The sequence below is a fragment of the Streptomyces sp. 35G-GA-8 genome, assembly GCF_023534745.1.
Lineage (GTDB): Bacteria > Actinomycetota > Actinomycetes > Streptomycetales > Streptomycetaceae > Streptomyces.
The window spans coordinates 1-57,671 of sequence record NZ_JAMHJQ010000006.1 but is presented as its reverse complement, the minus strand read 5'-3'; the positions used below and the strand labels follow the sequence as shown (position 1 = coordinate 57,671).

The window sequence follows — 57,671 nt, the reverse complement described above, 5'->3', positions numbered from 1 at the left end:
CCGCCACGCGTCATGGAGCGGCGTTGAGCAGGTCGAGGGCGCTGTGCTGGCGCGCGGCGTCCGCCTTGTCGAGCGGACCGCTCCAGCGCAGCCCGTACTGGTCGAGCGGATTGCGGTCCCGGGCGTACGCGCTGTCGGCCTGCTTCCTCAGATACGCCGTGTAGGGGTGGTCGGCGAGCGCGGCGTTGAGCTTGCCGAGCCCTCGTACATGCGCGCCCTTGAACGACGGTCCGTCGGCCCCGCAGTCCCCGCCCTCGCAGGGGTCACGCAGCACGCCGTCCGTGGTGTGCAGGGACGGGGTGGTGGTGGCCGCGTCGGCCAACTGGCGTGCGGTGGTGAGGAGTTGCCCGTCCTGGGTGGCACGGTGCAGCTCGGTGAGCGCGCCGAGCAGCACGCCCTGGTTGTACGACCAGACGGTGCCGTTGTTGTTGCGGCAGGTGCCCAGATCGATGCCGTCGTTCACCAGGCGCGAGCCGTTGACCATCCCGGTCCCCTGGAACCAGGACCAGCCGGCGCGGGCCCGGCCCAGATAGGCCGTGTCGCCCGGGATCCGGTTGTGGAGCGCCGCGTTGAGCTGGATGTAGAGGGAGTTGGCGATGGCGTTCTTGTAGGTCCTGGCCGTGCTCCACCACACACCGCCGCCGCAGGTGCCGTCCCAGTACGCGGCCATGTGGTCGGCGTCCGCGCGCGCGGTGTTCAGATAGCGGCCGTCGCCCGTCAGGTCGTACGCGGCGACCCAGGCCAGGCCCCACCAGCCGGTGTCGTCGATGTAGTCGTTGCGGAACTGACCGTCCGCCGCGCCCAGTTGGCGGTCGTAGGTCTCGGAGATGGCGTACCGGTAGCTGGGCATGCCGGTGACCCGGATGTTGTCGATGACCGCCGTGAGGGCGTTGGCGGAGTTCCACCAGCCGCTGGTGTCGAACAGACCGGTGCCGTTGTTGTAGAACTGCATCTGCGCGGTGGCCGCCGCTGTACGCCGGTCGTACGCGTTCCATGTGGTACGCGCCCACGGCGTGCACGCGATCTCCGTACGGTCGCCGGCCTTGCCGCAGGCGCGCAGGGCGCCGACGCCCCGGTTGTTCCAGTCGTCCACGTTGTACATCAGGGTGCGCCAGCCGCGCTGTCCGGTGGGCACGGTGGTGACACCGAGGCGGCTGCCGGAGCTCCAGGTGCGCCCGCCGTCGAAGGACCGGTCGAGCCAGACCTCGTCGCCCGGGTCGCCATTGCCGATCGAGGCCCAGCCCATCGCGTCACGGTCGTCGAAGTGCAGGGTGATGGCCCGCGAGAAGAGCGTGGCGGTGACGGGGGTGCGGTCCTCCGGCGCGAGCGCGGGGTCGCGGGCGTCGCAGTACGCGTTGCAGATGGTGGCGGCCACCGCGGCGGGTGCGGGGGCGGAAGCGGCGGTGGCCGCGGGGGCGGGGGCGGAAGCGGCCGCGGCGTGCGGCGTCACCGCCGCGAGCGTGCTCATCACCAGTGCGGTGACGGTCGGTGCCATCAGATGACGCATCCGGGCTGACAACGTTGTCCACATGGGCCACTCCGTGATCGGGCGACGCGGATGAAGGCGGACGAGTGCGTGAGAGTGAGCGCTACCGGACGGTACGACCATGACGCGGCCACGTCAACGTGCGCGACCGGCTCAGCGAGGCGGACCCTTGACCCCGGCCCCCGGCCGTCCGTCGGGCAGGCTCCGGGGGTACGGTGACGCCCCGTCGCCCTCCCTGTCCACCTGGGGCAGGATCCGGTCCAGCCACCGGGGCAGCCACCAGGCGCTGCTCCCGAGCAGTGTCATCACCGCGGGCACGAGCAGCAGGCGGACGATCGTGGCGTCGATGAGAACACTGACCGCCAGACCGAGGCCCAGCATCTTCACCACGATGTTGTCGCTCAGGATGAACGCGGCGAAGACGCTGACCATGATGAGCGCGGCGCAGCTGATCACCCGCGCCGTGATCTCCAGACCGAGCGCCACGCTTCCCTTGCTCTCGTGGGTACGCAGCCAGGCCTCCTGGACCCGCGCGAGCAGGAACACCTCGTAGTCCATGCTCAGTCCGAAGACGATGGCGAACATCATCATCGGCACATAGCTCTCGATCGGCACCGTCCCCGAGATGCCCAACGAGGGCCCGCCCCAGCCCCATTGGAAGACGGCGACCACCACTCCGTACGACGCGGCGATCGACAGCAGATTGAGCACGGCGGCCTTGAGAGCCACCGGCAGGCCCCGGAACACGATCAGGATGATGAGGAAGGCCAGGGCGACGACGACGCCGATGATGAGCGGCAGCCGGCCGGTGATGAGATCGAGGAAGTCCTCCATGGCGGCGCTCACACCTGTCACATACGTCTTCGCGCCGGTGCCCGACACGGCTCCCGGCAGGACGTCGTCCTTGAGATGGTGGAAGAGCTCGGTGCTCCCCGCCGACTGCGGAGAGCCACTGGGGATCGCCGTGGCGGTGAGCAACTGACCGTCGGGGGTGGGCTGGACGGGTGTGATGCTGGCCGCGTCCGGGACATCGGTGAGCGCCCGATCGAGCCGGGATGCCAGCGCGGGGCGGTCGGCCGCCGGCACCGCGCTCTGGTCGACGACGAGGATGAACGGCCCGTTGGCGCCCGGTCCGAAGCCGGCCGAGATCAGGTCGTAGGCGCGCCGGTCGGTGAAGCTGGTGGGGTCGGCGCCGTCGTCGATGTGTCCGAGACGGATGGAGAAGAGCGGGATCGCGAGCACGCCCACCGCCACGAGTCCGGCGAGCAGGAACCACCAGGGGTGGCGTTCCATCCGCTGCGCGTACCGGTGCCAGCCGTCGTGCGCCGCCCCGTCGGCCGGTTCCGGGCGCTCCGCGGGTTCCCCGCGCTTCACACTGTCCGGGGCCCGCGCGGGGTCACGTTCCGGGGCCGGGCCACGTTCCGGGCGTGGCGCCGGGTCGCGTTCCGCGACCGGCCGGCGGACCCAGTAGCGGTCGATACGGCGCCCGGCGAGTCCGAGCAGCGCGGGTACCAGCGTGATGGCACCGATGACGGCGGTGACGACCGTGACGGCGGCGGCGACGCCCAGCTTTCCGATGAAGCCGATCTGCGACACATACAGCCCGGCGAGCGCGACGATGACGGTGCAGCCCGAGACGATGACGGCACGGCCGCTGGTGGCGACCGCCCGGCCGGCCGCCGTCACCGGGTCGGCCCCGTCCAGGAGCCGCTGCCGGTGACGGGTGATCAGAAACAGCGCGTAATCGATCCCGACGCCCAGACCGATCATGGTGGCGAGGGTCGGCGAGACACTGGCGAAGGTGGTGGCCGCGGCGATCAGACCCAGACAGCTCACCCCGACGATGACCCCGACCAGCGCGGTGACCAGCGGAATCGCGGCGCCGATGATACTGCCGAAGCCGATCAGCAGGACGATCACCGCCACGGCGAATCCGATGGCCTCGCTGGTCAGATCGGTGGGCACGGGCCGGGCCAGTTCGCCGAGCAGGCCCCCGTACTCGACCTGCACACCGGCGGCGCGCAGCGGCTGGACCGCCGCGTCGACCCCGCGGAGATAGGAGCTGCCGAACGAGGTGGGGTTGGCGTCGAACTGGATGCCGATGTAGCCGGTTCTGCCGTCGGGTGTCAGCGCCCCGGTGGGCGGTGCGGAGGGCGTCGGGGGCAGCGGGCTCGTGACGGACAGTACGTGCGGGAGCGTCCGTAGCGAGCCGACCGCCTCGTCGATCTGGCTCCGTACGCCGGTCAGCGGCCCCCGCGCGTCGTACAGCACCACCTGGGCGCCGATGCCGGCCGCCCCCGGGAGATGCCGGCCGAGCACCCGCGCGCCCTCGTCCGACTGCGTACCGGGGAGCGAGAAGTTGTCGGAGTAGGTGCCGCCGAACGCGGCATTGAGTCCGTGCAGGCCGCCGAGTGCGATGAGCCAGACAACGATGACGGTGATGAAGTGCCGGGCGCACCACTCCCCCAGCCGCCGTAGCCGACCGGCTCTGTCCTGGCTTCCCGGGTCTTTCACTTCCGTACCGCTCCGCGAAGTCATGCGTCCCCCCAGAGGGCGTGAACATCAGTGAAACCCGGCAAATGCGGCCATTTTATACGCTCCGTCAGAAATCTAGCCGCTCAGGGCTTTTGCCCGGCGTGCCCCGCCCTCCGTCGCCTCAACTGACCATTCCCCGCAACCCTCTTGACGGGGGCACGTCGACCTGTATGGTCTAGGCCAAGTGGTCGAGACCTTTCCGGATGCAACGTCATTTCACCGCGTCCGCGAACAGAATCCACCGCCGCCCTTCGCGCCTCTTGGCCCCACACTCGAGAGGCCGACCCGCTGTTCCCGGATTCCCCCACGGATTCGGCGATCGCGGGAAGACCTGATGTGAAGGAGTACCCATGCACACGAAAAGGAAGCTGGCCGCCGTACTCGGCGCCGTCGTCGCTCCCGTTCTCGCCGTGAGCCTTCCCGCGAGTTCCGCGAGCGCCCACGGATATATCTCCACGCCGCCGAGCCGGCAGGCGCAGTGCGCCGCGGGAACCGTCAGCTGCGGTGACATCAAGTATGAGCCGCAGAGCGTGGAAGGGCCCAAGGGGCTCACCAGTTGCAGCGGCGGGAACTCCCGGTTCTCCGACCTCGACGACGACTCCAAGGGCTGGACCGTCACTCCCGTCGGCAGTTCCACGTCATTCCAGTGGAAGCTGACCGCGCGTCATTCCACCAGCACCTGGCAGTACTTCGCGAGCGGCCGGAAGATAGCCGAATTCAACGACAACGGCGCGCAGCCGGGCGCGACCGTGACCCATCAGGTGAACTTCGGCGGCCTGTCGGGCAAGCAGAAGGTCCTGGCGGTGTGGAACATCGCCGACACCTCGAACGCCTTCTACGCCTGCATCGATGTGAACGTCGGCGGCTGAGCGAAAGGCTCCCCCATGGGCCGGGTGAGCCCCTGACACCCCACTCGGGGCTCACCCGCGCCCGCCATCGCCGCCTCTTCCACCGCCACCACCCCCCACCACATACGCATGGGCCGCCACGCGTCCGGCGGCCGGAACCAGAGAGTGAGTCACTCATGCGTCAGCGCCTCATCGGGCTGGTCACCGCGACGGCCGCCGCCGCCGCGTTCTCCCTGCTCTCCCTCGCGCCCTCCTCGGTGGCGCGGCCGTCGTCCCCGTCACCGCGGGCGGCGGCCGATTTCGTCGTCAGCGAGGGCCAGTTCAACCAGATGTTCCCGAACCGGAACCCGTTCTACACGTACAGCGGTCTGACCGCCGCGCTCAGCGCCTATCCCGGTTTCGCCGGTACGGGCAGCGACACCGTACGCAAACAGGAAGCCGCGGCGTTCCTGGCCAATGTCAGCCACGAGACCGGTGGTCTGGTCCATATCGTGGAGCAGAACACCGCGAATTACCCGCACTATTGCGATGCGTCGCAGCCCTATGGCTGTCCCGCCGGAAACGACAAGTACTACGGGCGCGGGCCGATTCAGCTCAGCTGGAACTTCAACTACAAGAGCGCGGGCGACGCGCTCGGTATCGATCTGCTGAACAACCCGGATCTCGTGCAGAACGACTCGGCCGTGGCGTGGAAGACCGGTCTCTGGTACTGGAACACCCAGAGCGGGCCCGGAACCATGACACCGCACAACGCGATGGTGAATGGCGCCGGATTCGGCGAGACCATCCGCAGCATCAACGGCAGCATCGAATGCAATGGCGGAAACCCCGGCCAGGTGCAGAGCCGGATCAACAATTACACGAGCTTCACCCAGATCCTCGGGGTGGGGACCGGCGGCAATCTCAGTTGCTGACGCAGACACCGAAACGTACCGCTGAACGTACCGTGCGGCACGTATCGGGGCGGTGTCGCCGGCTCCTGGCCGGTGGCACCGCCCCGTCCGTCATCCGCGCCGGTCCCCGACCGTGAGCCGGTGGGTGCCCGCCGGGCAGTGGTACCGCGCGCCGAGCGGGTCGGTGACCGCGTCGCCGGTGGCGGCGGCTCCCACGAGCAGTACGTTCCAGGGCAGCTCGCTCCCGGTCTCGACGACGACCTCCGCGCCCGAACGCCGGACGGTGAAGACCGCCGCGTCGCCGGAGCCGTCCTGGGCCGGGACGGCGGTGACGGTCTCCGCCGTACCGTTCGCCGCGTCCGCTCCGTCCACCGGGGCGTACACGCACAGCGTCACCCCGTCCGCCCACGCGTACTCCGGTCCCTCGTCCACCGCGCCGAACGGGATCACCGCGCCGGGCCGCGCCAGCAGCGGCAGCGTGTCGAAGCCATGTGTCTCACGGCGCCAGCCGGGGCCCGTCACCCGCGCGCCGGTGAGGACATGGGTCCAGATGCCCGCAGGTACGTAGTACTCGACCGTGCCGTCCTCGGTGAAGACGGGCGCCACGAGCAGATCGTCGCCGAGCATGTACTGCCGGTCCAGCGCGCGGCAGGCGGGGTCGTCGGGGAACTCCAGCAGCATGGCGCGCATCACGGGCGTGCCGGTGTCCCTGGCCTGGACCGCGGCGCGGTACAGATACGGCATCAGCCGGTGCTTGAGCCGGGTGAAGGCACGGGTGACGGAGACGGCCTCCTCGCCGTAGTCCCACGGCACGCGGTACGACTTGCTGCCGTGCAGCCGGCTGTGCGAGGACAGCAGCCCGAACTGCACCCAGCGCTTGAAGAGCGCGGGCGTCGGAGTGCCCTCGAACCCGCCGATGTCATGGCTCCAGAAGCCGAAGCCGGACAGGCCGAGCGAGAGTCCGCCGCGCAGCGACTCGGCCATGGCCTCGAAGGTCGACTCGCAGTCACCGCCCCAGTGCACCGGCAGCCGCTGCCCGCCCGCCGTCGCGGAGCGCGCGAAGACGACGGCCTCGCCCTCGCCGCGCTCTTCGCGCAGCAGCTCGAAGACGGTCTCGTTGTACAACTGCGTGTAGTAGTTGTGCATACGCTCGGGATCGGCGCCGTCGGACCACACCACATCGGTGGGGACACGTTCGCCGAAGTCGGTCTTGAAGCAGTCCACCCCCTGGTCGAGCAGGAGCCGCAGCTTCCCCGCGTACCAGTCGCGGGCGGCCGGATCGGTGAAGTCGACCAGCGCCATGCCTGGCTGCCAGCTGTCCCACTGCCAGACGGAACCGTCGGGCCTCTTCAGCAGATGCCCCGCGGCCATCCCCTCGGCGAACAGCGGGGACTTCTGCGCGATATACGGATTGATCCAGACGCAGACGCGCAGCCCGCGCTCCTTGAGCCGGGCGAGCATGCCCTCGGGGTCGGGGAAGACCGCCGGGTCCCAGACGAGGTCGCTCCACTGGTACTCGCGCATCCAGAAGCAGTCGAAGTGGAAGACGCTGAGCGGGATCCCCGAGTCGGCCATCCCCGACACGAAGCGGTGCACCGTCGCCTCGTCGTACGCGGTGGTGAAGGAGGTGGACAGCCACAGGCCGAAGGACCAGGCGGGCGGCAGCGCGGGGCGGCCGGTGAGCGCGGTGTAGCGGGCCAGGACGTCCCGGGGGCCGTTGCCGTGGACGACGAAGAACTCCAGCGTCTGGTCCTCGACGCTGAACTGGACCTGTCCGACCGCCTCGGAACCCACCTCGTAGGACACCCGGCCGGGATGGTTGACGAAGACTCCGTAGCCGCGGTCGCTGAGATGGAACGGCACGTTCTTGTACGCCTGTTCGCTGCTGGTGCCGCCGTCCGCCTGCCACAGGTCGACGCTCTGGCCGTTCCTGGTGAACGGAGTGAACCGCTCACCGAGCCCGTACACGCCCTCGCCGACCCCGAGCGCCAGTTGCGCGAGCATGAAGTGGCGGCTGTCGGCGTCGGTCATGAAGCCGGTGCCGCGCCGGCCGATCGAGGTCAGTACCTGCCCGTCGGCGATGAAGTCCAGCTGCCAGGGGGCGGCGGTGTCGGTCCGCAGGGAGAGCTCACCGGAGACGAGCTCGACCGTCGAGCCCTCCCTGACCACCTTGGCCGGCGGGCCGTCCTGCCCGGAGGCGAGCGCGAACTCCGGGTGCCGGCGGCCTCCTCCGCCGTGGTGGGTGCAGCGGACGCCGATCACTCCCTCCGCCGGGGACCAGCACTCGACGGTCAGCAGCGGGCTGTTGAGCGTATCGCCGCGATGGGTGACCCGGGTGACGGGCGCGTAGAGCGTGAACCGGTCATCGGCCACCACGGCGTCGGCCACGGAGACCGCGTAGTGCGCGGTGACACCGGCGCGCAGCTGCCAGTGACCGTCGGTGAACTTCATCAGTGCTCCTGCTCCTCGATCCGGGGCGGCGGGGTGGAGGTGTCGCGTCGTACAACCGAACCGAGCGGAATCGAATCGATTCGATTTGACGATGCGACGATGCTAGGCGCTCGACGCGTGTTTCTGAACCCCGGATCAGCCGGCCGGGCCGCCGCTGCCGCCGGGCTAAACAGGCTTGCCACGCGGGGCATTCGGCCGACGGACTCAGCGCGTCGGCGAGCCGAGGGGGTCGGTGCCCGGCAGCAGTACCGGACGTATCAGCAGATGGCCCACGGACGCGGCGAGCAGCCGTGGGCCGGCCTCCCCGCCCCGCCCGGTGGCCTCGCGCAGCGCCTCGGCGGCGTTCACGGCGAGCCGGGTGACCTCGGTGGCGAGCGTCTCGACGGGCAGCTCGATCCGGGGCAGCCGACGGCTCGACGGATCGCCGGGCAGGGTGCCGATCACCACGACGGTGAGGTCCTCGGGGACCCGTAGACCGGCCGCGGTCATGGACGCCAGAATGTGATGATGCGCCGAGGGATGCTGCACGATCAGGGCGGTCGCCGGCCCCTCGGCTCCCCGGTCCGCGCGGTCCCCGAGCAGCGCGCCGAGCCGACGGGCCAGTCTGCCCGGGTCATCGACGGAGTGGACCACCCTGACGGCGGCGCCGGTGGTACGCGCGCCCCGGCGGGCGCCGGCGATCCCGCGGAGCGCGTAACTGCGCCGGCTCCGGACCTCCGATTCACCCGGCGCCAGATACACCATCTCGCGGTGTCCCGCCGCGGCCAGTTCACCCACCGCGAGGGCCGCGGCCTCCTCCCAGTCCAGATCGGTCCACGGCAGGGCGTCCTCGTCGGCGGGCCGCCCGATGAGCGCGGCGGGGAAGGCCAGTTCCCGTACGACGTCGATCCGTTCGTCCTCCATGTCGACGGCCATCAGCACCGCCGCGTCGGCGAGCCCGCTGAGCGCCACCCGCCGCAGCCCGCCGGCCTTGTCCTGGGATGTGGTCAACAGGAGGTCGTAGCCGAGCGCGTTGGCGGCGTCGCTGACGTCGATCGCGAACCGGCCGTCCACGGAGTTCTGGAGTCCGGCCGCCCGGGGCAGCGCCAGGGCGAGCACCTGCGTACGGCTGCTGCGCAGCGTCCGCGCACTCGCCCGGGGGTGGTAGCCGAGGGCGTCGACGGCTTCCTGTACGCGCCGGCGTGTCTCCTCGGAGATACTGCGGGAGCCGTTGAAGACGTACGAGACGGTGCTCGGCGCGACCCCCGCCCGCCGTGCGACGTCCCTGATGGTAGCCATCCTCGCCCCTTCGACGATGTGGGTACGACGCCGGAGAAGATCCGGGGAACGCGCGGAAGCCGCCGTTCATCATGGTATCGAACACCCCCCTGGCGTCCGGGAACACGGGTCGGCGGGGCGTCCGTACGGCGTGACGGCGACCCGGGAAGATGAACCTACGAGCCGACCGTGACAACCCAGATGGAGGAGTGCGCAGATGGCACACGAACGAGCGGGACAGCAGGCGCGGCCGGAGGATCTCATCGATGTCGCCCGGCTGGTGACCGCGTACTACGCGCTGCACCCCGATCCGGGGGAACCGGGCCAGCGCGTGGCGTTCGGGACCTCCGGGCACCGCGGTTCGTCCCTGGCCACCGCCTTCAACGAGGACCACATCGCGGCGACCAGCCAGGCGATCTGTGAGTACCGGAGCCGGCAGGGCACCGACGGGCCGCTCTTCCTCGGCGCCGACACCCACGCGCTCTCCGAGCCCGCGCGGGTCACGGCCGTCGAGGTGTTCGCCGCGAATGATGTGGCCGTGCTCATCGACAGCGCCGACGGCTACACCCCCACTCCCGCCGTGTCCCACGCCATCCTCACCCACAACCGCGGCCGTTCCGCGGGCCTGGCGGACGGTGTGGTCGTCACCCCGTCCCACAACCCGCCCGGTGACGGCGGGTTCAAATACAACCCGCCGAGCGGCGGCCCGGCGGGCTCGGACGCGACCAACTGGATCCAGGACCGGGCCAACGAGATCATCGCGGGCGGTCTGAAGGACGTACGGCGCATGCCCTACGCCCGTGCGCTGGCCGCGCCGTCCACCGGGCGTCACGACTTCCTCGGGACGTATGTGGCGGATCTGCCGGCCGTACTCGATCTGGACGCGGTGCGCACCGCGGGTGTACGCATCGGCGCGGACCCGCTGGGCGGCGCGTCGGTGGCGTACTGGAGCCGGATCGCCGAGGAGCACCGGCTCGATCTGACGGTGGTCAATCCGCTCACCGACCCCACGTGGCGGTTCATGACGCTGGACTGGGACGGCAGGATCCGGATGGACTGCTCGTCGCCGTACGCGATGGCCTCGTTGATCGAGCGGCGCGACGAGTACCAGATCGCCACCGGCAATGACGCCGACGCCGACCGGCACGGCATCGTCACCCCGGACGCCGGGCTGATGAATCCCAATCACTATCTCGCCGCCGCCATCGCCTATCTCTACGCCCACCGTGAGCGCTGGCCCGCCGGGGCGGGCGTCGGCAAGACGCTGGTCTCGTCCGGGATGATCGACCGGGTCGCCGCCGACCTCGGCCGTGAACTGGTCGAAGTGCCCGTCGGTTTCAAGTGGTTCGTGGACGGGCTGATCGGCGGCTCGCTCGGCTTCGGCGGTGAGGAGTCGGCCGGGGCGTCCTTCCTGCGCCGCGACGGCTCGGTGTGGACCACCGACAAGGACGGCATCATTCTGGCCCTCCTCGCCTCCGAGATCCTCGCGGTGACCGGCAGGACGCCCTCGGAGCACTACGCGACGCTCACGAGCCGCTTCGGCGAGCCCGCCTACGCCCGTATCGACGCCCCGGCGACCCCGGCGGAGAAGGCGGTCCTGGCCCGGCTCTCACCTGAGCAGGTCACGGCGGACACCCTCGCCGGGGAGCGGGTCACGGCAGTGCTCACCGAGGCGCCGGGCAATGGCGCGCCCATCGGCGGCATCAAGGTGACCACGGAGAACGCCTGGTTCGCCGCGCGCCCCTCGGGCACGGAGGACGTCTACAAGATCTACGCCGAGTCCTTCCAGGGGCCCGATCATCTCGGCCGGGTGCAGGAGGAGGCCAGGAGCGTCGTCTCCGCGGCACTGGACGGAGCCTGACGGCGACGGCTCGGTTCCGGTACGGACGGTACGCCCTGGTGCGGGGCGTACCGTCCGGTGCGGGGCGTACCGTCCGTACCGGTCACGCCGCCGGGAGCGCCAGTTCCGCCCAGATGGCCTTGCCGCTCGGGATCTGGCGGGTTCCCCAGCGATCGGTGAGCTGGGCGACCAGCAGCAGGCCGCGCCCGCCCTCGTCGTAGACCCGGGCCCGGCGCAGATGGGGCGCGGTGGTGCTGGAGTCGGAGACCTCGCAGGTGAGCGTGCGGTCACGGATCAGCCGTAGCTGGACCGGACCCTCGGCGTGCAGGATGGCGTTGGTGAACAGCTCGCTGATCACCAGCTCGGTGGTGAAGGTCAGCTCTTCCAGTCCCCACGCGGCCAGTTGGGTGATCGCGTGGTCACGGGCGGCGGCGACCAGCGCGGGCTCGGCGGGCAGGTTCCAGGTGACGACCTGGCTGGCGTCGAGGGCGCGCGTGCGGGCGACGAGCAGGGCCACATCGTCCACGGGGCGGGGCGAGAGCAGCGTACGGAGCACGGTGTCGCAGGTGGTCTCCAGCGAAGGGGACGGATGCGTCAGGATCTCGCACAGCCCGTCGACGCTGGTGGTGATGTCATGGGCGCGGTCCTCGATCAGGCCGTCGGTGTACAGGACGAGCGTGCTGCCCTCCGGGATCTCGAACTCGCGCGGCTCGAAGGGCAGATCGCCCAGGCCCAGGGGCGGGCCGCCGGGCAGGTCGAGCAGGCTGACCGTGCCGTCGGGGGTGGCCAGGGCGGGCGGCGGATGGCCGGCGCGGGCCGCGCTGAGACGGCGGGACACCGGGTCGTACACCGCGTACAGACAGCTGGCGCCGATGTCCGCGTCACCGACCTGGTCGGTGTTCTCCGAGGCGAGCCGCCCCACCACATCGTCGAGATGGGTGAGGAGTTCGTCCGGGGGCAGATCGATGTCCGCGAGCGTACGGACCGCTGTACGCAGCCGCCCCATGGTGGCGGAGGCGTGGATGCCGTGCCCGACGACATCGCCGACGACCAGTGCCACCCGGGAGCCGGAGAGCGGGATGACGTCGAACCAGTCGCCGCCCACGCCGTACTGGGAATCGGCGGGCAGATAGCGGGTGGCGACCTCGACGGCCGACTGCGGGGAGATTCCGCGCGGCAGCAGGCTGCGCTGAAGGGTCTCGGCGGTGCCACGTTCGCGGGTGTAGCGACGGGCGTTGTCGATACAGACGGCGGCGCGGCCCACCAGCTGCTCGGCGAGGGTGAGGTCGTCCTCGGTGAAGGTCGTCGCGTCCCTCCGGCGGGAGAAGAGGGCCACGCCCAGGGTGTTCCCACGGGCGACGAGCGGCGCCGCGACGAGGGAGTGGACACCGAGATCGGGAAGCCGGCCGGCCTGTCCACGATGTGCCATCCAGGCGAGGTAGTCGGGGTCCCACGGCCCGGTGAGCACCGCCCGGCCGGTGGCCAGACAGCGGGCGGGGGGCGAGGCTTCCGGGAAGCTCACGGCCTCCCCGATCCGGATGGCGGCCTCCGGAGCCTCCCGCGCGTGGGCGGACTCGTGGGCGACCCTGCGCATCGGGGCCTCCCCGGAGGCGGGACCTGGGGCGGGCTCGTCACCGCGCAGCACCGAGTCGAGCAGATCGACACTGATGAAGTCGGCGAACCGGGGCAGCGGCGCACTGGCCAGCTCCTGGGCGGTACGGGTCACGTCGAGCGTGGTGCCGATCCGCATACCCGCCTCGTTCAGCAGGGCGAGCCCTTCCCGGGCCCAGTACTCCTCGCTGATCTCGAAACCGGTGAGCACGATGGCGCTCACCCGGCCCGCCGGATCCTTGAGCGGGGCCAGGGAGAGTGCCCAGGCGCGATCACGTTTCTCGGCCGATGCCCGGTGGAAGGTCCGCGATTCCACCGCCTCGCCCGTGCTGAGCACCGTCCGCAGTGCCCGCAGGACATCCGCGTTGGTGCGGCTCCGGGGCAGGAATCCGGTCCCGAGGGCCCGCATGTCGTCCTCCGTGCGGCCGATGACACGGCACAGCTCCCCGTTGGCGTGCAGCAGCCGCAGGTCCGGGCCGTAGATCGCGATCGGCACCCCGGACTCGGTGAAGGCCCGCCGCATCAGGGCCTCGTCATGCCGGGGCCCCGGGGTGGCCGCGGCGGCGGCCAGCAGCCAGCGGGTGCTCTCCTCGCCTGTTCGCAGGGGGAAGGCGAGCAGCTGCACCTCGCGTCGGCCGCCGTCCCTGTGGTGTGCCATCAGCCTGCCGCTCCACGGCTCCCCGCCGGCCAGCGCCCGGCGCGCGGAGTCGGGCGGATCGGCCGAGAGCAGGTCGCCGACCGCGCGTCCCACGGCTTCGGCCGGCCGGTAGCCGAGCAGGGCCTCGGCGCCGGCGCTCCACCGCGCGATGACGCCCTCGGCGTCGACCGCGGCCGTCGCCCACCCCACGCCGCCCGGGGACACGTCCCAGGCCTCTCCGGAGACCGCGCCGCGTGTGTCATCCATATGATCTCTCCCCGCCGGGCGGCTGCCCTTCAGGTGCTCGGACGACCGGAGCCCTTCGTAGGCCGTGGAACAATATGACGACTTTACGCGGATAGGCTCCTTTGGTGGATTTTTACCCCATGTGGTCCCTCTGGACACCGAGTGCGCTCAACGGGCGGCGAACACCCCTCCGTCTCACCCTCTGGACAGCATCCCAGTATGTGAGAGATTTCCTTGGCGAACCCGTCGTCGGGGGCATTGCGCAGATTGTTGACGACCACATGGCAGCCACGCCGTCCGAATTCCCGCGCGGTCGCCGCGCCAATGCCGCGGCCTGGCGCCACTGATGAGCACAACTCGCCGTGTGTCGCTCATTCATTCCTCCAGAACATCGTCAACGGCCGGGGCCCCAAGGGAATAGCGACACATGGCATTCAACCCGGCTGCGGGCAAAGCCGATTTTTGCAGAGCCGCGCGCGGGCGCGAGCGAGTGCCCGATGTGGCCAAGCCCACATGAAGTGACATTTGTCAGACGGCGGCGCGCGGAGGGGTCTTTCGCGCCGCACAGATCGCACAATGAGAGCGCCCGCGTCTCATCTGAGCCCCGAAATCCGCGCTCCTCCCGCGAACTTCTCAGGAACGGGCGTCCGGCAATCGCATCGATCCCGCCAATTCACGCCGCGCTTCGACGGATCGGGCCGATGTCCCCCCAGGCCGGGCCGTGCGTACCGATCGCCCTCGGGCATCAATTCACGCCTGTTTGCGTCAACCGACTTCCCCCACCGCCGATTTTGTGGGCACAGCCCCTGGGTGGACGGTGCGGAGTGTGGCCGGGTCATGCCGCGACGGATATGCGGGTAGTTGCCAAAGTCATCCGCGGCGGTAAAATTTCACCGCGTTTCGCCATTGCGTACCTGTCTCGCGCCGGGACCGGCAGTACGCGCCGACCAGGGGGGTTTTCGACGTGCTCGCGCACCACGACGCCGCGCGGCCGGAGTTCATGCCGCGGCGGATCTTCGAAGGGTCCGCCCGCCGGCGCCTCATCGCTCTGCCGGACACCCGGCGATGTCGGTGCCACGCCCGTCAGACCGGGCCCCTCGCACCTCTCCGATGAGAGGTCCGCACCGAGCATGGGCCCACGGCTGCCCACCCAACAGCCGTGTCGCAATTCCGCACCTCGATGTCAGTCAGCACCCCTGACCGGGGTGTCCGACCTGCCGAAGGGGAACCATGCCTCATATCTCCGTCCTCGTCGCCGGCGAGACCGCCTTACTGCGCGACGCTCTGACAGAGCTGTTCCACACCCAGGCCGATATCTGTGTCCTCGGCCAGACCACCGGCGAACACGAGACCTTGTGCAGGGCGGCGGCTCTGCACCCCCATGTCGTCGTCCTGGAGCCCTGGGCGGACGGGAGCGCCGTTGTCCGTACGGTCCGCTCGCTGCGCCGTCTCACCCCGGGATCGGCCGTGCTGGCACTGCCGGCCCGCGGCGCGCTGATGGACCGGCGTGCCCTGGAGGCGGCGGGGGTGCACAGATATCTGCCGCGGGACGCGGGCTGGGACACCCTGCTCGCCGCGGTACGCTCACTCGCCCCCGCGGCCGTACGGAACGCCGTCAGGAGACCGGTCCCGGCGCTCTCGCGCCGCGAGACCCAGGTGCTGCGCGGAGTGGCCACCGCCATGACCAACCAGCAGGTGGCCAACAGCCTCGGCATCACGACCGGCACCGTCAAACGCCATCTGCACGCCGCCTTCCGCAAACTGGACGCGGTCTCCCGGCTCGACGCGGTGACCCAGGCGGTGGCGGCCGGGCTCATCATCCTGCCGGCGCCCGGGTCGGTCGGCGGCGCGGGGGCGGTGGGTGACGCTTCCGGTACGCGGTGCCCGGAGTCCTGACCTCACCGGGACAGGGGCACCCGGGGCACCGGCGTCACCAGGGGACGGGGCCGGAGTTCCCGAAGAAGCCGCCGGTGGGACCGTCGCCGCCCTTGCTGGCCATACGGACGATCACCTCGGCGCCCTCCTCGACCGTCTGGACGCCCCGGTGGCCGTTGAAGTCGGTGGCGGTCCAGCCCGGGTCCACGGCGTTGAACGTGATCTCCGGGAACGCCTTCGCGTACTGCGCGGTGATCATGTTCAGGGCGGCCTTGGAGGAGTTGTACCCCGGGCTCGGGTAGTACACGGGCAGCAGCGACTCGAAGCGCTCGGGCTCGGCGGCGATGGCCAGCGATCCCAGTCCGCTGCTGACGTTCACCACGGTGGGGGTCTTGCCGGCCCGCAGGAGCGCCAGGAACGCGCGGGTGACCCGGACGGCTCCGAACACGTTGGTGTCGTAGAGCGTCCTCATGTCGTCGGCCGTCAGGTCCTCGGCCTCTTTGAGGGGGCCGGTGATTCCGGCGTTGTTGACGAGGACGTCCAGGTGCCCGAACTCCTCGCCGACCCGTTCGGCCGCCGCCAGGACGGACTCCTCGCTGGTCACGTCGAGCTGGAGGAAGCGGGCGCCGATGCGTCCGGCGGCCGCTTGTCCGCGCCCCGGGTCCCGTGCCCCCAGGAGGACCGTGTGGCCCGCCTCGGTCAGACGCCGGGCGGTCTCGTGTCCAAGACCCTTGTTGGCGCCGGTGATCAGTGTCGTGGTCATGGTCCCGCCTCTCCCGTTCCCTTCTTCCCGCTGTCGTTCTTGAGTGTCTCCGGGGCGCCCACGGCTCCACGGCCCCTACGGGAGGTCCGCGGCCCGGGGAGCGTAGGCGCGCAGGAACGTGTCGACGGCGGACCGTCCCACGGTGCGCAGTTCGGCGTCGGACACCTTGCGCGTGCCCAGCCGGGTACGCAGGTCCATCGGGCCCGTGAGCAGTGCGAGGAACTGCTCGGCTGCCAGGTCGGGGTCGCTGGTGTGCAGGCGTCCGGAGAGCGCGAAACGTGCCAGGCGGTCGGCGAGCGCGTCGTGCAGGCGCCGGGCGCCCTCGCGCTGGATGGTCTCCAGCAGATCGGGGAACCTGGCCGCTTCGGCGTTGAGGAGCCGGCGCAGCGCCTGGGACTCCTGGTCGCAGTGGTTCTTCAGGATGCGGTGGCCGGCTTCCTCCAGTACGGGGCGCACATCGCCCTCGGGCTCCCGGAGTTGTTCGAGCGCCGCCATCGCCGCGCCGCTCGTACGGCCGACGGCGGCCAGCATCGCCTCGCGGAACAGCGTTTCCTTGTCCCCGAGATGGTTGTAGATGGTGGGCTTGGCCACGCCCGCCTCGGCCGCGATCTCCCGTACGCAGGACTGTCCGTACCCCTCTCGGGCGAACGTCCTGAACGCGGCTTCGAGGATCGCCTGCCGCTTGTCGATGCGCCCGCGCGGCGCCTCACGTCTGCTCGCGTTCGAGGTCTTGGCTCCGTTCACCGGGCTATCGTACCGCGCCACCCCAATACCTGAACCCATCGGTTCAACTTTCTGGGCGAGCCAGTTGCGGACGACCTTGACGGGTCGTTATGTTGAACCACCCGGTTCAAAAACGTTCACGTGTCGCTCTTAACGGAGTTGGAAAGTGATGTCTCAAGTCAGCGATGACCGCCTCGATCCCGGACTCTTACGGCTCATCGGGGTGACCCTGCTGGGCGGGATCATGGGGATCCTCGACAGCACCATGGTCACCGTCGCGGCCGATACCCTCGCCGACGAGTTCGACACCTCGCTGAGCGCCATCAGTTGGGCGACGACCGGCTATCTGCTGGCCCTCACGGTCACCATCCCCATCACGAGCTGGGCGGTCGGCCGGTTCGGGGTCAAGAAGCTCTGGCTGTTCGGACTCGTGCTGTTCCTGGTCGGCTCGCTCGCCTCCGCGCTCGCCTGGAACGTGGGGAGTCTGGTGGCCTTCCGGGTCGTCCAGGGTGTCGGCGCCGGCGTCGTCGACCCGCTGGTCCTCGTCATCCTCGCCCGTGCGGCGGGCCCCAGCAGGGCGGGCCGCGTGATGGGCATGATGGGTGTGGTCCTGTCGCTCGGGCCGGTACTCGGCCCCGTGCTGGGCGGGGTCATGCTCGAATCCATGGGCTGGCGCTCGATGTTCTACATCAACCTGCCCATCGGGATCGTGGCGGTGCTGCTCGCGCTGCGGGTGATCCCGGCCGGTCCGCCCGTCGCGCGCGGGTCCGGACCCCGTCTCGATGTCGTGGGCGCCCTGCTGATGGCCCCCGGGTTCGCGGCGGTCCTGCTCGCCCTCACGCAGGCGGGCGAGCACGCGCGGTTCGCCGCGCCCTCCGTACTCATCCCGCTGGTCCTGGGCGTCGCGCTGCTCGTCGGATACGTGATCCACGCGCTGCGTATCCGCCGCACCGAACCGCTGATCGACATCCGGCTGTTCAGCAGCCGCGGCTTCGCCGCGAGCGTGACCGTGCAGGGGCTCGTCGGACTGGCCACGTTCGCGGTCCTGTTCGCCCTGCCGCTCTACTACCAGGTGCTGCACGGACACGGCGCCCGCGCCGCCGGACTGCTGGTGGCGCCACTGGGCCTGGGATCGGCGCTCGCCATGCCTCTCGCCGGACGTCTCAGCGACCGGCTGGGAGCGCGGAATCTGGTACGGGGCGGAGCGGCCGTGGCGGCGCTCGCCTCCGTCGCGCTCACCCGTCTCGGCGCGGACAGCGGTGAGGTGTGGTCGGCGCTGGCCGCGTTCGCGGTCGGCCTGGGTCTGGGCGGCGTCGGCGCGCCGACCATGGGGTCGCTGTACCGGACTCTGCCGCCGGAGAAGGTGCCGCAGGGCAGCTCCGTCGTCTACAACCTCAACCAGCTCGGCGGAGCGCTCGGGGTCGCCTGTGTCGCCCTGATCCTGGCGGCGGTCGGCAGCGGCGCCGCGGGGGGCGGCGCCACCGGGTTCGACGGATTCCAGGGCGCCTACTGGTTCGTGTTCGCGGTCACCCTGGTGATTCTTGCCGCCGCTCCGCTGCTGCCCGGCCGCCCCGAGGCCCCCACCGCGGCCGACGCCCCGGTCGACGCGTCGTCCTCCGACGGCTCCGCCATGACGCGCACATAACGGCCCGCCGGGGAGGACACGGAACGCGGCTCCGAAAGACGCCGAACTGAATACAAGGCAGTGAAGGCCGGTCCCGCGCCCTATGCGGGTCCGGCCTTCAGGATGCCCGCGGCACCCTTACTCCCTTTAGTTTCCGGCTGATTGCGTTCTGTTCATTTCAGTGATTGCGCGTTCACATTGAGCGGCCTTTGGTCGTTCCTTGGACGGCCGCTGCGAGGATCCACAGGAACCGGCACCCGAACCGACATCCGTTCGGTTTCGGAGTCGTCCCGCTACTCCCAGGAGGGGCCTCGCATGAGTGACCAGAAAAATTCGGACCCGGAGTCGCAAGAGCCCTCCGTCGGTCAGGTCATGGGACCGTTGACCGGATTCTGGCAGACGAAGATTCTGCTTACCGCGACGGAGTCCGATCTCTTCTCCGAACTGTCCGGTTCCTCGGCCACCGCCGAGGAACTGAGCGAACGGCTCGGCTACCGCATGCCGGGGGCCAGTGACTTCTTTCTGGCGCTCGCCGGGCTGGGTCTGCTGCACGCCTCGGAGGACGGCACGTTCCGTAACTCCCCGGCCGCCGAACGGTATCTGGTGCGCGGACGCCCCGAATTCATCGGCGGCTATCTCCAGTTCTGTGAGCGCGAGCTGAACCCCGCCTGGGAAGGACTCGGCGCGGCGCTGCGCACGGGCTCCCCGCAGAATCCCGGCGCGCTGGAGGGCAACCCGTACGAAACCCTCTACCAGGACAGGGAATCGACGGAATCATTCCTGGAGAGCATGGATACGCTCAACACTCCCCTCCTGCGACGCCTGGGCGAGATCGACTGGAGCGGCTACGGCTCGTTCGTCGATGTCGGGGGCGCCCGCGGCAACGTCGCGCACCATCTGGCGCTGACGCACCCTCATCTGAAGGGCGTGGTGTTCGATCTGCCACAGCTGGAGGAGAGCTTCACCAGCCACATGGCCGCCCTCGGCGACGACGGAGCGGTCTCGTTCCACGGCGGTGACTTCTTCGCCGGCCCGCTGCCCGAGTCCGATGTGCTGATCTTCGGTCATGTGCTCCACAACTGGGGTGTGGACGAGCGCCGGACGCTGCTGCGCAAGGCGTACGACGCGGTCAGGCCGGGGGGCGCGGTCATCGTCTACGACCCGATGGTCAGCAACAGCACGCCGCCGCTCTACGCCACGCTGGCCGCGCTGAGCATGCTCGTATGGTCCGCCGGCGGCGGTGAGTACCCGGTCAGTGACTGCCACGCGTGGCTCAAGGAGGCCGGTTTCCACCCCGAGACGATCGGGCCCGAGGACACACCGGACGACGTTCTGATCATCGGACGCAAGAGCTGAGCACGGGCCGCGGTGGCCGCGGGAGCCCGCCCGCCGCTCGGACAGGACGGGACAGGACCCGGGCGACCGGCATGCGGCAGCACACGCGCGTGCTGCCGGTGAGGACGTGAGGAGAGGTACATGGACGCTTCCGTCATAGTCGTGGGAGCGGGGCCGGCGGGTCTCATGCTCGCCGGAGAGCTGCGCCTGGCCGGGATCGATGTGGTGGTCCTGGACCGCCTTGCCCGGCGCACCGGAGAGTCCCGGGGCATCGGGCTCACCCCGCGCACCGTGGAAGTCCTCGACCAGCGTGGTCTGTTGCCGCGCCTCGGCGACATCGAGATGAGCGGCCTCGGACACTTCGGCGGCATTCCCCTGGACTTCGGCGTCCTGGGCGGTGGTGACCGGGCCGCCAGGACCGTACCGCAGTCCGTCACCGAGTCCGTGCTGGAGAGCTGGGCCACCGAACTCGGCGCGGACATCCGTCGTGACCACGAGTTCACCGGACTGACGGACCACGGTGACCGCGTCGAGGCACAGGTGCGCGGGCCCGCCGGCCGGCAGGTGCTCAGCTCCCGCTATCTGGTCGGCTGCGACGGAGGCCGCAGCGCCGTACGAAAGGCGGCGGGCTTCGACTTCCCCGGCACGCCGGCCACCACGGAGCTCCTTCTCGCCGATGTCCGGGGCATCGACCTGGAACCGCGCATGGTCGCCGACCGGGTCACCGACGGCATGGTCATGACGGCCCGGCTCGGAGGCGGGGTCCACCGCGTCATCGTCGCCGAACGCGGCGCGCCGCCCCAGCGCAGGACGGGCCCGCCCGCCTTCGCCGAGGTCGCCGACGCCTGGAAACGGCTCACCGGCATCGATATCTCGCACGGCGAGCCCGTATGGCTCAGCGCCTTCGGCGACGCCACCCGCCAGGTCACCGAGTACCGCCGCGGCCGGGTGCTGCTGGCCGGGGACTCCGCCCATATCCATCTCCCGGCCGGCGGGCAGGGGATGAACACCAGCGTCCAGGACTCGGTGAACCTGGGCTGGAAACTCGCGGCCGTACTGCGCGGGACCGCCGGCCCCGCGCTGCTCGACACGTACCACACCGAACGCCACGACTTCGGCCGTCGGCTGCTCGCCAACACCCGCGCGCAGAGCCTGCTGATCCTCGGCAGCGAGGAGGTGCAGCCGCTGCGCGATCTGCTGACCGAGCTGACGGGGTACGAGGAGGTCGCCCGCCATTTCGCGGCCAAGGCGGGCGGACTGGACATCCGGTACGACGTCGGGAGCGGCACCAACCCGCTGCTGGGGCTGCGGATGCCGCGGCTTGAGCTGTCGCGGGGTGCCGCCGTCACCTCCAGCACCGAACTGCTCCGGGCCGGCCGGGGCGTGCTGCTCGACCTGGCGGACACCGCCCGGCTGCGGCGGCGCGCGGCCCCCTGGGCGGACCGCGTCGACGTGGTCACCGCCGCTCCCCCGGGCGCCGCCTCCCCCGGCGGCGCTCCCGGCGGGGCGAGCGCCGTACTGCTGCGCCCCGACGGTCATGTCGCCTGGATCGCGCCGGGCAGCCACCACGACCTGCCGATGGCCCTGGAGCGCTGGTTCGGCCCCGCCCGGCACCACCGCACGGCGCCCGCGCGCGCCGTATGACGCACCGCGCGCCCTATGACGCAACACCCTTCGCACCCCAGCGCGAAGCCCATGCGCACAGTCCATGCGCGGGTCCACACACGGCACGCACGGAAAGAGGTTGAGGATGTACAGCACGTTGATCGTCGCCCGGATGGCACCCGGCTCCGCCGGTGAGGTGGCCCGGCTCTTCTCCGCCTTCGACGGTACGGAGATGCCGGATCTGATGGGAACGCGCAGACGCGAGCTCTTCTCGTACCGCGGGCTCTACTTCCATCTGCAGGACTTCGACGGCGAGAACGGCGACGAACGCATCGAACAGGCGAAGGCGGACCCGCGGTTCGTCGGGATCAGCCAGGACCTCAAGCCGTTCATCGAGGCATACGACCCGGCGACCTGGCGCTCCCCCGCCGACGCGATGGCGCGGCGCTTCTACCACTGGAGCTCCGAGTGAGTGCCGCCCACGGCCGCCAGGTCGTCGTCACCGGAATCGGTGTCATGGCGCCGGGCGGGCCGGGCACGAAGGGGTTCTGGCAGCTCCTCACCGACGGACGTACGGCCACTCGGCGGATCTCGCTCTTCGATCCCTCTCCCTTCCGCTCCCAGGTCGCCGCGGAAGTGGATTTCGACGCCGAGGCGTGCGGTCTCGGCCCCCAGGAGATCCGGCGCATGGACCGCGCGGCGCAGCTCGCGGTGGTCACGGCGCGCGAGGCGGCAGCCGACAGCGGGCTGGCCTTCCACACACTGGATCCGGGCCGCATGGGGGTGACCATCGGCAGTGCCGTGGGCGCCACCATGGGTCTCGACGAGGAGTACCGGACGGTCAGCGACGGCGGCCGGCGGGAGTTGGTCGACCATGAGTACGCCGTGCCGCATCTGTACAACTACATGGTCCCGAGCTCCTTCGCCGCCGAGGTGGCCCGCGCGGTGGGCGCCGAAGGCCCGGCCGCGGTCGTCTCCACGGGGTGCACATCGGGGCTGGACGCGGTCGGCTATGCCACCGAGGTGATCAGGGAGGGCGCGGCGGACGTCATGATCGCCGGTGCCACCGAGGCGCCGATCTCGCCGATCACCGTGGCCTGCTTCGACGCGATCAAGGCGACCACGCCACGCAACGACGATCCCGCGCACGCCTCGCGGCCCTTCGACGCGAGCCGCAACGGCTTCGTCCTGGGCGAGGGCGCCGCCGTCTTCGTCCTGGAGGACGGGGAGAGCGCCCGGCGGCGCGGCGCCCATGTCTACGCGGAGGTGGCCGGCTACGCGACGCGCTCCAACGCCTTCCACATGACCGGACTGCGCCCCGACGGCAAGGAGATGGCGGAGGCGATCCGGGTCGCCATGGCGGAGGCCCGTGTCAACCCGGAGGACATCGACTACATCAACGCGCACGGTTCGGGCACCAAGCAGAACGACCGCCATGAGACCGCGGCCTTCAAGCTGAGCCTGGGCGAGGTGGCGTACCGCAGGCCGGTCAGCTCCATCAAGTCCATGGTCGGCCACTCGCTCGGCGCGGTCGGCTCCATCGAACTCGCCGCCTCCGCACTGGCGATGGAGCACCACGTCATTCCGCCCACGGCCAATCTCCACACCCCGGATCCGGAGTGCGATCTGGACTACACACCCCTCACCGCCCGGGAGCGGCGCACGGACACCGTGCTGTCGGTGGGCAGTGGGTTCGGCGGCTTCCAGAGCGCGGTGGTGCTGGCCAGGCCCGACAGGAGGAAACGGTGAACGCGGCCACGGTGGTGACCGGCCTCGGTGTGGCGGCGCCCAACGGGCTGGGGCTGGAGTCCTACTGGTCGGCCGTGCTGGCGGGCCGGGGCGGCATCGGCCGGGTGGCCCGGTTCGACCCCACGTCCTATCCGGCTCAACTGGCCGGTGAGATAGAGGGGTTCGTCGCCGAGGACCATCTGCCCAGCAGATTGCTGCCGCAGACCGACCGGATGACCCGGATCGCGCTGGTCGGCGCCGACTGGGCGCTGGCGGACGCGGGGGTCGTACCGGACACACTGCCCGAGTACGACATGGGTGTGATCACGGCCAGTCATTCCGGCGGCTTCGAGTTCGGCCAGCGGGAGCTACAGGCGCTGTGGAGCAAGGGTGGCCGCCATGTGAGCGCGTACCAGTCCTTCGCGTGGTTCTACGCCGTCAACAGCGGCCAGATCTCGATCCGCAACGGTATGCGCGGCCCCAGCGGGGTCGTCGTCAGCGACCAGGCCGGCGGTCTGGACGCGCTGGCCCAGGCCCGTCGGCAGATCCGCAAGGGCACCCCGCTGATCGTCTCCGGGGCCGTCGACGCCTCGATCTGCCCATGGGGCTGGGTGGCCCAGCTCGCGAGCGACCGGCTCAGCCGCGCGACCGATCCCGCGCGTGCGTATGTGCCCTTCGACGACGGCGCCGCGGGGCATGTGCCGGGAGAGGGCGGAGCGTTGCTCATCCTGGAGGACGCCGACTACGCACGTGCCCGCGGGGCACGGCAGATCTACGGCGAGATCGCCGGCCATGCCTCCACCTTCGATCCCGCGCCGGGCAGCGACCGCGGCCCGGGGCTGCGACGGGCCGTCGAACAGGCACTGTCCGACGCGGGTACGGCGCCCGACGAGGTGGACGTGGTGTTCGCGGACGCGGCGGCGGTGCCCGAGCTCGACCGGGTCGAGGCCGAGGCGATCACCACGGTCTTCGGCCCCCGGGCGGTGCCTGTCACCGCGCCCAAGACCATGACCGGACGGCTGTATTCGGGCGCCGCCCCGCTGGATGTGGCCACCGCCTGCCTGAGCATCAGGGACGGCGTGATCCCGCCGACCACCAACTCCTCGCTCTCCCGCCACTACGACATCGATCTGGTGACCGGGACGACGCGCGACACGCCCGTGCGTGCCGCGCTGGTACTCGCGCGCGGCTACGGCGGATTCAACTCCGCGGTGGTGGTGCGGGCACCGCGGGACTGAGCCCGCCGCCCGGAGACCCCGGAGACCGAGGACCCGAAGACACGAAGACCCCAACAGGCTCCCTCTGCCCATGCGTGACGAGGAAGGACCCCTCATGCCCGTTTCCACCTTCACCATCGACGACCTCAAGTCCATCCTGCGCGAGGGCGCCGGCGCCGACGAGGACGTCGACCTCGACGGAGACATTCTCGACGCGGAGTTCGACGCGCTGGGTTATGAGTCCCTGGCGATGCTGGAGACCGCCAGCCGTATCGAGCGGGAGTACGGGATCAGCCTCGACGAGGAGATCTTCGCCGACGCCCGCACCCCCCGCGCGCTGATCGCGCTCGTCAACAAGCAGCTCTGAGCCGCTTCCCGCCACCCCGATTCCAGGAGACACACCATGACGCAGGACATGTCCAGGGTCGCGCTCGTGACCGGTGCCACCAGCGGTATCGGACTCGCCGTCACCCGGCTGCTGGCCGGACAGGGCCACCGGGTCTTCGTGTGCGCGCGCACCGAGGACGCCGTGGCCCGAACGGTCAAGGAACTCCAGGGCGAGGGTCTGAAGGTGGACGGCAGGGCGGCGGACGTGGGCTCGAAGGAGGACATCCAGGAACTGGTACGGGCGGCGGTCGGCCGCTTCGGTCCCATCGACATCCTGGTGAACAACGCGGGCCGCAGCGGCGGCGGGGTCACCGCCGACATCGCCGACGAGCTGTGGTTCGACGTCATCAACACCAATCTGAACAGTGTCTTCCTCGTGACACGTGAGGTGCTGACCACCGGGGGAATGCGTGACAAGCCCCGGGGGCGCATCATCAACATCGCTTCCACGGCCGGCAAACAGGGTGTGGTGCTGGGTGCGCCCTACTCCGCGTCCAAGCACGGTGTCGTCGGTTTCACCAAGGCGCTCGGCAATGAGCTGGCCCCGACCGGCATCACCGTCAACGCCGTGTGCCCCGGGTATGTGGAGACCCCGATGGCACAGCGTGTGCGCCAGGGCTACGCCGCCGCGTACGAGACCGGCGAGGAGCAGATCCTGGCGAAGTTCACGGCGAAGATCCCGCTCGGCCGCTACTCCACCGCCGAGGAGGTCGCCGGTCTGGTCGGCTATCTGTCCTCCGACACGGCGGCGTCCATCACCGCGCAGGCGCTCAATGTCTGCGGCGGTCTGGGCAACTTCTGACCCCGGCCCCGCCCCGATGCCCGCGGCCGGGCCAGGACGCCCCGGCCCGAACCCGGCATACCCACCAGTGCCAAGGAGATGAACATGACCGCGCAGGCACCCCGCGAAGTCGAGCACGAGATCAGCGTGTCCGCCCCCGCCCCGGAGGTCTACCGCCTCCTCGCGGAGGTGGCGAACTGGCCCAGGATCTTCCCGCCGTCGGTGTACGTCGACTACGTGGAGAAGAACGGTGACGAGGAGCGCATCCGCATCTGGGCCACGGCCAACGGCGAGGCCAAGAACTGGACATCGTTCCGCCGGCTGGACCCGGTGGGCCTGCGTATCACCTTCCGCCAGGAGGTCTCCGCGCCGCCCGTGGCCGAGATGAGCGGTACGTGGATCATCGAGCCGCGGGGGGCGGAGTGCCGGCTGCGGCTGCTGCACTCCTACCGCGCCATCGATGACGATCCGGCGGGCCTCGCGTGGATCGACGAGGCCGTGGAACGCAACAGCCGTTCCGAACTCGCCGCGCTCAAGGCGAATGTGGAACTCGCCACCCACTCCGCGGAGCTGACGCTGTCCTTCGAGGACAGCGTACGGGTCAATGGCTCGGCCAAGGACGCGTACGACTTCGTCAACGAGGCCCAGTTGTGGACCGAGCGGCTGCCGCATGTCTCCAGTGTCTCGCTGACCGAGAACGAGCCCGGTGTCCAGACCCTGCGTATGGACACGGTGGCGAAGGACGGCTCCACGCACACCACGGAGTCGGTCAGGGTCTGCTTCCCGCACCACGGGATCGCCTACAAGCAGACCACACTGCCCGCCCTGATGACCCTGCACACCGGCTACTGGCGGTTCGACGAGGAGAGCGACGGTGTCACCACCGTGACCTCCCAGCACACCGTGGTCGTCAACACCGAGACCATCACACGGGTCCTGGGACCTGACGCCGGGGTCCCGGAGGCCCGCACCTTCCTGCGCGAGGCGCTGGGCGCCAACAGCCGGGCGACGCTGGGACACGCCAAGTCCTTCGCGGAAGCGCGGCGCTGAGGCATGGGCGACCCAGCGGACGCCGACGTCCTCGTCGTCGGTGCCGGTCCCGTGGGGCTGCTGCTCGCGGGCGAGGTGAGCGCCGGCGGCGCCAGGGCCGTCGTACTGGAGCAGTTGTCCGAGCCGACCGCCGAGTCCCGCGCCTCGATCCTCCACTCCCGGACCATGGAGATCTTCGCCGAGCGGGGCATCCTCGACCGGCTGGGGGACCTGCCGGCCGGTGGGCGCGGCCATTTCGGCGGGATCCCGCTCGCTCTCGCCGAGGCCGACCCCGGGCATCCGTACGCCGGCCAGTGGGAGTGCGTACAGAGCCGTCTCGAACCCGTGCTGGAGGAGTGGGCCGCGGAGCGGGGCGCCGAGGTGCGCCGGGGCCATGTGGTCACCGGACTGACGCCCCACCCCGACCGGGTGGAGGTCGTGGCGTTCGGCCCGGACGGCAGGTCCCACCGCTTCACGGCCGCCTACCTGGTGGGATGCGACGGGGAACGGAGCACCGTACGGCAGCTCGCGGGCTTCGAGATGACCGGCGACGACGCCACCCGGGAGATGCTCCGGGCCGATGTGCTGGGCATCGACATCCCCGGCCGGCGCCTGAAGCGGTACGCGAACGGCACCGCGACCGCCCACCGACGCGGCGACGGGACCACCCGGCTCATGGTGCACGACCGGACCCGGACCCCCGGGCCGCGCACGCGCGAGCCGGAGTTCGCCGAGGTCGTGGCGGCGTGGGCGCGGGTGACGGGCGAGGACATCAGCGGTGGCACGGCGGTCTGGCTCAACAGCTTCGACAACACCCGGCGTCAGGTGCGTGACTATCGCCGGGGCCGGGTCCTGCTGGCGGGGGACGCGGCCCATGTCCAGATGCCCGTGGGCGGGCAGGCGCTGAACCTCGGGCTCCAGGACGCGGCCGGCCTCGGCCGCGGGCTCGTGGCCCGGATCACCTGCGGGACCGACAACGGAGAGCTGGACGAATACCACACCGAGCGCCACGCCGCGGGCGCCCGCACCCTGACGAACATCCAGGCCCAGGCGCTGCTGCTGTTCGGCGGGCCTGAGGTGGACGGCGCCCGGGAGGTGTGCGGCGAACTCCTCGGTATGGACACGGTCCGTCGCCACCTCGCCCGGATGATCAGCGGCCTGGACCGGCCGGCGCCACCGCCCGCGGCGGACACCACTCGACCCCTCTCAGCACCCGGGAGTTCCACCATGGACAGGCTCACTGGCAAGACGGCGCTGGTCACCGGCTCCAGCCGGGGCATCGGACGCGCCACCGCGGTACGGCTGGCCCGCGAAGGCGCCCTGGTCGCCGTGCACTACGCCACCAACGACGACGCGGCGCGGGAGACCGTCGCACTGATCGAGAAGGAGGGTGGCCGGGCCTTCGCGGTCCGCGCCGAACTCGGCGTCCCCGGCGATGTGCACGAACTCTTCCTCGGCCTGGAGCAGGGGCTGAAGGAGCGGACCGGGGACACCTCGCTCGACATCGTGGTGAACAACGCGGCGGTCACGGGCTCGGACGGGATCAGCCCCGAGGACGTCACGCCGGAACAGCTCGACCGGTACTTCGCGGTGAACGCCAGGGCTCCGTATCTCATCATCCAGCGGGCGCTGCGGAACATGCCCGACGGAGGGCGCGTCATCAACATCTCCTCCGCGCTCACCCGGACCGCGGTTCCCGAGCAGGTGGCCTATTCGATGACCAAGGGCGCCATCGAGCAGATCTCGCTGCACCTGGCGAAGCATCTGGCGCCGCGTGGGATCACCGTCAACAGTGTGGCTCCGGGGATCACCGACAACGGCGGTCCGGTCTTCGACATCCCCGAGGCCGTGGCGCAGATGGCGCAGGTCTCCGCCTTCAAGCGGGTGGGGGACGCGGGAGATGTCGCCGACGTGGTGACCTTCCTGGCCACCGACGAGGCGCGTTGGATCACCGGTTCGTTCATCGACGCCAGCGGCGGAACGCTCCTGGGCTGACCGGTCCGTACGCACACCGCGAGAGAGGAAGCGAATCATGACCTCCGACAGCCCCCGTATCACGCTGGTCACCGGCGCCAACAAGGGAATCGGACGCGCCGTCGTGCGGCGCCTCGGCGAGCTGGGCCAGCGTGTCTATCTGGGCGCCCGGGACGTGGAGCGCGGCAGAAACGCCGAGCGCGAGCTGCGGGCCGAGGGACTCGACGTCCACTTCGTACAACTCGACGTGACGGACGAGTCCTCGGTGGCGCTCGCCGCCAAGCGCATCGAGGAGGAGACGGACCGCCTGGACGCCCTGGTCAACAACGCGGGGACCGGCGCGCCGGTGGACGCGCCGAGCCGGACACCGGCCAGTGTGGTGCGGCGCACCTATGAGACCAATGTCTTCGGTGTCATCTCCGTCACCAACGCGATGCTGCCGTTGCTGCGCCGGTCGCGGGCCGCCCGCATCGTCAATGTCAGCAGTGTGGTCGGATCCCTGACCCATGCCGCCGCGCTGGACGACCCCACCGGGGAGTTCCCGAAAGGGACGTACCCGGCCGTGCTGGACTACGGCACCTCGAAGGCCGCGCTCAACGCCGTCACCATCACCTACGCCAACGAGCTGCGACCGGAGGGGATCCTCGTCAACGCCGTTTCCCCCGGCTTCTGTTCGACCGATCTCAACGGCCATCAGGGGCATCTGACACCGGAGCAGGGGGCGCGTATCCCGGTGCTGCTCGCGACCCTGGGCGACGACGGCCCGACGGCCGTCTTCCTGGGCGAGGACGGCTCCCCCGCCGGTCAGCGACTGGCGTGGTGACGGACTCACACCGACGGCGTGGTGACGGGCCGGGGAACATGACGGCGAACGGCATGGCCGACGCGCCCGGCGCGGCGGACTCCGCGCCGTGGGGTGCCGGGCAGTGGGGCCTGCTGTGCGTCCTGTCGGGCAATATGCTCCTGGACGCCGTCGAGGTGTCCGTGGTGCTGGTGGCCCTGCCCACCATCGGCGAGGCCATGGACATGTCGCTGCCGGCGGTCCAGTGGCTGATGAGCGGCTTCGCCCTCGGGTTCGGGGCCCTGCTGCTCCTGGGGAACCGGATCGCCGCGCTGTGCGGCCGTCGTCGGGCGTATCTGGGCGCGATGGCCGTCTTCGCCCTCGCCTCGGTGGTCGGCGGGGCGACCGACAGTGAGTCGCTGCTCATCGCCACCCGGGTGGTCAAGGGCTGCTGCGCCGCACTGACCGCCCCCACCGGACTGGCCATCATCAGCACGGCCTTCCGCGACGGACCACAACAGCGCAAGGCGGTCTCCGTCTACTCCATGTTCGGCGCCACCGGGTTCACCGCGGGGCTGCTGCTCTCCGCGGCGCTCCTGGAGTCGAGCTGGCGCTGGACGCTCCTGTTTCCCGCGCCCCTCGCCCTCGCCCTGCTGGTCTTCGCCACCCGGATCATCCCGCACGACCCAGGCGCCGGAGGACGAGCACCGCGGCTGAATCCTGGGCTGCTCCGGGACGGCCGGCTACTGCGGTCGGCGGTCGGCGCGGCCACCCTCAACGGCACCTATGCCGGACTGCTGCTGCTGATCACCTTTCAGCTCCAGCAGCGCCTCGGCTGGTCCCCCTGGCAGTGTGCGCTGGGGCTGCTTCCCGCGTGTGTGCCCTTGATGGTGACCGTTCCCTTCGCGGGGCGGCTGGTCGCCCGCTGGGGCACCGGCCTGCTGATAGCCCTGGGCGCGCTCGCGCCGTTCCTCGGCTGCGCCCTCTTCCTCTGGCGCGGGCCGGCGGAGACGTACTGGTCGGCGGCCTTGCCGGCACTGGTGCTGGTGGAGGCGGGTTTCGTGCTCTCCTTCGCGGCGCTGAACATACAGGCCACGGCGGGGATCCCGGCCGCCGGGCGGGGTGCGGCGGTGCCCCTCTACCAGACGGGTGTCCAGCTGGGAGGTGTGGTGACGCTTCCCCTGGTCGCACTGCTGCTGACGGAGTACGAGGGCCCTCGGCCCGCCCTGCTGCTCGTCACCGCCATCAGCGCGGTGGGTCTGCTGACGGCGTTCACCACACCGCGCGCCCGGCTCCGCCCTCCGGGACGCGTACCGACGAAGACCACCGGTGACAGTACGGAAGGAGCGCGGATGAAGGGGAGCGGGAATGATTGAGCCGATTTCCGTGAAGGGACCGGATCTCCGGCGTACCGACGTGGCGTCGGTTTTCGTCGGCCAGCGGTATGTACGCGGCGAGGAGGAGGCGGGGACCGTACTGGAACAGACCGTCGCGGAGTGGAGCGCTGCTCCGTGGCCGGCCGGAATTCTCTCTCTCAGCTGCTTTCTCAGCTCGGAGAAGGACACGGTGCTCACCTATGCGCAGTGCGCCGACGGCGATTCCTATCGGCCGTTCGCGCGCTCGCTGCGGGGGCCGGCCGGGGCGGGTACGGTCGAATACCGGCCACGCAGGAGCGTGGTGCCGCCCGGTGCGTCCGGCGTTCCCGGATGCGTGATCATCGCGACGTTCGACGTCGACGGCGCCGAGCGGCAGGACCGGGTGATGAACTCGCTGGTCGACGTGCTCGACGTAGCGCCGGCCGAGCAGCCGCCCGGCATGCTCTCGGCGAACTTCCACACCAGTGTGGACACCTCTCGCGTCCTCAACTACGCGGAGTGGACCTCGGTCGAGGCGCACCTCGCGTTCCTCGACAGCAGGACGCGGGTGAAGACGCTGCGAGCCAGCGGCGATGTCCCCGGGGTACGGCCCATCGGGTTCAGGCGTTACCGCCTCCACTGGAGCATCGACGCACGCGAAGCCGGTTCCGCTGTCCGTCCGGTGCGAATCCCCTGACATCGATTTGACATTTCTCCGGAGAGTTCCGCGAAATCTTGTTCTTTCTCGTCCAACCCTTCATCCAAAGCCATGGGAAATGACCGATGTGCCGCCGAGAATGGAATCCGCGGCACCTTCGCCTCGTCCCCGACAAGGAGTTGAGTATGTCTCAGCGCTCTGATGCCCTGCCGCTGATCGACCGCGACGATGTCGACGCCGCGCTCGTCGAGGTGATCACCGCCGAGGGCCCCGAGCGGCAGCGCGCGGTGGCCGACGCGATCGCCGCGCACTGGCGGTCCGCCGAGTGGCCCGCCGAGCTGGTGTCCGCCAGCTGCTACACGAGCACGGACGGCAACTCCGTGCTGACCTACGCCCAGTGGCTGTCCCGCGCGGCGCTGCGGGAATCGCTGCGGCGGGAGGGCAGCGTCTCACGCGGCAAGCCGGACTGGGGTGTCGCCGGCGCCCGCTCCCGGGGGGCCGCGCCGTTCCAGCTCTACCGTGTCGTCCGAGGGGGCGCCATCGCCGATCCGGCCCCGGTGCCCGAGTGCTTCCCCGCCGCGGTCTTCCCGATGGCCGGGGTGGCGGCCGGGCGGCAGTGGATCGACGGTCTGCTGGCGGCGGAGGAGAAGGCGGAGGGGGAGGAGCGGGCGTACCCCGGCGCGATCGCCGCCAACTTCCATGTCGGTCTGGACGACGGCAGTGTGCTCGTCCTCTCGGAGTGGGTGTCCGAGAAGGAGGCCGCGGAACATATCGACGAGGTGATCCAGCCGCTGCTCGAGGCGGCCGGCGGCGGCGACGCGGGCGCGCGGTACACCCACCGCCTCACCTTCGCGCGTCCGCTCGGCTGAGTCCACCGGGCGGGCGTCGGCCGCCCGCACCCGTTGATGAGGCCCGGCCGTTGTCCCGGTTCGGGCCGGCACGCCGCGGCGACCTCGGAAGTCACAAGTGGTAACTGCACACTCAGACGGGGGAATTCATGCACTTTTCCATTCTCGGACCAGTGGAGGTACGCGGCGACCGGGGCGCGTGCGAGCCCGCCTCGCCCATGAGCCGTCAGGTGCTCTCGCTGCTGCTGGTCCATGCCAACCAGGTGGTTCCGCTGGGGAGTCTGGTGGAGGAGCTGTGGGACGACGCTCCCCCGAAGCTCGCGCGGAAGACGGTGCAGACGTACATCTACCACATACGCAAGGCGCTGAGAGAGGGCGCCGGCGGCGGACCGTGGGTGCGGACCGAGCCGCGCGGATACCGGATCCGCGTCGGCACGGGACAGTTGGACCTGTGGCGCTTCCAGGAGCTCTGTGCCCGGGGCCGGGCCGCGCTGAGCGAGGGGCGCCCTGGTCCGGCCTCGGACGCCTTCCGCGAGGCCCTCGCCCTGTGGCGGGGACCTGCCTTCTCGGGCACGGCGACCGGTGCGCTGCTCTCGGCCCAGCAGGCCAGGCTGGAGGATCTCCGGATGGCGGCCCTGGAACAGCGGATCGAGGCCGACATGGAGCTGGGGATCCATCGCGAACTGCTCAGCGAGCTGAAAGGGCTGACGCTCGACCATCCGCTGAACGAGGTGCTCACCAGCCAGCTCATGCGTGCCGCGACGCGCTCGGGGCACCGGCAGGTGGCCCTTGACGCCTATCAGCGGCTCCGCGCGGCGATGGTCGGTGAACTCGGTCTGGAGCCCTCGGTGGAGGTACGGGACCTCCAGCGGGGCGTACTGGAAGACGTCCTTCAGCCCGAGCGCCGGACGGCGGCGGGTTCCGGGGCGGGGTCGGGGTCGAGGGCGGCCGACGAGCCGGTACGCGCGGTCATCCCGGCCGAACTCCCGCCCCGCACCGCCGACTTCGTCGGCCTTACGCGGCAGGTGGCGGCGATCGTCGAGGCGGGCCGCCCGTCCGACGCGGCGGCGGGCGCCCTGTCCGCGGTGCGCGTCGCCGTGGTGACGGGAGGTGTCGGAACAGGCAAGACCGCGACGGCGGTGGAAGCGTCCCACCAGTTGCGCCGCCACTATCCGGGGGGCCAGCTCTTCGCGACCCTGCACCGCCCCGACGGCACTCCGGTCCCCAGCCGGGACGCCCTGACCTCACTGCTGCTGTCATCGGGCCATCCCGACCGGCAACTTCCCTCGGCGGTGGAGGACTTGGCCAGACTCTTCCGCAGCTGGACCTCGGAGCGCCGGATGCTGGTGGTCCTCGACGACGCCGCCTCCCCCGAACAGGTGATACCGCTGCTGCCCAGCAGTCCGGACTGCGCGGTGGTCGTCACCTCCCGCTGGCGCCTTGAGGGCCTGCCCGGTGCTGTCACCCGGGTGGAGCTGACGGGGATGAGCGAGGACGAGGGGGTGGCGCTGCTCGCGGGCGCCGCGGGTGCGCGGCGGATCGCCTGGGAGCGCCCCCAGGCGGCGGAGTTGGTCCGGCTGTACGACGGACTGCCGCTGGCGGTCAGGGCGTTGGGGGAACGGCTCGCGGGCCGTACGGATCTGCTCGTGCGCGACCTGCTGTACCGGGCGCGGGACGAGGGCCGGCGGCTGGCGGTTCTCCAGGGGCCTCAGCACGACTCCCTCCGTCGTGTCGGTACCGCGCACCAGCGGCTGCCGACGGCCGAACGGGAGCTGCTGACCCTGCTGTGCAGGCTTCCCCGGCCGGTGCGGGAGCACGAGCTGCTGCGGGCGATGGAGCTCTCCGGCCGGTGGACCGGCGAGTTCAACCGGCTGGTGGAGTCGCTTGTCGCGTCCCATTCCGTGGAGATCGCGGACTGTCGTGAGGGTCTGACCTTCACTGTTCCGGTCCTGTCCCGGCTGGTGCTGTGCGAGCGGGGACGGGTGGACCGGCGCGCGTCGCCCCGTGAGGTCGCGGGCGGTTCGGGCGGCGCGGGTGACCGCAATCCGCCGGGCCCGGTGTTGCTCGCGGGAATAGCCACATGAGGTGCGCCGGGCATGCCCGGCGCCCTGGCGGTCTCCGCCCTCGTCCCCGTCATCGCCCCCCGCTCTGACAGGTACCTACCAACCAGACCGCAAATATGAACCATGCGGTTCAAGAAAATGTCTGCTCCGGTTGCGAAGTTCCCCCCGGGATCTCTAAGTTGAATCCGACGCGGCGCCGCGTCACGCGACGAGGATGTGGAGGATCCTGGTGAAGCACATCGTGGTTCAGGGCGGTACCGACGGGATGGGGAAGGGCATCGCGCTCACCTGTCTGCGGCGGGGCGACACCGTCGTCATCATCGGGCGCGACCAGAAGAAGGGGGAATCCTTCCTGGCCGCCGCCGACGGCATCGGCGCCGGAGACCGGGCCCGCTTCATCCGGGCCGATCTGAGTCTGATCAGTGAGAACGAGAGGGTCATCCGGCGCATCACGGAGGAGTTCCCCGCCGTGGACGCCCTGGTGCTGTGCGCGCGGCACTTCCTCTCCGAGCGCCGGGAGACGGTGGAGGGACACGAAAGCACCCTCGCGCTCTTCTACTTGAGCCGGTTCCTGCTCAGCCACGGTCTGCGCGATCCGCTGGCGAAGACCCCGCGGCCGGTCATCATGAATGTGGCGGGACCGGGTTCACCGACGGGTGAGATCCACTGGCAGGACCTCCAGATGAAGCGGGACTACGACGGACTCGCGGCGCAGATGCAGGGCGGAAAGGCCAACGACCTGCTCGGGGTCGCCTTCGCGGACCGGTACGGGGCCCATGACCGTACCCGCTATGTGCTGTTCAACCCCGGCGGTGTCGCCACCAGCTTCTCCGGCGAGTACGACGCGGCGACCAGGCGCCATGTCGAGATGCTGAAGCGGGTGGCGAAATCGGTGGAGGAGGGCATCGCACCGATCCTCAGGTGTCTGGACGCCCCGCCCGCCGAACCGGTGAGCGCGTTCGTGGAAGGGCGGCGGATGAGCCTGGCGGACAAGTCCTTCGACCTGGATGACGCCCGGCGGCTCGACGAGAAGACCCGGGAACTGCTCTCCCGGTGACGGTGACGGAGCCGCGCCGGGGCCGACCGATGTGGAGTACCCATGACCCAGCTCTCCCCGTCCCTGACCCCGTCCGCTCCGGGCGACCGGGTGAGTGACCCGGTCCGCGCCGTCGAGCTGGACGCGGGCGGTCTCACCCTCTCCGGGCTTTTCGCCCTTCCCGACGAATCCCCGCCACGCGCCGTGGTGGTCGCGCTGCACGGCGGCGGCATGCGCGCGGGGTACTTCCACGGGCGCGCGGATCCGGCCACCTCACTGCTCTCGCTCGCCGCGTCCTGCGGATACGCGGCTCTCGCGCTTGACCGGCCCGGATACGGGAGTTCGGCGGCGCGAGCCGCCGAAGGCGCCGGGCTCGACGAGCAAGGAGCCCTCATACGGCAGGCGCTGCGCGGCTTCGCGCGGCGCCACCCCCCGGGCGCGGGGTTCTTCCTGGTCGGCCACTCGCTGGGCGGGAAGGTCGCCCTGTCCACGGCGGCGGGCTGGAGCGGTGAAGGACCGCTGGGGGTGGACGTCTCCGGTATCAGCGACCACTGGGCCGTCGATCCCGGGATCCTCACCGGGACCGACGGCCGGCGCACCCGCGGCCTGCACTGGGGCCCGCTGTCCCTCTATCCGCCCGGCACCTTTCAGCACGCGCAGCGGCTGGTCGCGCCCATCCCCGGCAAGGAGGCGGCGGAGATGGCGGACTGGCCTCGGGTCTATCCGGAGGTGGCGCGTTCCGTACGCGTCCCGGTGCGCCTCACCTTCGCCGAACACGAACGATGGTGGCGGTGCGACGCGCAGACGGTGGCGGCCATGACGGCGCGGCTCGCGTCGCCTCTCGTCCGTACGGAACACCTGGCGGGCGCCGGACACAACATCAGCCTGGGGCGGGCGGCCCGGAGCTATCACCTACGGGTCCTGGCCTTCCTGGAGGAGTGTCTGGCGCGGTTCATCTCTGGACCAGCCGGAAGCCGACCCCCCGGACGGTGAGTATCCAGTCCGGCGAACCGAGCTTTCTGCGCAGGCTGGTGATGTGCGTGTCGATCGTGCGACTGCGCGTCATGTCGGTGTCGTGCCAGACGCGCTGGAGGATGCTCCGCCGGGGAACGATCTCGCCCGGCGGGGACGCGAGCAGTTGCAGCAGATCGAACTCCTTGCGCGTGAGGGGGATGACCCGGCCGTGCAGCTCCACCGTGCGCGTGGCCTGCTCAATGTGCAGCGGGCCCACCCGCATGCTCATGGCGGCGGGCTTCGGCCGGGCCCGGCGCATCACGGCGTCGACGCGGGCCAGCAGCTCGCGGAAGCCGTAGGGCTTGACCACATAGTCGTCCGCGCCCGCCTGTAAGCCGAGTACACGGTCGAGTTCGCTGCCGTGCGCGGTGACCGCGAGGACGGCGGTGTCGCTCGTGGTGGCGATGGACCGGCAGATCTCCAGCCCGTCGATGTCCGGAAGATCGAGATCGAGGAGCACCACATCGGCGTCGGAGTGCTCACGGAGGGCGGCCGCTCCGGTGGTGACCGCGCGGGCGTCGTGCCGGTGGCGCTGAAGGCTCTGGGCCAGATCCCGCGCGGACCGTTCATCACTGTCGACCACGAGGATGCGCCAGGATCCGGCCGGGACCCGGGTGTCGAGGTGGGGGGAGAGCGCTCGGTGGGAGTGGGAGGGAAGCGGGCTTGACGCGTGCATGTGGTCTCCTGCGGGTCGCGTGCCGGGCCATGGGCAGCCTGGCGGTGTGGTGACCGCAGCCGGCGCCCTTGCCGTGCGTACACGCGACGGAGCGGGCAAGGCCCTCCCCGTCTTCCCCCGTTAGGTTCTGCCCAATGCAGCGTTGCACGCGCAACCCGGCGGGTCGCGCTTGATAGCACGAAAGTTGACCTTGACGGCGGAAGCCGTACCGCAGTAGTCGGAGGATCCACCGAACCGGGACGGCCCGGCGGACCGGCTCCCGGCATCCGCCTCCCGTTCGACGGGCGTCCGATCGGCGCGGAGAATGAGCAGGGGCGGGAGCGAGGCTGCCGTCCGGCAGCACATGACCGGGGCGCCGCCGAGGCATGCGGCGACCCGCCGGTGAGGTGGCGGATGATGCCGACGTGGCGATTGCGGGACTTCCACGACGACGACCTGGACGGCGCGATCCAGATCTGGGACCAGGACCGGCAGGACGAGTCGCCGCCCGTCTTCCCCGTCTCCGAGGTCATGGCCGCGGCCAGGACCGGCGAGCCCGCCGTGGTCGCCGTGGTCGGGGACGATCTCGTGGGTATGGCGGTGGCGCAGACCCAGGGCGAGCGTGCCTGGATCACCTTGGTGGCGCTCGCCGCGAAATGGCGCCAGCGCGGGATCGGCAGCGCGCTCATCGCCGAGCTGGAGCGGCGTCTGCGTACCCACGGCGTACGCCGGATCAGCGCGCTGCTCGCGCCTGGCGCGACCGGGGACACGGCGCTGGAGAACTCCGGCTACCGGACGCGCGAAGGACTCGTCTTCTACGAGAAGGTCGAGCATCTCGGCGCGTGCGACGCGGGTCTGCTCGCCGAACTCGGCGGGCGGGTCATGCCGCAGGGGCTCTGGGGCGCCCTCGCGGGGATGGAGCGGGAGAAGGAGACCATCGAGCGGCGGATCGTGCTGCCGCTGACCGAACCCGCGCTCGCCGATCGGTACGGGGTGACGCCGCCGAAGGCGGTCATCCTCTTCGGCCCGCCGGGCACCGGCAAGACGAGCTTCGCCAAGGCCGTCGCCTCCCGGCTGGACTGGCCGTTCGTGGAGCTCTTCCCCTCCCGGCTGGCGGCGGCCGGTGCCGGGGGCCTGGCCACGTCGCTGCGGGACGCCTTCGCGGATCTGGCGGAGCTGGAGACCGTACTGCTGTTCATCGACGAGGTCGAGGAGATCGCGGCCGCCCGCTCCGGTCTGGCCGTCGATCCCGGTCACGGGGTCACCAACGAGCTGCTGAAGCTGATCCCCGGCTTCCGTGACCATGACGAGCGGCTGCTGATCTGCGCCACCAACTCCGTGCGGTCCCTCGATCCGGCGTTTCTGCGCCCCGGCCGGTTCGACTACGTCATACCGGTGGGCCCGCCCGATCCGGTCGCCCGGGAGGCGATCTGGCGGCGCTATCTCGGCTCCGCCGCCGACGGGGTGGACCTTGGCCAACTGGTCGGGGCCTGCGAGATGTTCACCCCCGCCGACATAGAGTTCGCCGCCCGCAAGGGCGCCCACGCCGCGTTCGAACGCGAGGTACGCGACCGCCGGGGCGCGCCGGCCTGTACGGACGACTTCCTGGCGGCCATCGCCGAGACCCGGCCCACACTCACCGATCAGGCGCTCACCGACTTCGGGGAGGACATCGAGCGCCATGCCCGGATGTGAGCCGGGTCCCGCCGGGGCCTTTCACCCGCGGTCTCAGGCCGCGAAGCCGCCGTCCACCGCGATGGAGGCGCCGGTGACATACCGACCGCCGTCACCGGCGAGATGGGCCACGGTCGCGGCGATGTCCGCCGGCCGGCCGTAGCGGCCGAGCGCCGTGAGACCCCGCTGCGTCTCGGCTCCCGGGCCGTCGGCGGGGTTCATGTCGGTGTCGATGGGCCCGGGGTGGATCAGATTGGCCGTGATGCCCCTCGGGCCCAGTTCACGGGCGAGCGCCTTGGTCAGACCGGTCAGCGCGGTCTTGCTCGTCGCGTACAGCGCGCCGCCGGGGAAGGCGACCCGCTCGGCCATGCAGCTGCCGATGGTGACGATCCGCCCGCCCTCCGACATGTGCCGCAGCGCCGCCTGGGACGTGAGGAACGGCGCCCGTACGTTGACGCCCAGCACCCGGTCGACATCCTCCAGCGTCAGCTCCTCGACGGGGCCCATCGCACCGGTCCCCGCGTTGTTCACCAGGATGTCGAGCCGTCCGAACTCCGCGGCGGCGCCGTCCACGGCGTCACGTACCGCCGTCGCGTCCGCGCTGTCGGCACGTACCGCCAGGGCCCGGCGGCCCAGCGCCTTGATCCGGTCCACCACCTCCGTGGCGCGCTCGGCGCTGTGCTGATAGGTCAGCGCGACATCGGCTCCGTCCTCGGCCAGCCTGATCGCCACGGCCTCGCCGATGCCCCGGCTGCCGCCGGTCACGAAAGCCACCTTGCCGTGCAGAACCGCGCTCATGATCGTCCGTCTCTCTGTCGGGTATGTGGACATGACGACGATGCTCGTACGCCCCGAACGGGGAGTCCGGCGGCATTCGGACGTGACGTTCGGGCCGGTCATTGAACGGTTGATAAGTAGGATGAGTGAAGGCGTCGCCGGAGCCGGAGAAGTCGCGGCCCGGTGCCGTCGCGATCCGCGGGCCGGGACGCACGGATCCGCGGGCAGGGATCCGCCGGCAGGGAGGAGTCGCTGATGCTGTTCCGTCAGCTGGAGTATTTCGTGGCCGTGGCCAGGGAGAAGCACTTCGCGCGGGCGGCGGAGGCCTGCTATGTGTCGCAGCCCGCCCTCTCGGCGGCGATCGCCAAGCTGGAGCGGGAGCTGAACGTCACGCTGATCAACCGGGGGCACAACTACGAGGGCCTGACGCCGGAGGGCGAACGGCTCGTCGTGTGGGCCAAGCGGATCCTCGCCGAGCAGGACGCGTTCAAGGCCGAGGTGGCCGCCGTACAGTCCGGCATCACCGGCACCCTGCGGCTGGGGACGGAGCCGACGGCGTCGACGACCCTGGCGCTGCCCGTGGCCGCCTTCTGCGGGGCGCACCCGCTGGCGAAGGTGCAGGTGCGCTCCCGGCTGTCGGCGAAGACGCTCCACCGCCAGCTGCGCGAGTTCGAACTGGACGCCGCCATCTCGCACTTCGCCCCCGAGGACCGGGAGAGCCTACAGGTCGTGCCGCTGTACCAGGAGCGGTACGTACTGCTCGCGTCGGGCGACCAGCTGATGCCCCAGACCCACACCATGACCTGGGCGGAGGCGGCGCAGCTGCCGCTCGCGCTGCTGACACCCGACATGAGGATCCGTCAGCTCATCGACAGTGTGTTCGCGGAGAGCGGGGTGGTGGTGACCCCGCAGGTGGAGACGGACTCGGTCGCCTCGCTGTACGCGCATGTGGGCGTCGGTGACTGGGCGAGCATCGTGCCGCACACCTGGCTGCGCGCGATGCCGGTGATCGGCAGGACACGGGCCGTCCGGCTGGTCGCCCCGGACGCCAGGGCGCAGGTCTCGGTCGCGATCCACGCGGCGACGCCCGGTTCGATCGCGGCGCGGGCGTTCGTGAACGCGGCGACGGGCCTGTCGCTGGACGCGTTCTTCGACCAGCCGCTGCCGACCGAGCCCGAGCACCACGTCCGATAGGACGGGCCGGACGGCCTGCGACAGGGGCCGGACGGCTCCTGGGCCCGGATGCCCGCGCCGTCAGCGCGCGTACCGGTCGGCCACCGCCCGCCGGTCGAGCCCGCCCTTGGCGGTGTGGGGAAGCGCGGCGACGACATCGAGCCGGTCGGGCACCTCGACGGCGGACAGCCGGTTGCGGCAGTACCGCAGGATGTGCTCGGACCCGAGGTTCTCGCCCTCGCGTACGACCACGGCGGCGCCCACCCGCTGTCCGTAGCGCGCGTCGGGGATCGGGAAGACGGCCGCCTCGGCGACCCCGGGGCATCCGGCGAGGACGTCCTCGACATGCTCGGACGAGATCTTCTCGCCGCCTCGGTTGATGAGGTTCTTGATGTGCCCGGTGAGGTACAGATAGCCGTCCTCGTCCAGGGTGCCCAGGTCACCGGTGCGCAGCCAGCCGTCGGTGAAGCTGTGCGCGGTCCCTTCCGGGTCGCCGAGATAGCCTCGGGTGACGGTGGGGCCCTTCACCCACACCTCGCCCTGGGTGCCGGCCGGGCAGGTACGGCCGTGCCGGTCGACGACCCGCAGTCGCGCTCCGGTCGACGAACCGACAGAACCCTGCTTCAGATACCCGTGCTCCGGCAGGGGCTCGCTGGTCGTCTGGTGGGTGGACTCGGTCATCCCGTACGCGGACAGCAGCGGCGCGCCGAACGTGCGCTCCAGCGCCCGCTGGGTGGCCGTGTTGAGGGGCGCGCTGCAACTGCGCACGAACTTCAGGGGAGCGGCCCGCGGGCCCGGGTACTCGGTCGCCGACCGGTCGAGAAGGATCTCGTGGATGGTCGGCACCGCGGTGAACCAGCTGGCGGACACGGCCCGCACATCGTCCCAGAACGTGTGCGCCGTGAAGCGCCCCCGCTCGGGCAGCAGTACGCAACCGCCGCTGGCGAGGGAGGCGAGGAGCGCCGCGACGAGTCCGTGACCGTGGAAGAAGGGCATCACGGCGACCGTCGCGTCACCGGGTCCCAGCTCGTAGGTGGCGCAGATGTCCCGTACGGAGGCGGCCACGTTGGCATGGGTGAGCGGGACCATCTTGGCCCGGCCGGTGGTGCCGGCGGTGAACAGCACCAGGGCGTCGCGCTCGGAGAGTTCGCCGGCCGCGCCCCGGGCGGGCCGCATCGCGTGCGCGGCGGTGTCGAGTGCGACCGTCGCCGTCCCGGCGTGGGAGATGTCCACGCGCAGGGGCCAGGCGGGGAACCCGGCCAGGGCGGCCGGCGCGGTGTCGGCCGCGGCGGGTCCGCGCAGGACCACCCGCGCTCCCAGCGCTTCGAACCGGTCGGTCAGCCGCGCCGCGGGCAGTGCGGGGTCGACGGGGGCGACCACCAGCCCGGCCCGTGCCGCGCCCAGCAGCGCGACGACGAACTCGGCGGTGTTGGCGGAGACGAGGCCGATCACCTCACCGCGGCGCAGCCCGGTACGGCCGAGCCGGTCGGCCACGTCACCGGCCAGGGCGGCGAGGGCGCCGTAGGACAGCGGCACGCGGTCCCCGGTGACCACGAGCGCGCGGGAGCGGGGGCGCTCGCGCGCGTGCCGGTCGAGGAGATCACTGAGGCCGGTGAGCGCCGGCGGCCGGTACAGGTCCGTGTCGCGCACCGATGCCTCGGTCGGAACGGCCATGTGCACACCTCCTCGCACCAGGTCCGATGAAGCAGCTGTCGTCTGCGAGCTTGCGCGGGCGCGCGGCGGGCGTCCAATACCCGCTGGCGAACAGCCGATAGCGAGGATCTATCAAGAGGTTCACGGAGCCTGTCGGCACCCCTCTGACATGCGGCGATCCTTGATCGATAAATGCTGTTTATCGGCTGGTCGCCGATAGGTCTTGGACGTGCGGATGCGTGCTGCGGAAGGTGGGACAAGAAGCCGATCAGGCATGACTGCCCAAGGAGGACCTCGGACCATGACCGCCCCTTCCGCACTGGAGAACGCGGCGACCGCCGACACTCAGGCCGAGCTCACCGACGGGTATCACCTGGTCGTCGACTCGCTCAAGCTGAACGACGTGGACACCATCTACGGCGTGGTCGGCATCCCGATCACCGACCTGGCCCGTCTCGCACAGGCGCAGGGCATCCGCTACATCGGCTTCCGTCACGAGAGCAACGCCGGGCACGCGGCGGCGGCGGCCGGATACCTCACGAAGCGGCCGGGCGTGGCGCTGACCGTGTCCGCGCCGGGCTTCCTCAACGGGCTGGTCGCGCTCGCCAACGCCACCACGAACTGTTTTCCGATGGTGCAGATCTCCGGGTCGAGCGAGCGCCACCTCGTCGACCTGAAGCAGGGCGACTACGAGGAGATGGACCAGCTCGCCGCCGCGCAGCCGTTCGTCAAGGCCGCGTACCGCGTGAGCCGGGTCGAAGACATCGGCCGCGGTATCGCCCGCGCGCTGCGCACCGCGATCTCCGGCCGTCCCGGCGGTGTGTATCTCGACATCCCCGCCGCGGTGCTCGGCTCCATCATGGACGCGGAGGAGGGCGCGAAGACGCTGAGCCGTCTCGTCGACCCCGCGCCGCGCCAGCTGCCCGCGCCCGAGGCGGTGGACCGCGCGGTCGAGATCCTGGCGGGCGCGCGGCGGCCACTGGTGGTGCTGGGCAAGGGCGCCGCGTACGCGCAGGCGGACGGGAAGATCCGCGACTTCATCGAGTCCACCGGCATCCCGTACGTACCGATGTCGATGGCGAAGGGCCTGCTGCCCGACAACCACCCGCAGTCCGCCGCCACCGCCCGTTCGCTGGCGCTGAAGAAGGCCGACGTCGTGATGCTCGTCGGCGCGCGGCTGAACTGGCTGCTCAACCACGGCGAGGCTCCGCAGTGGAACCCCGACGCGAAGTTCATCCAGGTGGACATCGAGCCCAAGGAGATGGACAGCAACCAGCCCATCGCCGCCCCGCTCGTCGGGGACATCGAGTCGGTGCTCGACGCGCTCGCCGAGCGGACCAAGCCCGGCCAGATCTCGGCCCCCGCCGCCTGGCGCGAGGAGCTGGGCGCGCGCTCGGCGCAGAACGTCGCCAAGATGGCGGAGCGCCTCAAGGCCGACCCGCACCCGATGCAGTTCATGGGCGCGCTGAAGGCCGTACGCGACGTCCTGCACGAGCGCCAGGAGGTCTACCTCGTCAACGAGGGTGCCAACGCGCTGGACATCGCCCGCAATGTGATCGACATGCACGTACCGCGCCACCGCCTCGACAGCGGTACATGGGGCGTCATGGGCATCGGCATGGGCTACGCGATCGCCGCCGCCGTCGAGAGCGGCAAGCCGGTGGTGGCCGTCGAGGGTGACAGCGCCTTCGGGTTCAGCGGCATGGAGATCGAGACGATCTGCCGCTACAACCTGCCTGTCGTCACCGTCATCATGAACAACGGCGGCGTCTACCGCGGCGACGACGTCAACCCCCTGGACACCGACAACGACCCGTCGCCGACGACCCTGATGCTCCAGGCGCGCCACGACAAGATGATCGAGGCGTTCGGCGGCAAGGGCTACCGCGCGACCACCCCCGCCGAGGTCACCGCGGCGCTCACCGAGGCGCTGGCCTCGGGCGGCCCCGCGCTCATCGACTGTGCGATCGACCCCTCGGCCGGCACCGAGAGCGGCCATATCGCGCACCTCAACCCGAAGGGCATCACCGTCGGCAACATCACGCCGGCGAAGAAGTGAGCGACCGGCTCACCGCACTCCCCCGCACACCACACCCTCCGTACCGAGATCATTCACGAGAAGGAAGCCACCATGAGTGACAAGCCGCTCGCCGGAATCAAGGTGATCGACTTCACCGGGGTCCAGGCCGGTCCCGCGTGTACCCAGATGCTCGCCTGGTTCGGCGCCGACGTCATCAAGGTCGAGCGTCCCCAGGGCGGCGATGTGACCCGCAATCAGCTGCGGGACATCCCCGACCTCGACGCTCTGTACTTCACCATGCTGAACAGCAACAAGCGCTCGCTGGCCATCAACACCAAGACCCCCGAGGGCAAGGAGGTCATGGAGAAGCTGATCCGTGAGTCCGACATCCTGGTCGAGAACTTCGCGCCGGGCGCCATGGACCGGATGGGTCTCAGCTGGGAGCACATCCACGAGCTGAACCCGCGGCTGATCTTCGGCTCGGTCAAGGGCTTCAACGACGACTCGTCGTGGAACGACCTCAAGGTCTACGAGAACGTCGCGCAGGCGGCCGGTGGCGCCGCGTCCACCACCGGTTTCTGGGACGGCCCGCCGACCATCAGCGGCTCGGCCCTCGGGGACAGCAACACCGGTATGCACCTGATGATCGGCCTGCTGACCGCGATCATCCAGCGCAACGCGACCGGTCTGGGCCAGAAGGTCTCGGTGTCCATGCAGGACGCCGTGCTCAACCTGACCCGGGTCAAGCTCCGTGACCAGCAGCGCCTGGAGAAGGTCGGCTACCTGGAGGAGTACCCCCAGTACCCGCACGGCGAGTTCGGCGACGCGGTGCCCCGCGGCGGCAACGCCGGCGGCGGCGGTCAGCCGGGCTGGATCCTGAAGTGCAAGGGCTGGGAGACCGACCCCAACGCCTACATCTACTTCACGATCCAGGAGCAGAACTGGAAGCGCACCGCCGAGGCCATCGGCCACCCCGAGTGGGTCGAGGACCCGGACTACACGACCGCCCGGGCCCGCCAGCCGCGCATCATGGAGATCTTCGGCGAGATCGAGAAGTGGCTGGCCGACAAGACCAAGTACGAGGCGGTCGACATCCTGCGCGAGTGGGAGGTGCCCTGCGCCCCGGTGCTCAGCATGAAGGAGCTCGCCGAGGACCCCGACATGCGCAAGAGCGGCACGATCGTCGAGGTCGAGCAGAAGGAGCGCGGCACATATCTGACCGTGGGCAGCCCGGTCAAGTTCTCCGGCTTCAAGCCCGACATCAAGGGCGCGCCGCTGCTCGGTGAGCACACCGACGAGGTTCTCGCGGACCTCGGCTACGACGCGAACGACATCCGCAAGCTGCACGAGGGCAAGGTCGTCGCCTGACGTCGCCCGGTCCGAGCAGCCCCGGGTGCCCCGCGCGCGAGCCGCGCGCGGGGCACCCGTCCGTGCTGTGGGCGCCCTCAGCCGTTGAAGACCGTGAGGTCGTCGATGTACGCGTGGAAGCCGCCGGCCGTCCCCTGGCGGTCGAAGCCCACCAGGATCTTGTCGATCGTCTTCCCCGCCAGCGCGGGACCGACATCGCTCTGGATCTTCGTCCAGGCGCCGACGGTGCCCTTCGGCGCACCCGGATGCATATCGGTACCGCCCGTCGTGGTCGCGGCACTGTCGCGCAGTGTGGACCCGTCGGTCATCACGAAGTCCACCGCGACATTCCGTCCGCCCGCGTCCTTCGGCAGGAACTCGTACGACAGCTTCGTCGCCGCCGTCACCGGGATGTCGACGTCGAACGCCTGGAAGTAGGCGTAGGCGTGCGCGGTGGAGGCGGTGCTGCCCCGGAACCGGAGCGCCGACTGTCCGAGCCGGTGGTCCTCACCACTCACCACGCCGAGAACGGGCGATCCACTGCCGGCGGGTCCTGTCACATTCGACGTACCGCCGGGCACCGGGGTGTCGGTCCAGGTCGGCGACGCGTCCGTGTCCTTCTCCACACTGGTGCGGAAGAAGGTGGGGCCGGTCGCCAGCGGGATCGGCACCTGCGTGACCAGCGGGTCCTGGCCCGTGATCATACGGGTCGCCTTGCCGGCGAGCCGCAGATAGAAGTCCGATGACACATACTTCCCGTCCGAACTGTTCGTCAGGAAGTACTGGTTGGTCGGGATCATCGAGGAGTCCTCGGCGGCGGGCGCGAGCGCGGTGCCCTCGTCGTACTCGTCGAACATGGCGATGAACGCCTGCGGGATCCCGGCCTTGCGCACGTTGGCGGCCTGCTGCCAGAGGTAGTCGCCGTTCTTGCGCGGGATCTCGTTGCGCGGGCCGTCCTTCCAGTTGGACCAGGCGAAGCCGGGATAGATGACGGGCTGGTAGTCCTGGCCGGTCGCGTTGAGCGCGTCGCGGTCGGCGGTCAGCTGGGGAGTGGTGTCGGCCGTGCTGCCGACCATCCAGGGCGAGAGCATGTCGAACGCCCGGTAGACCGGGGCGAATCCGGGCTTGGCGTCCGCGTCGGTGCGCCAGCCGCGCGGCACCCCGCCGATGACGTAGAGGCCCTGGTCCTTGAACCAGTTCACGACGCGCTCGGCCTGCGCCGCGGTGCCCGGCCGGTTGAGGAAGCCGAGGCCCCACAGCTCGACGACGGGCTTGCCGCCCTCCTTGGCGTAGGCCGGGGAGTCGGTGAGGTGGAGCGTGCCGGTGATGACATCGGTCCAGTCGCGCATGAGGACCTGTTCGAGGTTGGCGTCGGTCAGGCCGCTGACGTCGTACTCGACGTAGAAGCCGCGGCCGTGTTTCTCGGCGGCGTCACGGGCCTTGGTGGCGATGGAGTTACGGTTCACCGCTCGCGGCGCGGCGGGATCGGAGATGTCGCTGCCGAAGCGCTGGAGAGCGGCGCCGTCGATGCCGTACTGCTTCATCCAGCTGAAGTGCTGGTCGACCACGGCGGTCGGATACGACGAGAAGAGTGTGGAGCTCTGCCCATTGCCGAGCGGCGCGTACCCCGTGGCGTAGCGGGCCGAGGCCGGGTACTTGCTCATATCGGGATAGAGCTCGAAGGACTGGTTGCCCGGCGAGGGCAGCGAACCGGCCCAGTGCCGCCAGGCGTTGAGCGGTGAGCCGTCACCGGGCGCGTTGAACCAGCCCTGGTAGCCGGCGTACACCCGGTTCTTCACGGTCGGGTTCGCGGCGGCCTGGGCCGTGGGGGTCAGGGCGGTCGCCGACCACCACAGTCCCGCTGTCAGGAGGGAGAGGACGAGGGTCAGTCTCAGGGCGAGATTTCGGCGTCTGTGCATGAGGCAACCTTGGGTTGGGGGGGCCGCCCATGTAAATCCATTGGATTGCCATACGTCAATGGCTTCGACTCAGGCATGAGTTGACGCCCCACGCGCCGAACGGCCGCGCGGGCTCAGGCGGGGAGTGAACGCCGAGTGGAAGACGCTGGACGCGGCGCCGACCGCCGCCGCCTGGTTCGGGCGTGACTGGGCGACACGCACATCGCGGACGCGCCGCGCGACCGGGAAGCGATTGACGGCGGCGGCGATCCGGCCCAGATAGAGATCGGCGACGGACTGCAGGACGGCCGGTCCGCCGACGACGAGCAGTTCCACATCGAGGAGGTCGATGATGCCGACCGCCCCCAGGGCGACCGTCCCGGCCACGTTCTCCACCACCGCGACGGCCCGTTCGTCACCGCGCGCCGCGGCCTCGCAGACCCAGTCGTAGGCGCCGTCCCCCTGGGGCACCATCAGGCCCGCCGCCCTGGCCTGATCGACGACCGCCGAGATCGGGGCGCACTCGGCGACCATGCGGGGGCCGCCCTCGTCGGTGAGCAACCCGGCTCTGATGGCGCAGAGTTCGCCCACCTCCCCGGCGTTGCCCGTCGTCCCCCGGTACACATCGCCATTGAGGAAGGCACCGCTGCCGGCGCCGGCGCCGAGGTAGAGATAGACGAAGTCATCGGCGCGGTCGGCCGCGCCCAGCCAGCGTTCGCCGATCGCCGCAGCGGTGGCGTCCTTCTCCACGATCACCGCCGTGCCCAGCCGCTCGACCAGCTCCGCCTTGAGCTCCACCTGTTCCCAGCCGTCGAACAGCGGCGGGTCGAGGACGATCCCGGCGCGCGCGTCGACCGGGCCCGGCACGGCGACCCCCACCCCGAGCAGGTCGTGCGACACCTGACGGGCCACCGCGGCGGACTCCAGGGCCAGCCGCGTCATGTGCTCCAGGCACCAGTCGGGATCGCGCCGCTCGAACAGGCGCATCTGCCGCCGGTCGAGGATGCCCCCGCACAGGTCGACGGCGACGACGCTGATCATCTCGGGGTCGAGATGGACCCCGATGGCGGAGGCCGCGTCGGGCCGCAGCCGGAGCGGCACCCTCGGTTTGCCGGCGCCCGCGGACTGCCGTCCGTCCTCGGCGAGCAGGCCGGCGGTCAGCAGATTGCGGGTGATACGGGACACCGCCTGGGGGGTGAGCCCGGTCTGTTCGGCGATCTCGACCCGGCTGAGCGCCCCGGCCTCCCGGATGTTCTCGATCACCAGCTTCTCGTTGTACGAGCCGAGCGCGAGCTGGTTGAAGGCGCGCGGCGCGGGGCGGGGCGGGGCCGGCACCGCGCGGGTCTCCGACCGCTGCCAGCCGAAGGCGCGGTCGCCGGGCGCGTCCGCGTACACCCGCGCGGCCTCGGTCAGCGCGTGCAGGACCGATCGGAACCGGCCGGGGAACTGGGCCAGTTCGGCGAGGGCGACCGTACAGGCCGTGGCGGACCAGCTCATGGTGGAGTCGGCCCGGTGCCAGGTGGCCGCGGGCAGAGCGTCGTGGCCCGGGTGGCTGTCCGGGGCCGCGCCGTCCGCCGAGGCTTCGTCCGCCGCCGTGGTTTCGCCGGCGGCCGAGGCTTCGTCGTCCCAGGTGATGATGTGCAGCGCCCGGCCGGGGTGCCGCGCGGCGGTCGAGGCGATCAGGGCGCCGGGGCCCTGGTCACGGGGCACCGGGACTCTTCTCGCGGACGCCCCGTCGGTGGTCGCGCCCGCTACGGGGGGACCGGCCGGGAGCGGTTCCGTGTCGCGTACCCGGTCGAGCTGCGCGGCGAGGGCGGCGTGGCGCGAGCGCCGTTCGTCGGCGTCCGTCGCCCGGCCCCGGGGCGCCTCGTGGGCGGGGGCCTCGCCGATGACCAGTACCGCGCTGTCGGCCCTCGCCCACACGGCGAGCAGTTCGGCGCGCGCGCAGGACAGGGCGGGCCTGACGGGCACGATCGGCAGACTGCCGTCGCCGGGACCGACCTGCCACCGGCGCCACACCCCGGCCAGGGTGGTGTGCGAGACGCCGAGGCGCTCGGCGAGCGCGCGGGCCGACCAGGTACGGGCCGGGGCGGGCGGCCCCGCGAGCGTCGCGGCGACGAGATCGGCCTCGTCCACCTGTGGAGGGCGGCCACTGCGCGGCCGGTGCTCCAGACCGGCCAGCCCCTCGGCGGCGTACCGCTTGCGCCAGGTGGTCACTGTGGGGCGGGAGACGCCCAGGGCGCGCGCGCTGCCCGAGACGCTGAGACCCGCCTCGGCGTCCAGCACGATCCGCGCGCGGACGGACCGTTCCGGACCGCCTCGGGCCCAGGCGTGCAGAGCCTCCCGGTCCCGGTCACTGAGCACCGGCTTTCTCGCCTCGTCCATGTCACGCATGGCGGTCATCCAAACACCCGGCCCCTCAACTGCCAAAGTACTAAGTTGCCAATTTCTGGAGCCCCCGGCGAGCGCCCCGGACACCTCGCGCGGCGAGAAGCCGCAGACAGGAGGCCGAGTAGAAACCGCTTCCTGCTGGTTGAGCTGCACAGCAAGGGAAGAAATCGCTTCCTGGGGCAACCGTTTTTTACACGCCCGAAGCATTGACGTAAGACAAACCAATGGATTGTCATGGTCAGCACGCAGCTCGCCCCCACCGCCTGCGGAGGGCAGTCCATGTCCATACGGTCCGCACCTCGCGACCGGTCGGCGTGACCTTGATCGTTTGAGGAGAAGCCCGTCATGTCCCCCGCACTGCCCCGGCATATCGACCCGACCCCGCCGCCCGGCGCGTTGCCGGCCCGTGCCGCCTTCACCAGTTCCGCCCCGCGGCTGAGCCTCAACGGCGACTGGCGCTTCCGGCTGGCCCCGGACCTGGCGCACGTCCCTGACGCGTTCTGGTCCGAGACGTTCGACGACACGGCCTGGGATCCGCTGCCCGTCCCGTCCCACTGGCAGCTGCGGGGCCACGGCGCCCCCGTCTACACCAATATCCGCTATCCGTTCCCCGTCGATCCCCCGCATGTCCCCCAGGAGAACCCGACCGGCTGCTACCGCTACCGCTTCCGAATCCCCGGGCCATGGCCGGACCCGGACCGGTCGGTGCTGCGCTTCGAAGGCGTCGACTCGTTCTTCACGGTGTGGCTCAACGGCACCGAGGTGGGTTCGGCCGGTGGCAGCCGGCTGCCGTCCGAGTTCGACGTGGGCCGACTCCTGCGGCCGGGCGGGGAGAACGTGCTCGCCGTCCTCGTCCATCAGTGGTCCGCGGGCTCCTACTTGGAGGACCAGGACACCTGGTGGCTGTCGGGCATCTTCCGCGAGGTGTCACTCCATACACGGCCCACCGGCGCGGTCACCGACTACCGGGTGCACGCCGGCTTCACGTCCGGGACGGGCGAGGGCGTCCTGTGCGTGGAGGTCGACACCGACGCCGTGGACGCGCGCGTACGCGTACCCGAGCTCGGCGTCGACGTCCCGGCGGGCGAACGCGTCACACTCCCCCGGGTCGAGCCCTGGAGCGCCGAACTGCCGCGCCTGTACGAGGGATCGCTCACCGCGGCGGGGACCGTGGTGCCGCTGCGCATCGGCTTTCGCACCGTCCATATCGACGGCCATGTCTTCACCGTCAACGGCAGGCCGGTGAAGCTCCACGGCGTCAACCGTCATGAGTTCCATCCCGACCGCGGCCGCGCGCTGACGGAGCGGGACATGCTCGACGACGTCGTCCTGATGAAGCGTCACAACATCAACGCGGTACGCACGAGCCACTATCCACCGCATCCGTACTTCCTCGACCTGTGCGACGAGTACGGCCTGTACGTCATCGACGAATGCGACCTGGAGACCCACGGGTTCATCCTGGAGGCGGACTGGCGCGGCAATCCCAGCGACGACCCGGCATGGGAGGCGGCCTATCTGGACCGTGCCCGGCGCATGGTGGAGCGCGACAAGAACCATCCCGGTGTGGTGATCTGGTCCCTGGGCAACGAAGCGGGCAAGGGGCGCAATCTGCACGCGATGCGCGACTGGATCTCGGAGCGGGACCCGTCCCGCCCGGTCCACTACTCGGGCGACGTCGAGTGCGGCGACATCTACAGCCAGACCTACCGCGAACACGCCGGTGTTGAGCACATCGGGGCCGGCGGGGAACACCCCGAGAAGCCCTATCTGATGTGTGAGTACGCGCACGCCATGGGCAACGGACCCGGTGGACTGGCCGATTACCAGCGGTTGTTCGAGACCTACGACCGGCTGATGGGCGGACTGGTGTGGGAGTGGAACGACCAGTCCCTGCGGACCCGTGATCCCCTGGGCGGCCAGGAGTTCTTCGGCTACGGCGGCGACTTCGGCGAGGAGATCCACGACGGCAACTACATCGCCGACGGACTGCTGCTGCCCGATCGCACCCCGACACCCGGCCTGCTGGAACTCAAGGCGGTCATCCAGCCGCTGCGCCTCACGATCGCGCCGCTCCACGGCACCCTCACACTCACCGTGCGCAGTGTGCTGCGGTTCGCCGACACCTCCGGCCTGCGCTTCCTGTACGAGGTGATCACCGACCACGGCGCGGTGGAATCCGGACCACTGGAGGTCCCGGTGATCCCGGCCGGGGGCGAGGCGATCTGTGCGCTGCCCGGCATCGCGCCCACCGGCCGCGAGACCTGGATCACCGTACGGGCCGTTCTCGCGGCGGCGACCCGTTGGGCGCCGGCCGGGCACGAAGTCGCCTTCGGCCAGGCGCGCGTGGCCGAAGGCGCCCCGCCCGAGGAGCCGGAGTCATCAGCGGTCCGGAGGCCGAGACGGACGCCGACGACGGACGAGCCTTCCGCGGACCGGCTCACCTTCGGCGAGGGTGTCTTCGACGCCCATACCGGACGGCTCGGTTCGCTCGGCGGTACGGAGCTGGAGGGGCCCGTGCTCGACATCTGGCGGGCCATGACCGACAACGACCGTGAGCCCGGGGCCGGACCGCGAGGCTCCGAGGCCGCGCGCACCTGGCTCCGGCGCGGTCTTGACCGTATGCGTCATCGCACCGATCAGGTGTGCGTAAGCGATTCGGCTCTCACCGTGCGCGGCCGACTCGCCCCCGCCTCCGAGCAGTTCGGACTGGTCGCCACGTATCACTGGACCGCCGTGCCCGGCGGACTGCGTCTGCGTCTGACGGCGGCGCCGGACGGCCCATGGCCCGAGGAGATGCCACTGCCGCGCTTCGGTGTGCGACTGGCGGTACCGGCCGCCTGGAGCGTGGTCCGCTGGTTCGGGCTCGGGCCCGGCGAGTCGTATCCCGACTCCCGCGCGGCGGTGCGCGTGGGCCGCTGGGAACACACCGTCGACGCGCTCCAGTTCCCGTACACGTTCCCGCAGGAGAACGGCCATCGCAGCGAGGTGCGTTGGGCCGAGCTGACACCGACACCATCGGAGCCGGCCGGCGACGGAATCCGTTTCGAGGGCGGGCCGCATTTCGGGTTCACGGCCCGGCGCTGGACCACCCAGGACCTCGACGCGGCCCGGCACCCGCACGAGCTCGTCGCACGGGACCGCGTCCATATCCATCTCGACCTCGCCCAGCACGGTCTGGGATCCGCTTCCTGCGGCCCCGACACGCTGCCGGCCCATCGGCTGACAGCGGCTCCCATGGAGTTCACGGTGGTGCTGCGCGCGATCCCCTGAGCGCGGAAGAACGTCCTGCGAACAGAACATCCTGCGAACAGAGCGTCCCAAGGGCAGAGCGTCCCAAGAAGAGCGCGTGCCAGGAAAAGACAGGTACAGAGACCGGGAAACGGAGAGACACATCATGTCCGAACGCCCCTCCCAGGCAGACGACCCAGCACCCCCGCCCTCCCTCACCCGACGGCGTGCCGTCACCGCGCTGGCTCTCACCGGAGCGGGCGCCGTCGCCTCGGGCTCCATGGCCTCCGCATCCTCCAGCGCGCCGCCCCCCTCGCGTCGCAAACCGCGCCTCCTGGCGGCCGAGCGGGTCAGTGCACGCACTCTGAACCTGCGGATCGACTCCCCCGCACTCGGCCGCACCGGTAACGTCGCCGTGCTGCTGCCACCGGGCTATGACGACGCGCCCGACCGCCGCTGGCCGGTGCTGTATCTGCTGCACGGCTGCTGCGGAAGCCCCGGCTCTACCGGATGGGGCAAGGCCGACGCCATCACGGCCCAGACGCCCGCCCTGGTCGTGATCCCGGAGGGCGGCCCGGCGGGCTTCTACAGCGACTGGTGGAACCAGGGCCGCTACGGAGCACCCGCCTGGGAGACCTTCCACCTCAACGAGGTCCGCCGGATCCTGGAGCAGGAGGTGCGGGCGGGTGACCAGCGCGCCGTGGCCGGGCTGTCCATGGGCGGACATGGTGCGCTGTACTACGCGGGCCGGCATCCGACGATGTTCCGCGCGGCCGCGTCCTTCAGCGGACTCATCAACACAACGCGTTTCACGACCGGTATTCAGAACCTCGTCAAGGGGCAGGGCCTCAACCCGCTCGACCTGTGGGGCGATCCCACCGCTCAGGCGGGTCTGTGGCGGCAGCACAACGCCTACGAACTCATCTCCCGGCTGCCCCGCGGCTTTCCCGTCTACGTCAGCAGCGGCAACGGGCAGCCCGGCCCGTTCGATCCCCCGGACCGTACGCCCGACAGCCTGGAGGCGACCCTCGATCTGATGGCCGGCGACTACATCGACCGGGCGCGGTCATACGGCCTGAACGTCACGGCCGACCGCTACGGCCCCGGCACCCACAGCTGGCCCTACTGGGAGCGCGCCCTGACACAGGCGCTCCCGATGCTCGCGTCGGCCATCGGCGCGACGTGACGTGAGTGTGCGTCCCGGCCCGCCCGTCCGGCTCCCATTCCCCCCACCGTAAATCCCATCAAGGGGTGTCACATGTACCGAAGAGCCTTATCCGTTCTGTCCGGCGTCACGGTGCTCGCCGCGTGCGCTCTGTCCGTTCTTCCCCATGGTGAAGTCCGCGCCGACGTCGTTCCGGCGGCTGATGCCAGGCCGATCGCCGCGACCGCCGGCGCCACCACCCCCTTCGTGACCGTCGAGGCCGAAACCGGCACGCTCGGTGGCGGCGCCCGTGTCCGCTCCATCGCCCCAGGAGCGGCCGCACCGACCGCGGCCTCCTTGGAGACCGAGGCATCGGGCTACTCACTGGTCGAACTGAAGGCCACCGGCGATTCGGTGACCGTGCCGAACAGCACGGGCAAGAACGCCAACACCCTCGTGGTCCGCGCCTCGATCCCGGACGCACCGGCGGGCGGCGGCATCACCGCGTCGCTGAACCTCTACGTGAACGGTGTGTTCCGGCAGGCGATCACGCTGAGCTCCCAGCAGGCGTGGAACTACCGCGGGGCGACCACCAACCCCGACGACCCCCGGGCCGGCGGGATGCCCTACCGCTTCTACAACGAGTTCCCCGTCTGGGTCACGGGTGCGCCGATCGCCGCGGGCAGCACCATCAAACTCCAGAAGGACGCCGCCAACACGGCGGCCGTCTACGACATCGATTCCGTCGATCTGGAGAACGTCGGCGCCGCGCGGACCCAACCGGCCAACTCGCTCTCCGTCGTGAGCTCCGGCGCGGATCCGAACTTCGTCAAGGACTCGACGGTCGCCATCCAGAGCACGGTGAACGCCGCCCGTACGCAGGGCAAGTCGGTGTGGATCCCCCCGGGCAAGTATCTGACGAACAGCCTGGCACCCACACCACTGGACTTCACCGGCGTGAAGGTGGAGGGCGCCGGCATGTGGTACACCACCATCTATCGGAAGGTTCCTCTGCCGGCCAACTCATGGCGTTCCCAGATCCTGGTGGGCTCGGGCACCACACTGACGGATCTGCAAATCGATGCCAACGCCATCTGGCGGGGAATCGGTGGCACCGGCGGTTCGGACTACGGCATCAACGCCAGCGGCGCCGGTGGCTGGCTGGTCGACCGGATCTGGACGCGGCACATCGACGCCAACTGGCTGTCGGGCACCAACGGCATCATGCGGAACAGCCGGACCGCGGACAGCTACGGTGACGGATTCAATGTCAACAACGGCAACACACCGAGTCCGGACAAGCTCGGCCGCAACATCACGGTCCAGAACAACTTCGCCAGGAACACCGGTGACGATTCCTTCGCGACCTACTCCGACGCCGGCGCCAGCGGTACCAACGGCCAGATGAGCGGTACGAAGATCCTCAACAACACCGCGATCGCGCCCTGGTGGGCCAATGGCATCCGGATCGCCGGCGGACAGAACGTCGAGGTGAGAAACAACCTGGTGAACAGCGTGTCATCGAACAGCGCCCTGGAGATCAGCGTGTTCGGCGACACGGGCCACCCCTTGGAGTCGGCCACGGTCAGCGGAAACGTCCTGATCGGCGGCGGTGGCTGGAACGGCGTCCGGCATGGTGTGCGGATCGGCTCCCCGTCCAGTACCTCGCTGTTTCCCAACGCTTTCACGAACGTCACCATGAGCGACAACATCATGCGCGGATCGCTCCGTGCGGGCCTCTATATCGATCGGACGCGCGTCAACGCGACACTGAGGAACAACACGATCGACCGTCCGGCGAAGCAGGGAATCTGGATCCCGACGGGAGTCACCGGCACCGGAACCTTCACCGGGAACACGATTCAGAATCTGTTCCCTGGCCAGGTCGCGACGCAGAACGACTCACCTGCCACCTTCAAGATCACAGGCTGAGAGTTCCTGGCCCGACGCTCAGTTCAACCCGCGGTCGAGCCCGCGCCCCAGCTTGTGGGACGCGCGGGCTCGACCGCGGCGCGCAGGGCCCTTACCGCTTGATCCCGACGAATCCCCACTGCTCCAACGGCGTTCCGGTGAACCGCTCCTCGGGACGCCAGAGGCTGATCGAGCCGAACCCCGGCTCGACCAGCTCCAGACCGTCCGCGAAGGAGCGGACGATCTCCGCGGGACGTGACTTGTACGGCAGGGCGCCACCGCTCTCGTACTCGTCCGACGCGGTGAGCGTCATCGGCGTTTCGATCGTGTCGCACAGAACAAGGGCACTGCCGGCCGGAAGGGCGCCCAGGTAGCCGCGCAGCAGCGCGGCGGCCCGGTCGTCGTCCACGACATGGCCCAAGGTGGAGAGCAGCAGCACCGCGACCGGCTTGGTGAGGTCGAGGGTTTTCGCGGCCTCGTGCAGAACCGTCTTCGAGTCCGTCAGATCCGCGGGTACGAAGTCCGTGGCGCCCTCAGGGTTGCCGACGAGCAGCGCGCGTGCGTGGGCCAGCACGATCGGGTCGTTGTCGATATACACGATCCGCGCATCCGGGGCGACCTCCTGGGCCACCTCATGGGTGGAGTTGGCCGTAGGAAGCCCCGTACCGAGATCAAGGAACTGCCGTATCCCGGCCTCCTCCGCCAGATACCGCACCGCTCTGGCCTGGAACCGGCGTGACGCCCGGGCGATGTCGATGATCTGCGGGAACATCTCCTCCAACCGGGCGCCGAGTTCCCGGTCGACCTCATAATTGTCCTTGCCGCCGAGCCAGTAGTTCCACACCCGAGCCGAGTGCGGCGTCCCCGTGTCGATCCTCCGGGTCACCGGTGCCTGCTCCGCGTTCATCGCGCTCTCCTCCCGTCGTCCCCGCACTCCCCGGCGGGGCACGCTCATGCTTCCCCACACCGTACGCACCCACCCCCGGCGCCGCGCGGCGGGCGATCAAGGGCCGCCGCACGGAGTGCTACCGGATGAGGCGTACGGCGTCGGCCACGACGAATCCGTCGGCGGCGTCGGAGAGCTCGACGCTCGCCGACTGGCCTGCGGTGAACGGGTAACTGCCCAGCGAGACCCACTGGCCCCCGCGTTGGCGCTGGTCGACGCGCACGGTGGTGGGGCCGTCGGCGTGGTTGACG

At 70.5% G+C, this 57,671-nt stretch carries 41 protein-coding genes; 28 read left to right on the top strand and 13 right to left on the bottom strand.

Annotated features, from left to right (window positions below; genetic code table 11):
* Positions 1–10: 10 nt before the first annotated feature.
* Both M1203_RS14540 and M1203_RS14535 read right to left on the bottom strand, forming a co-directional pair.
* Positions 11–1,468, bottom strand: a complete 1,458-nt coding sequence (locus M1203_RS14540; protein ID WP_249950505.1) for a glycoside hydrolase family 76 protein — start codon at positions 1,466–1,468, stop codon at positions 11–13.
* Between the two features lie 171 nt (positions 1,469–1,639).
* Complete coding sequence (locus M1203_RS14535; protein WP_249950094.1) at positions 1,640–4,024, bottom strand: MMPL family transporter; 2,385 nt, start codon at positions 4,022–4,024, stop codon at positions 1,640–1,642.
* Positions 4,025–4,371: 347 nt separating this feature from the next.
* Here M1203_RS14535 and M1203_RS14530 point away from each other — a divergent pair, with 347 nt between their 5' ends.
* Both M1203_RS14530 and M1203_RS14525 read left to right on the top strand, forming a co-directional pair.
* Entirely contained in the window at positions 4,372–4,890 is a 519-nt protein-coding gene (locus M1203_RS14530; RefSeq protein WP_249950093.1) for a lytic polysaccharide monooxygenase auxiliary activity family 9 protein, read from the top strand.
* A gap of 155 nt (positions 4,891–5,045) precedes the next feature.
* Entirely contained in the window at positions 5,046–5,783 is a 738-nt protein-coding gene (locus M1203_RS14525; protein WP_249950092.1) for a chitinase, read from the top strand.
* A gap of 90 nt (positions 5,784–5,873) precedes the next feature.
* On the opposite strand, the gene yicI is transcribed toward M1203_RS14525, so the two are convergent.
* Positions 5,874–8,213, bottom strand: coding sequence for an alpha-xylosidase (gene yicI, locus M1203_RS14520; RefSeq protein ID WP_249950091.1), 2,340 nt, complete (start codon positions 8,211–8,213; stop codon positions 5,874–5,876).
* 204 nt (positions 8,214–8,417) lie between these two features.
* Complete coding sequence (locus M1203_RS14515) at positions 8,418–9,491, bottom strand: LacI family DNA-binding transcriptional regulator (protein ID WP_249950090.1); 1,074 nt, start codon at positions 9,489–9,491, stop codon at positions 8,418–8,420.
* Between the two features lie 196 nt (positions 9,492–9,687).
* On the opposite strand from M1203_RS14515, the gene pgm reads away from it, so the two are divergent.
* The gene (gene pgm / locus M1203_RS14510) at positions 9,688–11,331 is read left to right on the top strand and encodes a phosphoglucomutase (alpha-D-glucose-1,6-bisphosphate-dependent) (protein ID WP_249950089.1); all 1,644 of its coding nucleotides are present in this window, start codon (positions 9,688–9,690) and stop codon (positions 11,329–11,331) included.
* A gap of 82 nt (positions 11,332–11,413) precedes the next feature.
* Here pgm and M1203_RS14505 read toward each other — a convergent pair whose 3' ends face one another.
* Positions 11,414–13,825: a SpoIIE family protein phosphatase gene (locus M1203_RS14505; protein WP_249950088.1), complete on the bottom strand. Its 2,412-nt coding sequence runs from the start codon at positions 13,823–13,825 to the stop codon at positions 11,414–11,416.
* A gap of 1,209 nt (positions 13,826–15,034) precedes the next feature.
* Here M1203_RS14505 and M1203_RS14500 point away from each other — a divergent pair.
* Complete coding sequence (locus tag M1203_RS14500) at positions 15,035–15,700, top strand: response regulator transcription factor (protein ID WP_249950087.1); 666 nt, start codon at positions 15,035–15,037, stop codon at positions 15,698–15,700.
* A 34-nt stretch (positions 15,701–15,734) separates the two neighbouring features.
* Here M1203_RS14500 and M1203_RS14495 read toward each other — a convergent pair whose 3' ends face one another.
* Both M1203_RS14495 and M1203_RS14490 read right to left on the bottom strand, forming a co-directional pair.
* Complete coding sequence (locus M1203_RS14495) at positions 15,735–16,442, bottom strand: SDR family oxidoreductase (protein ID WP_249950086.1); 708 nt, start codon at positions 16,440–16,442, stop codon at positions 15,735–15,737.
* Between the two features lie 75 nt (positions 16,443–16,517).
* On the bottom strand, positions 16,518–17,186 hold the full coding sequence (locus tag M1203_RS14490) for a TetR/AcrR family transcriptional regulator (RefSeq protein WP_249950085.1): 669 nt from the start codon (positions 17,184–17,186) through the stop codon (positions 16,518–16,520).
* Positions 17,187–17,334: 148 nt separating this feature from the next.
* Here M1203_RS14490 and M1203_RS14485 point away from each other — a divergent pair, with 148 nt between their 5' ends.
* The 17 genes from M1203_RS14485 to M1203_RS14405 all read left to right on the top strand — a co-directional run bounded on the left by M1203_RS14485 (position 17,335) and on the right by M1203_RS14405 (position 36,579).
* On the top strand, positions 17,335–18,810 hold the full coding sequence (locus M1203_RS14485; RefSeq protein ID WP_249950084.1) for a DHA2 family efflux MFS transporter permease subunit: 1,476 nt from the start codon (positions 17,335–17,337) through the stop codon (positions 18,808–18,810).
* Between the two features lie 294 nt (positions 18,811–19,104).
* Positions 19,105–20,145: an acetylserotonin O-methyltransferase gene (locus M1203_RS14480; RefSeq protein ID WP_249950083.1), complete on the top strand. Its 1,041-nt coding sequence runs from the start codon at positions 19,105–19,107 to the stop codon at positions 20,143–20,145.
* Between the two features lie 120 nt (positions 20,146–20,265).
* Positions 20,266–21,768 carry an FAD-dependent monooxygenase gene (locus tag M1203_RS14475; protein WP_249950082.1) on the top strand — a complete coding sequence of 501 codons (1,503 nt, stop codon included), beginning with the start codon at positions 20,266–20,268 and terminating at the stop codon, positions 21,766–21,768.
* A 106-nt stretch (positions 21,769–21,874) separates the two neighbouring features.
* On the top strand, positions 21,875–22,201 hold the full coding sequence (locus M1203_RS14470) for a TcmI family type II polyketide cyclase (protein WP_249950081.1): 327 nt from the start codon (positions 21,875–21,877) through the stop codon (positions 22,199–22,201).
* Positions 22,198–23,478 (top strand): beta-ketoacyl-[acyl-carrier-protein] synthase family protein, encoded by a 1,281-nt coding sequence (locus M1203_RS14465; RefSeq protein ID WP_308404872.1) that lies wholly within the window; start codon positions 22,198–22,200, stop codon positions 23,476–23,478. The genes M1203_RS14470 and M1203_RS14465 overlap by 4 nt, the downstream gene beginning before the upstream one ends.
* The gene (locus M1203_RS14460; protein ID WP_249950080.1) at positions 23,475–24,695 is read left to right on the top strand and encodes a ketosynthase chain-length factor; all 1,221 of its coding nucleotides are present in this window, start codon (positions 23,475–23,477) and stop codon (positions 24,693–24,695) included. The genes M1203_RS14465 and M1203_RS14460 overlap by 4 nt, the downstream gene beginning before the upstream one ends.
* A gap of 94 nt (positions 24,696–24,789) precedes the next feature.
* Complete coding sequence (locus tag M1203_RS14455; protein ID WP_249950079.1) at positions 24,790–25,041, top strand: acyl carrier protein; 252 nt, start codon at positions 24,790–24,792, stop codon at positions 25,039–25,041.
* 36 nt (positions 25,042–25,077) lie between these two features.
* A complete protein-coding gene (gene fabG, locus M1203_RS14450; protein ID WP_249950078.1) occupies positions 25,078–25,863 on the top strand; it encodes a 3-oxoacyl-ACP reductase FabG in 786 nt (261 codons plus the stop codon).
* Positions 25,864–25,947: 84 nt separating this feature from the next.
* Positions 25,948–26,892: an aromatase/cyclase gene (locus M1203_RS14445; RefSeq protein ID WP_249950077.1), complete on the top strand. Its 945-nt coding sequence runs from the start codon at positions 25,948–25,950 to the stop codon at positions 26,890–26,892.
* Between the two features lie 3 nt (positions 26,893–26,895).
* Entirely contained in the window at positions 26,896–28,866 is a 1,971-nt protein-coding gene (locus M1203_RS14440) for an SDR family oxidoreductase (RefSeq protein WP_249950076.1), read from the top strand.
* Positions 28,867–28,903: 37 nt separating this feature from the next.
* Complete coding sequence (locus tag M1203_RS14435; protein WP_249950075.1) at positions 28,904–29,668, top strand: SDR family oxidoreductase; 765 nt, start codon at positions 28,904–28,906, stop codon at positions 29,666–29,668.
* A 38-nt stretch (positions 29,669–29,706) separates the two neighbouring features.
* Entirely contained in the window at positions 29,707–31,002 is a 1,296-nt protein-coding gene (locus M1203_RS14430) for an MFS transporter (protein WP_249950074.1), read from the top strand.
* Positions 30,995–31,678: a putative quinol monooxygenase gene (locus M1203_RS14425; RefSeq protein ID WP_249950073.1), complete on the top strand. Its 684-nt coding sequence runs from the start codon at positions 30,995–30,997 to the stop codon at positions 31,676–31,678. Before M1203_RS14430 ends, M1203_RS14425 begins: the two co-directional genes overlap by 8 nt.
* A gap of 146 nt (positions 31,679–31,824) precedes the next feature.
* The gene (locus M1203_RS14420; protein WP_249950072.1) at positions 31,825–32,508 is read left to right on the top strand and encodes a hypothetical protein; all 684 of its coding nucleotides are present in this window, start codon (positions 31,825–31,827) and stop codon (positions 32,506–32,508) included.
* Positions 32,509–32,636: 128 nt separating this feature from the next.
* Complete coding sequence (locus M1203_RS14415; protein ID WP_249950071.1) at positions 32,637–34,571, top strand: BTAD domain-containing putative transcriptional regulator; 1,935 nt, start codon at positions 32,637–32,639, stop codon at positions 34,569–34,571.
* Between the two features lie 208 nt (positions 34,572–34,779).
* Positions 34,780–35,607, top strand: coding sequence for an SDR family NAD(P)-dependent oxidoreductase (locus M1203_RS14410; RefSeq protein WP_249950070.1), 828 nt, complete (start codon positions 34,780–34,782; stop codon positions 35,605–35,607).
* Between the two features lie 42 nt (positions 35,608–35,649).
* Positions 35,650–36,579, top strand: a complete 930-nt coding sequence (locus M1203_RS14405) for an alpha/beta hydrolase (protein WP_249950069.1) — start codon at positions 35,650–35,652, stop codon at positions 36,577–36,579.
* Here the strand turns inward: M1203_RS14405 and M1203_RS14400 are convergent.
* Positions 36,539–37,276 carry a response regulator transcription factor gene (locus M1203_RS14400; RefSeq protein WP_249950068.1) on the bottom strand — a complete coding sequence of 246 codons (738 nt, stop codon included), beginning with the start codon at positions 37,274–37,276 and terminating at the stop codon, positions 36,539–36,541. The genes M1203_RS14405 and M1203_RS14400 overlap by 41 nt on opposite strands.
* 396 nt (positions 37,277–37,672) lie before the next feature.
* Between M1203_RS14400 and M1203_RS14395 the strand changes: the two genes are divergently transcribed.
* Positions 37,673–38,950 (top strand): ATP-binding protein, encoded by a 1,278-nt coding sequence (locus M1203_RS14395; protein ID WP_249950067.1) that lies wholly within the window; start codon positions 37,673–37,675, stop codon positions 38,948–38,950.
* Positions 38,951–38,983: 33 nt separating this feature from the next.
* Here M1203_RS14395 and M1203_RS14390 read toward each other — a convergent pair whose 3' ends face one another.
* A complete protein-coding gene (locus M1203_RS14390) occupies positions 38,984–39,727 on the bottom strand; it encodes a 3-oxoacyl-ACP reductase family protein (protein ID WP_249950066.1) in 744 nt (247 codons plus the stop codon).
* A 234-nt stretch (positions 39,728–39,961) separates the two neighbouring features.
* On the opposite strand from M1203_RS14390, the gene M1203_RS14385 reads away from it, so the two are divergent.
* Positions 39,962–40,900 carry a LysR family transcriptional regulator gene (locus M1203_RS14385; protein WP_249950065.1) on the top strand — a complete coding sequence of 313 codons (939 nt, stop codon included), beginning with the start codon at positions 39,962–39,964 and terminating at the stop codon, positions 40,898–40,900.
* Positions 40,901–40,960: 60 nt separating this feature from the next.
* Here M1203_RS14385 and M1203_RS14380 read toward each other — a convergent pair whose 3' ends face one another.
* Positions 40,961–42,553, bottom strand: coding sequence for a FadD7 family fatty acid--CoA ligase (locus M1203_RS14380; protein WP_249950064.1), 1,593 nt, complete (start codon positions 42,551–42,553; stop codon positions 40,961–40,963).
* Between the two features lie 280 nt (positions 42,554–42,833).
* Here M1203_RS14380 and oxc point away from each other — a divergent pair, with 280 nt between their 5' ends.
* Together oxc and frc are read left to right on the top strand one after the other, a co-directional pair.
* Positions 42,834–44,591, top strand: coding sequence for an oxalyl-CoA decarboxylase (gene oxc, locus M1203_RS14375; protein WP_249950063.1), 1,758 nt, complete (start codon positions 42,834–42,836; stop codon positions 44,589–44,591).
* A gap of 72 nt (positions 44,592–44,663) precedes the next feature.
* Complete coding sequence (gene frc / locus M1203_RS14370; RefSeq protein WP_249950062.1) at positions 44,664–45,920, top strand: formyl-CoA transferase; 1,257 nt, start codon at positions 44,664–44,666, stop codon at positions 45,918–45,920.
* Positions 45,921–45,997: 77 nt separating this feature from the next.
* Here frc and M1203_RS14365 read toward each other — a convergent pair whose 3' ends face one another.
* Together M1203_RS14365 and M1203_RS39200 are read right to left on the bottom strand one after the other, a co-directional pair.
* On the bottom strand, positions 45,998–47,818 hold the full coding sequence (locus tag M1203_RS14365; RefSeq protein WP_249950061.1) for a glycoside hydrolase family 71/99-like protein: 1,821 nt from the start codon (positions 47,816–47,818) through the stop codon (positions 45,998–46,000).
* A 69-nt stretch (positions 47,819–47,887) separates the two neighbouring features.
* Positions 47,888–50,200 (bottom strand): ROK family protein, encoded by a 2,313-nt coding sequence (locus M1203_RS39200; protein WP_374402947.1) that lies wholly within the window; start codon positions 50,198–50,200, stop codon positions 47,888–47,890.
* A gap of 333 nt (positions 50,201–50,533) precedes the next feature.
* Between M1203_RS39200 and M1203_RS14350 the strand changes: the two genes are divergently transcribed.
* The 3 genes from M1203_RS14350 (at position 50,534) to M1203_RS14340 (ending at position 56,495) form a co-directional block, all read left to right on the top strand.
* The gene (locus M1203_RS14350) at positions 50,534–53,461 is read left to right on the top strand and encodes a glycoside hydrolase family 2 TIM barrel-domain containing protein (protein ID WP_249950060.1); all 2,928 of its coding nucleotides are present in this window, start codon (positions 50,534–50,536) and stop codon (positions 53,459–53,461) included.
* Positions 53,462–53,585: 124 nt separating this feature from the next.
* Positions 53,586–54,605 carry an alpha/beta hydrolase family protein gene (locus M1203_RS14345; RefSeq protein WP_249950059.1) on the top strand — a complete coding sequence of 340 codons (1,020 nt, stop codon included), beginning with the start codon at positions 53,586–53,588 and terminating at the stop codon, positions 54,603–54,605.
* Positions 54,606–54,677: 72 nt separating this feature from the next.
* On the top strand, positions 54,678–56,495 hold the full coding sequence (locus M1203_RS14340) for a right-handed parallel beta-helix repeat-containing protein (RefSeq protein WP_249950058.1): 1,818 nt from the start codon (positions 54,678–54,680) through the stop codon (positions 56,493–56,495).
* Between the two features lie 91 nt (positions 56,496–56,586).
* Here M1203_RS14340 and M1203_RS14335 read toward each other — a convergent pair whose 3' ends face one another.
* Positions 56,587–57,381 (bottom strand): SAM-dependent methyltransferase, encoded by a 795-nt coding sequence (locus tag M1203_RS14335; RefSeq protein WP_249950057.1) that lies wholly within the window; start codon positions 57,379–57,381, stop codon positions 56,587–56,589.
* Between the last annotated feature and the right edge of the window lie 290 nt (positions 57,382–57,671).

Bases quoted from the DNA above. Each gene is read 5' to 3' on its own strand.
- M1203_RS14500 (WP_249950087.1), top strand. From the start codon at position 15,035: ATGCCTCATATCTCCGTCCTCGTCGCCGGCGAGACCGCCTTACTGCGC.
- M1203_RS14340 (WP_249950058.1), top strand. From the start codon at position 54,678: ATGTACCGAAGAGCCTTATCCGTTCTGTCCGGCGTCACGGTGCTCGCC.
- M1203_RS14400 (WP_249950068.1), bottom strand. From the start codon at position 37,276: ATGCACGCGTCAAGCCCGCTTCCCTCCCACTCCCACCGAGCGCTCTCC.
- M1203_RS14495 (WP_249950086.1), bottom strand. From the start codon at position 16,442: ATGACCACGACACTGATCACCGGCGCCAACAAGGGTCTTGGACACGAG.
- M1203_RS14480 (WP_249950083.1), top strand. From the start codon at position 19,105: ATGAGTGACCAGAAAAATTCGGACCCGGAGTCGCAAGAGCCCTCCGTC.
- M1203_RS14385 (WP_249950065.1), top strand. From the start codon at position 39,962: ATGCTGTTCCGTCAGCTGGAGTATTTCGTGGCCGTGGCCAGGGAGAAG.
- M1203_RS14540 (WP_249950505.1), bottom strand. From the start codon at position 1,468: ATGAGCACGCTCGCGGCGGTGACGCCGCACGCCGCGGCCGCTTCCGCC.
- M1203_RS14425 (WP_249950073.1), top strand. From the start codon at position 30,995: ATGATTGAGCCGATTTCCGTGAAGGGACCGGATCTCCGGCGTACCGAC.
- yicI (WP_249950091.1), bottom strand. From the start codon at position 8,213: ATGAAGTTCACCGACGGTCACTGGCAGCTGCGCGCCGGTGTCACCGCG.
- M1203_RS14435 (WP_249950075.1), top strand. From the start codon at position 28,904: ATGACCTCCGACAGCCCCCGTATCACGCTGGTCACCGGCGCCAACAAG.
- M1203_RS14380 (WP_249950064.1), bottom strand. From the start codon at position 42,553: ATGGCCGTTCCGACCGAGGCATCGGTGCGCGACACGGACCTGTACCGG.
- frc (WP_249950062.1), top strand. From the start codon at position 44,664: ATGAGTGACAAGCCGCTCGCCGGAATCAAGGTGATCGACTTCACCGGG.
- M1203_RS14420 (WP_249950072.1), top strand. From the start codon at position 31,825: ATGTCTCAGCGCTCTGATGCCCTGCCGCTGATCGACCGCGACGATGTC.
- M1203_RS14405 (WP_249950069.1), top strand. From the start codon at position 35,650: ATGACCCAGCTCTCCCCGTCCCTGACCCCGTCCGCTCCGGGCGACCGG.
- M1203_RS14395 (WP_249950067.1), top strand. From the start codon at position 37,673: ATGCCGACGTGGCGATTGCGGGACTTCCACGACGACGACCTGGACGGC.
- M1203_RS14335 (WP_249950057.1), bottom strand. From the start codon at position 57,381: ATGAACGCGGAGCAGGCACCGGTGACCCGGAGGATCGACACGGGGACG.
- M1203_RS14445 (WP_249950077.1), top strand. From the start codon at position 25,948: ATGACCGCGCAGGCACCCCGCGAAGTCGAGCACGAGATCAGCGTGTCC.
- M1203_RS14345 (WP_249950059.1), top strand. From the start codon at position 53,586: ATGTCCGAACGCCCCTCCCAGGCAGACGACCCAGCACCCCCGCCCTCC.
- M1203_RS14525 (WP_249950092.1), top strand. From the start codon at position 5,046: ATGCGTCAGCGCCTCATCGGGCTGGTCACCGCGACGGCCGCCGCCGCC.
- M1203_RS14505 (WP_249950088.1), bottom strand. From the start codon at position 13,825: ATGGATGACACACGCGGCGCGGTCTCCGGAGAGGCCTGGGACGTGTCC.
- M1203_RS14390 (WP_249950066.1), bottom strand. From the start codon at position 39,727: ATGAGCGCGGTTCTGCACGGCAAGGTGGCTTTCGTGACCGGCGGCAGC.
- fabG (WP_249950078.1), top strand. From the start codon at position 25,078: ATGACGCAGGACATGTCCAGGGTCGCGCTCGTGACCGGTGCCACCAGC.
- M1203_RS14365 (WP_249950061.1), bottom strand. From the start codon at position 47,818: ATGCACAGACGCCGAAATCTCGCCCTGAGACTGACCCTCGTCCTCTCC.
- M1203_RS14530 (WP_249950093.1), top strand. From the start codon at position 4,372: ATGCACACGAAAAGGAAGCTGGCCGCCGTACTCGGCGCCGTCGTCGCT.
- M1203_RS14455 (WP_249950079.1), top strand. From the start codon at position 24,790: ATGCCCGTTTCCACCTTCACCATCGACGACCTCAAGTCCATCCTGCGC.
- M1203_RS14440 (WP_249950076.1), top strand. From the start codon at position 26,896: ATGGGCGACCCAGCGGACGCCGACGTCCTCGTCGTCGGTGCCGGTCCC.
- oxc (WP_249950063.1), top strand. From the start codon at position 42,834: ATGACCGCCCCTTCCGCACTGGAGAACGCGGCGACCGCCGACACTCAG.
- M1203_RS14430 (WP_249950074.1), top strand. From the start codon at position 29,707: ATGACGGCGAACGGCATGGCCGACGCGCCCGGCGCGGCGGACTCCGCG.
- M1203_RS14535 (WP_249950094.1), bottom strand. From the start codon at position 4,024: ATGACTTCGCGGAGCGGTACGGAAGTGAAAGACCCGGGAAGCCAGGAC.
- M1203_RS14350 (WP_249950060.1), top strand. From the start codon at position 50,534: ATGTCCCCCGCACTGCCCCGGCATATCGACCCGACCCCGCCGCCCGGC.
- M1203_RS39200 (WP_374402947.1), bottom strand. From the start codon at position 50,200: ATGACCGCCATGCGTGACATGGACGAGGCGAGAAAGCCGGTGCTCAGT.
- M1203_RS14475 (WP_249950082.1), top strand. From the start codon at position 20,266: ATGGACGCTTCCGTCATAGTCGTGGGAGCGGGGCCGGCGGGTCTCATG.
- M1203_RS14470 (WP_249950081.1), top strand. From the start codon at position 21,875: ATGTACAGCACGTTGATCGTCGCCCGGATGGCACCCGGCTCCGCCGGT.
- M1203_RS14485 (WP_249950084.1), top strand. From the start codon at position 17,335: ATGTCTCAAGTCAGCGATGACCGCCTCGATCCCGGACTCTTACGGCTC.
- pgm (WP_249950089.1), top strand. From the start codon at position 9,688: ATGGCACACGAACGAGCGGGACAGCAGGCGCGGCCGGAGGATCTCATC.
- M1203_RS14415 (WP_249950071.1), top strand. From the start codon at position 32,637: ATGCACTTTTCCATTCTCGGACCAGTGGAGGTACGCGGCGACCGGGGC.
- M1203_RS14515 (WP_249950090.1), bottom strand. From the start codon at position 9,491: ATGGCTACCATCAGGGACGTCGCACGGCGGGCGGGGGTCGCGCCGAGC.